Source organism: Vibrio sp. MEBiC08052, assembly GCF_001506075.1.
Lineage (GTDB): Bacteria > Pseudomonadota > Gammaproteobacteria > Enterobacterales > Vibrionaceae > Vibrio.
Map to the genome: position 1 here is coordinate 1,111,731 of NZ_KQ947475.1, position 57,671 is coordinate 1,169,401.

General features: G+C 47.7%; 45 protein-coding genes and 1 other RNA gene (1 of these 46 only partly in view). 26 read left to right on the forward strand and 20 right to left on the reverse strand.

Going from position 1 to position 57,671, the window contains the following annotated elements:
• The coding region (locus tag VRK_RS21405) for a hypothetical protein (protein ID WP_231735740.1) at positions 1 to 390 on the reverse strand (390 nt) is incomplete at its 3' end.
• Positions 391 to 534: 144 nt separating this feature from the next.
• Positions 535 to 1,728: an NO-inducible flavohemoprotein gene (gene hmpA, locus VRK_RS04985; protein ID WP_059120361.1), complete on the reverse strand. Its 1,194-nt coding sequence runs from the start codon at positions 1,726 to 1,728 to the stop codon at positions 535 to 537.
• An 810-nt stretch (positions 1,729 to 2,538) separates the two neighbouring features.
• On the opposite strand from hmpA, the gene VRK_RS20570 reads away from it, so the two are divergent.
• A complete protein-coding gene (locus VRK_RS20570) occupies positions 2,539 to 2,907 on the forward strand; it encodes a hypothetical protein (protein ID WP_082671314.1) in 369 nt (122 codons plus the stop codon).
• 65 nt (positions 2,908 to 2,972) lie between these two features.
• On the opposite strand, the gene VRK_RS21200 is transcribed toward VRK_RS20570, so the two are convergent.
• The 7 genes from VRK_RS21200 to VRK_RS05025 form a co-directional block, all read right to left on the reverse strand.
• Complete coding sequence (locus VRK_RS21200; RefSeq protein WP_197413169.1) at positions 2,973 to 3,134, reverse strand: hypothetical protein; 162 nt, start codon at positions 3,132 to 3,134, stop codon at positions 2,973 to 2,975.
• A 139-nt stretch (positions 3,135 to 3,273) separates the two neighbouring features.
• Positions 3,274 to 4,035 carry a hypothetical protein gene (locus VRK_RS05000; protein ID WP_059120363.1) on the reverse strand — a complete coding sequence of 254 codons (762 nt, stop codon included), beginning with the start codon at positions 4,033 to 4,035 and terminating at the stop codon, positions 3,274 to 3,276.
• 354 nt (positions 4,036 to 4,389) lie between these two features.
• Positions 4,390 to 5,472 (reverse strand): zinc-binding metallopeptidase family protein, encoded by a 1,083-nt coding sequence (locus VRK_RS05005; protein WP_197413055.1) that lies wholly within the window; start codon positions 5,470 to 5,472, stop codon positions 4,390 to 4,392.
• A gap of 297 nt (positions 5,473 to 5,769) precedes the next feature.
• Positions 5,770 to 6,930 carry a linear amide C-N hydrolase gene (locus VRK_RS05010; protein WP_059120365.1) on the reverse strand — a complete coding sequence of 387 codons (1,161 nt, stop codon included), beginning with the start codon at positions 6,928 to 6,930 and terminating at the stop codon, positions 5,770 to 5,772.
• A gap of 396 nt (positions 6,931 to 7,326) precedes the next feature.
• The gene (locus tag VRK_RS05015; protein WP_059120366.1) at positions 7,327 to 8,958 is read right to left on the reverse strand and encodes a methyl-accepting chemotaxis protein; all 1,632 of its coding nucleotides are present in this window, start codon (positions 8,956 to 8,958) and stop codon (positions 7,327 to 7,329) included.
• Between the two features lie 293 nt (positions 8,959 to 9,251).
• Entirely contained in the window at positions 9,252 to 10,565 is a 1,314-nt protein-coding gene (locus VRK_RS05020) for a right-handed parallel beta-helix repeat-containing protein (RefSeq protein ID WP_197413056.1), read from the reverse strand.
• 290 nt (positions 10,566 to 10,855) lie between these two features.
• Positions 10,856 to 11,290, reverse strand: a complete 435-nt coding sequence (locus VRK_RS05025; protein ID WP_059120367.1) for a hypothetical protein — start codon at positions 11,288 to 11,290, stop codon at positions 10,856 to 10,858.
• 298 nt (positions 11,291 to 11,588) lie between these two features.
• Here VRK_RS05025 and VRK_RS05030 point away from each other — a divergent pair, with 298 nt between their 5' ends.
• From VRK_RS05030 to VRK_RS05045, 4 genes are read left to right on the forward strand one after another with little or no spacing between them, the layout of a single operon-like run.
• The gene (locus VRK_RS05030; RefSeq protein ID WP_059120368.1) at positions 11,589 to 13,142 is read left to right on the forward strand and encodes an ABC transporter substrate-binding protein; all 1,554 of its coding nucleotides are present in this window, start codon (positions 11,589 to 11,591) and stop codon (positions 13,140 to 13,142) included.
• A complete protein-coding gene (locus tag VRK_RS05035; protein WP_059120369.1) occupies positions 13,135 to 14,088 on the forward strand; it encodes an ABC transporter permease in 954 nt (317 codons plus the stop codon). The genes VRK_RS05030 and VRK_RS05035 overlap by 8 nt, the downstream gene beginning before the upstream one ends.
• Positions 14,085 to 14,873, forward strand: a complete 789-nt coding sequence (locus VRK_RS05040; RefSeq protein WP_059120370.1) for an ABC transporter permease — start codon at positions 14,085 to 14,087, stop codon at positions 14,871 to 14,873. The genes VRK_RS05035 and VRK_RS05040 overlap by 4 nt, the downstream gene beginning before the upstream one ends.
• Positions 14,870 to 16,321: an ABC transporter ATP-binding protein gene (locus tag VRK_RS05045; RefSeq protein WP_082671315.1), complete on the forward strand. Its 1,452-nt coding sequence runs from the start codon at positions 14,870 to 14,872 to the stop codon at positions 16,319 to 16,321. The genes VRK_RS05040 and VRK_RS05045 overlap by 4 nt, the downstream gene beginning before the upstream one ends.
• 97 nt (positions 16,322 to 16,418) lie before the next feature.
• Here VRK_RS05045 and VRK_RS05050 read toward each other — a convergent pair whose 3' ends face one another.
• A complete protein-coding gene (locus VRK_RS05050) occupies positions 16,419 to 17,633 on the reverse strand; it encodes a pyridoxal phosphate-dependent aminotransferase (RefSeq protein ID WP_059120371.1) in 1,215 nt (404 codons plus the stop codon).
• Between the two features lie 171 nt (positions 17,634 to 17,804).
• Here VRK_RS05050 and VRK_RS05055 point away from each other — a divergent pair, with 171 nt between their 5' ends.
• The 7 genes from VRK_RS05055 (at position 17,805) to VRK_RS21205 (ending at position 25,325) form a co-directional block, all read left to right on the forward strand.
• Positions 17,805 to 19,133: an isochorismate synthase gene (locus VRK_RS05055; protein WP_059120372.1), complete on the forward strand. Its 1,329-nt coding sequence runs from the start codon at positions 17,805 to 17,807 to the stop codon at positions 19,131 to 19,133.
• Complete coding sequence (gene menD, locus VRK_RS05060) at positions 19,130 to 20,905, forward strand: 2-succinyl-5-enolpyruvyl-6-hydroxy-3-cyclohexene-1-carboxylic-acid synthase (RefSeq protein ID WP_059120373.1); 1,776 nt, start codon at positions 19,130 to 19,132, stop codon at positions 20,903 to 20,905. Before VRK_RS05055 ends, menD begins: the two co-directional genes overlap by 4 nt.
• Complete coding sequence (gene menH, locus VRK_RS05065) at positions 20,889 to 21,683, forward strand: 2-succinyl-6-hydroxy-2,4-cyclohexadiene-1-carboxylate synthase (RefSeq protein WP_059120374.1); 795 nt, start codon at positions 20,889 to 20,891, stop codon at positions 21,681 to 21,683. Before menD ends, menH begins: the two co-directional genes overlap by 17 nt.
• A 24-nt stretch (positions 21,684 to 21,707) precedes the next feature.
• Positions 21,708 to 22,574: a 1,4-dihydroxy-2-naphthoyl-CoA synthase gene (gene menB, locus VRK_RS05070; RefSeq protein ID WP_021018876.1), complete on the forward strand. Its 867-nt coding sequence runs from the start codon at positions 21,708 to 21,710 to the stop codon at positions 22,572 to 22,574.
• An 86-nt stretch (positions 22,575 to 22,660) separates the two neighbouring features.
• Positions 22,661 to 23,644, forward strand: coding sequence for an o-succinylbenzoate synthase (menC, locus tag VRK_RS05075; protein WP_059120375.1), 984 nt, complete (start codon positions 22,661 to 22,663; stop codon positions 23,642 to 23,644).
• A complete protein-coding gene (gene menE, locus VRK_RS05080; RefSeq protein ID WP_059120376.1) occupies positions 23,644 to 25,077 on the forward strand; it encodes an o-succinylbenzoate--CoA ligase in 1,434 nt (477 codons plus the stop codon). Before menC ends, menE begins: the two co-directional genes overlap by 1 nt.
• An 80-nt stretch (positions 25,078 to 25,157) precedes the next feature.
• Positions 25,158 to 25,325, forward strand: a complete 168-nt coding sequence (locus VRK_RS21205) for a hypothetical protein (protein ID WP_162841945.1) — start codon at positions 25,158 to 25,160, stop codon at positions 25,323 to 25,325.
• 58 nt (positions 25,326 to 25,383) lie between these two features.
• On the opposite strand, the gene VRK_RS05085 is transcribed toward VRK_RS21205, so the two are convergent.
• The 3 genes from VRK_RS05085 to VRK_RS05095 form a co-directional block, all read right to left on the reverse strand.
• Entirely contained in the window at positions 25,384 to 26,376 is a 993-nt protein-coding gene (locus VRK_RS05085; RefSeq protein WP_082671316.1) for a YeiH family protein, read from the reverse strand.
• Between the two features lie 190 nt (positions 26,377 to 26,566).
• Complete coding sequence (locus VRK_RS05090) at positions 26,567 to 28,438, reverse strand: MFS transporter (protein ID WP_059120377.1); 1,872 nt, start codon at positions 28,436 to 28,438, stop codon at positions 26,567 to 26,569.
• A 55-nt stretch (positions 28,439 to 28,493) separates the two neighbouring features.
• Positions 28,494 to 29,084 (reverse strand): TetR/AcrR family transcriptional regulator, encoded by a 591-nt coding sequence (locus VRK_RS05095; protein WP_059120378.1) that lies wholly within the window; start codon positions 29,082 to 29,084, stop codon positions 28,494 to 28,496.
• Between the two features lie 158 nt (positions 29,085 to 29,242).
• Between VRK_RS05095 and VRK_RS05100 the strand changes: the two genes are divergently transcribed.
• A complete protein-coding gene (locus VRK_RS05100) occupies positions 29,243 to 30,109 on the forward strand; it encodes a Tim44 domain-containing protein (protein ID WP_059120379.1) in 867 nt (288 codons plus the stop codon).
• Between the two features lie 115 nt (positions 30,110 to 30,224).
• On the opposite strand, the gene VRK_RS05105 is transcribed toward VRK_RS05100, so the two are convergent.
• Positions 30,225 to 30,788, reverse strand: a complete 564-nt coding sequence (locus VRK_RS05105) for a hydrolase (RefSeq protein WP_059120380.1) — start codon at positions 30,786 to 30,788, stop codon at positions 30,225 to 30,227.
• Between the two features lie 32 nt (positions 30,789 to 30,820).
• Complete coding sequence (locus VRK_RS05110) at positions 30,821 to 31,939, reverse strand: PLP-dependent cysteine synthase family protein (protein ID WP_082671317.1); 1,119 nt, start codon at positions 31,937 to 31,939, stop codon at positions 30,821 to 30,823.
• A gap of 142 nt (positions 31,940 to 32,081) precedes the next feature.
• On the opposite strand from VRK_RS05110, the gene VRK_RS05115 reads away from it, so the two are divergent.
• Complete coding sequence (locus VRK_RS05115; RefSeq protein ID WP_059120381.1) at positions 32,082 to 32,543, forward strand: Lrp/AsnC family transcriptional regulator; 462 nt, start codon at positions 32,082 to 32,084, stop codon at positions 32,541 to 32,543.
• A 354-nt stretch (positions 32,544 to 32,897) separates the two neighbouring features.
• Here the strand turns inward: VRK_RS05115 and tesB are convergent, their stop codons facing one another.
• Positions 32,898 to 33,788 carry an acyl-CoA thioesterase II gene (gene tesB / locus VRK_RS05120; RefSeq protein WP_059120382.1) on the reverse strand — a complete coding sequence of 297 codons (891 nt, stop codon included), beginning with the start codon at positions 33,786 to 33,788 and terminating at the stop codon, positions 32,898 to 32,900.
• 158 nt (positions 33,789 to 33,946) lie between these two features.
• Between tesB and VRK_RS05125 the strand changes: the two genes are divergently transcribed.
• On the forward strand, positions 33,947 to 34,351 hold the full coding sequence (locus VRK_RS05125) for a YbaY family lipoprotein (protein WP_197413057.1): 405 nt from the start codon (positions 33,947 to 33,949) through the stop codon (positions 34,349 to 34,351).
• Here VRK_RS05125 and VRK_RS05130 read toward each other — a convergent pair.
• Positions 34,340 to 34,672, reverse strand: coding sequence for an MGMT family protein (locus tag VRK_RS05130; protein WP_059120384.1), 333 nt, complete (start codon positions 34,670 to 34,672; stop codon positions 34,340 to 34,342). The two genes, VRK_RS05125 and VRK_RS05130, sit on opposite strands and share 12 nt — an antisense overlap.
• Positions 34,673 to 34,951: 279 nt before the next feature.
• Between VRK_RS05130 and ffs the strand changes: the two genes are divergently transcribed.
• From ffs to VRK_RS05145, 3 genes are all read left to right on the forward strand, one after another.
• Positions 34,952 to 35,048, forward strand: an RNA gene (gene ffs, locus VRK_RS05135) — signal recognition particle sRNA small type.
• 256 nt (positions 35,049 to 35,304) lie between these two features.
• A complete protein-coding gene (locus VRK_RS05140) occupies positions 35,305 to 39,615 on the forward strand; it encodes an NACHT domain-containing protein (RefSeq protein ID WP_059120385.1) in 4,311 nt (1,436 codons plus the stop codon).
• A gap of 137 nt (positions 39,616 to 39,752) precedes the next feature.
• A complete protein-coding gene (locus VRK_RS05145) occupies positions 39,753 to 40,184 on the forward strand; it encodes a hypothetical protein (RefSeq protein WP_157371854.1) in 432 nt (143 codons plus the stop codon).
• Positions 40,185 to 40,528: 344 nt separating this feature from the next.
• Here the strand turns inward: VRK_RS05145 and VRK_RS05150 are convergent, their stop codons facing one another.
• Positions 40,529 to 42,433 carry an FG-GAP repeat protein gene (locus VRK_RS05150; RefSeq protein WP_231735741.1) on the reverse strand — a complete coding sequence of 635 codons (1,905 nt, stop codon included), beginning with the start codon at positions 42,431 to 42,433 and terminating at the stop codon, positions 40,529 to 40,531.
• Positions 42,434 to 42,652: 219 nt separating this feature from the next.
• On the opposite strand from VRK_RS05150, the gene VRK_RS05155 reads away from it, so the two are divergent.
• The 8 genes from VRK_RS05155 (at position 42,653) to narI (ending at position 55,604) form a co-directional block, all read left to right on the forward strand.
• Complete coding sequence (locus tag VRK_RS05155; RefSeq protein ID WP_059122660.1) at positions 42,653 to 43,597, forward strand: alpha/beta hydrolase; 945 nt, start codon at positions 42,653 to 42,655, stop codon at positions 43,595 to 43,597.
• 312 nt (positions 43,598 to 43,909) lie between these two features.
• The gene (gene nirB, locus VRK_RS05160; RefSeq protein ID WP_059120387.1) at positions 43,910 to 46,474 is read left to right on the forward strand and encodes a nitrite reductase large subunit NirB; all 2,565 of its coding nucleotides are present in this window, start codon (positions 43,910 to 43,912) and stop codon (positions 46,472 to 46,474) included.
• Positions 46,474 to 46,803: a nitrite reductase small subunit NirD gene (nirD, locus tag VRK_RS05165; protein ID WP_059120388.1), complete on the forward strand. Its 330-nt coding sequence runs from the start codon at positions 46,474 to 46,476 to the stop codon at positions 46,801 to 46,803. The genes nirB and nirD overlap by 1 nt, the downstream gene beginning before the upstream one ends.
• A 554-nt stretch (positions 46,804 to 47,357) precedes the next feature.
• Entirely contained in the window at positions 47,358 to 48,779 is a 1,422-nt protein-coding gene (locus VRK_RS05170) for a NarK family nitrate/nitrite MFS transporter (RefSeq protein ID WP_059120389.1), read from the forward strand.
• Between the two features lie 136 nt (positions 48,780 to 48,915).
• Positions 48,916 to 52,680 carry a nitrate reductase subunit alpha gene (locus VRK_RS05175; RefSeq protein ID WP_059120390.1) on the forward strand — a complete coding sequence of 1,255 codons (3,765 nt, stop codon included), beginning with the start codon at positions 48,916 to 48,918 and terminating at the stop codon, positions 52,678 to 52,680.
• 10 nt (positions 52,681 to 52,690) lie between these two features.
• Entirely contained in the window at positions 52,691 to 54,217 is a 1,527-nt protein-coding gene (narH, locus tag VRK_RS05180; RefSeq protein WP_059120391.1) for a nitrate reductase subunit beta, read from the forward strand.
• Complete coding sequence (gene narJ, locus VRK_RS05185) at positions 54,217 to 54,927, forward strand: nitrate reductase molybdenum cofactor assembly chaperone (protein WP_059120392.1); 711 nt, start codon at positions 54,217 to 54,219, stop codon at positions 54,925 to 54,927. Before narH ends, narJ begins: the two co-directional genes overlap by 1 nt.
• Positions 54,927 to 55,604 carry a respiratory nitrate reductase subunit gamma gene (narI, locus tag VRK_RS05190; protein ID WP_059120393.1) on the forward strand — a complete coding sequence of 226 codons (678 nt, stop codon included), beginning with the start codon at positions 54,927 to 54,929 and terminating at the stop codon, positions 55,602 to 55,604. The genes narJ and narI overlap by 1 nt, the downstream gene beginning before the upstream one ends.
• Before the next feature lie 72 nt (positions 55,605 to 55,676).
• Here narI and narL read toward each other — a convergent pair whose 3' ends face one another.
• Both narL and VRK_RS05200 read right to left on the reverse strand, forming a co-directional pair.
• On the reverse strand, positions 55,677 to 56,357 hold the full coding sequence (gene narL / locus VRK_RS05195; RefSeq protein WP_059120394.1) for a two-component system response regulator NarL: 681 nt from the start codon (positions 56,355 to 56,357) through the stop codon (positions 55,677 to 55,679).
• 34 nt (positions 56,358 to 56,391) lie between these two features.
• Positions 56,392 to 57,671, reverse strand: the 3' portion of a protein-coding gene (locus VRK_RS05200; protein WP_059120395.1) for a histidine kinase. It continues 499 nt past the right edge of the window; the window shows 1,280 of its 1,779 coding nt (coding positions 500–1,779); its start codon lies beyond the right edge, outside the window — the gene reads right to left on this strand; its stop codon occupies positions 56,392 to 56,394.

Here is a 57,671-nt window from a genome sequence, read left to right on the forward strand (position 1 = left end):
AACCAGAAAATCTTTTTTGTTGTCTTGGGCGTGTGCTTTCCAGAACCGGCTTTTACGGGCGTCCTGCCCGGAAAAGCCTAACCATTCTCCCAGAATGGTTTTCTTTGTTGGGTGGTTAATTTGAGTTGAGAGAAACATTAAATCAACGAAGCTCAATTGATCGATGATCTCAGGGTAAAATTCATGGATGAATTTTAAGCTTTTCGTGAGCAGGAGCGAATAAAAGCGTCCCTGATTATGTGCGCTGAACTTAAACTTTAGGCCTTTTGGGGTACTTTTTCGGCCTTGAAAAAGTATCTGGGGCGCATTCGGAGATGGCAATGAGATCGGAGAAGTAATTGCGTCCCAAACCACAGAGCCCCCATTTCTCCCCCCAAACACCGGCATCACAAGTTTTACCTTCCCAGCCCCCGGCTCCGAAATATGACGCACTTTAAGGTGTGTGTCCTGATAAGCGCTATCAAGATAACCGCGAGTTATTACCGTCTGAGCCAGCTTGAATACTGGGTTTTGTCTAAGTGTGAAAGGGTTGATTTAGAAATTCTGATGCGGACCAAACACTTCGTAATGGATTCGATCTTCTGCCACACCAAGACCTAGTAACTGATCTTTGATAAACATCATAAAACCTACAGGGCCACATAAGTAGAAGTCTCCGTCTGTTAACGGTAGGATTTCAGCTACTTGAGCGAGCTGCATTTGTCCTGCTATAACCCGTTCTGCGTTCTCTGGTGCCCCGTCTTCTAACCAAGTGTAGTGAGTCAGTTTCAGTGTCTCAGTGAGACTTGCCACATGCTCTGCGAACGAATGCTGTTGTGGGTTACGACACGCATGTAGGTAGACGATTGGGTTTTGACTACCTTGGCTTGCCAGAGTATCCAACATTGCGTTCATCGGTGTTAAGCCAACTCCTGCCGAGATCAACACCACAGGACGCTTGTGTTCTTGGTAATGGAAGTCGCCCGCTGGCGGCATTAATTCGACTTCGTCACCCTCTTTAATGCCGTCGTGTAGATAGTTCGAGACTACGCCATTTTTGATGTCGTTTAGTTCACGTTTCACGCTAATTCGGTAGCTTTGGCCATTCGACGCAGTGGATAAGCTGTATTGGCGGATTTCATCGAACTCATGGTTACTTGGGTGAACTTTAATGCCTAAATATTGGCCCGGTAGATAATTTACGACACTGTTTCCATCAACAGGAACAAAAGTAAAGCTGGTGACCAACTCTGACTCCGTTTGTTTTTTCGCCACTCGGAATTTACGGAAACCCTCCCAGCCTCCATTTTTCGCTGCGTTGGCTTTATATAAGTCCCTTTCTATTTTGATAAAGATATCTGCCAGTTGCTGATAGGCCGCGACCCATGCTTCTTCGATCTCTGGGGTAAAGGCTTCACCCAGTCGTTCACGTAGGGTTTCGATCAAGTGATGACCGACGATAGCGTATTGATCGGGCTGGATATTGAAACTGGTGTGTTTATGAGCGATGCGCATTACGGCACTGGTCAGTATTTCTAAGTTATCAATGTGCGTCGCATACGCAGCAATGGCATTAAACAAGGCTGCTGGCTGCCGTCCGGTGGCTTGGTGAGACATATTAAAGACGTCTTTTAGCTCAGGGTTATGCGTGAACATACGGTGATAGAAATGCTGTGTGATGGCTGTACCCGCAGAGGCTAAAACTGGGATAGTGGCTTTGACTGTATCAATATGAGTTTGCGATAGCATAGAAAGTCCTTGTAAATATCAGGTTAATTCAGCTCCGGAACAAGAGCGATTTGATTTACTTATAGCGAACTTAATGCCAATTATTAAAAATATTTTAAATCAAAGCCTTACCTGTTTTTTTAAAATGATATAAGTCCATATGACTCTATTTACAAAGTGTCGTTATAATATGAATAAGTCATAATGACTAATTTATTGGATCTGTGAGTAAAGCGAATGATTGTGTAATCGAGGAAAGTGATTGAGTCCCAAACACCTGCATTACAAGTTTTCTCTTCTTAGCCTCCGGCTTCCAGATTTGACGCACAATTTCTTTTTCCTGTGGTTTGCTTGAATTGAGGAAGGTTATCGACTCCATTTTATGGCGTGTGTCCTGATAAGATTTTGAAAAAGTGCCTCTGGGGCATAAAGTTGTTAACATGAGGTCAGCATCTGGGGGGCTGGCTCTTTAAGGTACTGAAGGCATTAGGGTTGTGGGCGGTGTTAGTTACGATGAACGTCAGGGTGTTCTGATGTTACAAACAGTGGCGTGAAAGCTCTTCCCGCTCCAAAGGTTCGAGGAACGCCAAATGCAGCTCCTAATTATGGAACAATTACGGTTACGAAGGATGGAGTTGCGTTAGTCGGGCCTAAGCATCAGATACCAAGCAATTATGGCGAAATTGTTAATGGTAAATTTAAAGAGAGATTAAGAATCGACCCTGCTACACCTCCAGATCAGAAGGGGCCTAATTACTCTCATTATCATAAGAATGGTAAAGGGAAGCATTACAGTCCTAGAGAAGGAGATCCAGATCCGGGGTTTTGATTATGAATTATAGTAATAAATTTAATGAGTTACCGTGGCATGATTCGACGCTATTAAACATAGAGATTGACCGAAAGAAACTAGGTGAAAATGATAGCATTAAGCTGTCTATTAAATGGCCTGATGGTAATGAAAATGTGGTTGTTTTTAGTGATTGCTATTGTTTTGATGCCAAGATGAATTTTGGCATTGTTGCCGAAGAAAGTATCTTAAGTGCTGATTGTCGCAGTGACTGTGGAGAAATACCTGTAATAAAAAACAAGTGGGCCCTTTTAGGGGTAGAGTTAGATAACTTGCTTTGTTACACAATAAACACCAATTCGACAAATAGCTCTCTTAAAATATTAGCTTTATCAATGGATATAGTATGAGCCTGTATTGGTCATGGTTTAGAGATTGATTTTGAACTGTTTAAAGCCCGCACTATGCGGGCTTTTTAATGCGCAGCTTGCTGGATTACTGTATCTAACATCTCCATCACAAACTGCTGCTTCGCTCTTGGTAGCTGCCTGACCTGCGCGATCCGCTGGCCGAGTTCCTTATAAAGCTGCTTATCTTCGGGTGTCATCTGGCTGTTCCACAGTTGTGCTGAAGCCATAATCATTCCCCCTGTTTTGGGGGAGTCATGGCACGACTGGCTGATAAGGTGATAGAACGCATTAAGCGCGATGTCTCACTGGTACGCTTAGCAGAATCGCAGGAGTATCAGCTTAAAAAGCACGGCAAAGACTATGCCCTTAGCTGCCCCTCCTTTTGCCGCCAATGCTGACAGCCAAACCGTGCTGCGCCAGGTCATCGACTACTACCACGAAACCTTCAAAGAGGTTTGACGCACAATTCCGTTTTTCGGTTTCAGTGACATCAGTGCTCAGTGCGCCAGTTACTCTTGCCAAGATGCAAGCGTAACCAGAAGATCTTTTCTGTTTGGCGGCGTCGCACGTTGTCCAGAACCGGCTTTTACGGGCGTCCTGCCCGGAAAAGCCTAACCATTCTCCCGGAATGGTTTTCTTGGGCGGGTGGTTGTTTGAATTGGGTGAAATCTTTTTTAAGGCGAAGCTCAATTGATCGATGATCTCAGGGTAAAATTCAGGGATGAATTTTAAGCTTTTCGTGAGCAGGAGCGAATAAAAGCGTCCCTGATTATGTGCACTGAACTCAAACCCTAAGCATTTTGGGGTACTTTTTCTGCTGTGAAAAAGTACCTGGGGCGCAGGTGGAGATGGCAATGAGATCGGAAAAGTAATTGCGTCCCAAACCACAGAGCCCCCATTTCTCCCCCTAAACACTTGCATTACAAGTTTTCTCTTCTTAGCCTCCGGCTCCCAGATTTGACGCACAATTACGTTTTTCGGTTTCAGAGGCATCAGTGCTCCGTGCGCCAGTTCATCTTTCAAAGATGAAAGACGAACCAGAAAATCTTTTTTGTTGGCTTGGGCGTGTGCTTTCCAGAACCGGCTTTTACGGGCGTCCTGCCCGGAAAAGCCTAACCATTCTTCCATGAATGGTTTTCTTGGTTGAGTGGAGTTGGGTGAATCTTTTTGAAGCTAAATTGGTCAATGTGCTCAGGGGAAAATTCAAGGATGAATTTTCAGGATTGCTTGAGCAGGATGCGAATCAATCCGACCCTGATTCAGTGCGCTGAACTTAAACTTTAGGCCTTTTGGGGTACTTTTTCGGCCTTGAAAAAGTACCTGGGGCGCAGTCGGAGATGGCAATGAGATCGGAGAAGTAATTGCGTCCCAAACACCTGCATTACAATTTGATCTTCTTAGCCACCGGCCCCCAAATGCCGCACAATCAGCTATTCCCTAACAAAAAAACTTGAGCAGGACGCGAATCAATTTCTTATTGTCTCATGTCGTCGTTACTTCAATATTGGCGACTACTTTTAGCATGCGGATAAAAGCGTCCACGGACGCTACGGAGGCTGACTCATGCATGGTGTGATAGCCAATGGTCGGTATCTGGATGGTGGTGCCGTCCACCAAGCCATTCGATGCGGCAATGATACGGCCAAGCTCGGTACTGCCTAATGATGTCGGTGGCAAGCCTTGTTCGGCGCGCTTGGCATTTTCTTCTTCCACATAACGGTTTTTATACTGGTAACTAATCTTGTTTTTCACACATAGGTTTTCAAGTAGCTGGGTACTTTCTTGATTGAATGTCGCGTTGGCGTCTTTTTTTCTTAAAACGATAAGTTGTTCATTGGCGGCCTCTACATTCGGGAATGGGCTGGTATCGACTACAAATAAGCGGTTCGTGGAGCCGCCAAAGCGACGGAACCACTCCAGTAAGTAGCGCCAGCTTTTACCGGATTCCTCTTGGGCGGTGAAGAAGGCGGTACCTTTAAAGCCATGATCGAAAAGGTGGACCAGCGCAGCGGCTGAAATAACATTATCAAGCTGGCCTTCTAAGCGATTATCGACCTGATGTAATTGGTCATTGAATGCAATCGGGGTACCGGCCACGACGCTCTCTAACCCTTTGGTCTCAAAAATTAAGTTGTTACGGAATTCACACACATAAGCGCTGTTGATGATGCCTTTGCCACAGTACATTCCTGACCAAGGCTCATAGGCGTAGACTTCTTCATGGTTGAAGCGCTCTGTCACCTTTGTCATGAGTTCTTCCGACACCGAGTTGTTCAGCAAATCTGTGCGGTTCGCCGATACAAACGCGGCGTACTGGAACTCATTGGGGCCGGTACAGACCAAACCATGCCGGTCAATATGGGCGGAAAACATGGTGCTGAACGGGTCACTGCCCTGAGCGACCAATAGACCTTCATACCAAGTCACTTTTGCGCCGCGTTCTTCCAGCTCACGTTGCAGGACACGAAAAAAAGAATGCTCTGCACCCACGACGCTCGGGGCACGAATCAGCAGTTTAAGCAGGTCGATAAAATGATCACTGGGCATATATAGCGCTCCAATCAAGAGAGAGTCTTTCGTTTTATAAACTGAATTTACCAAATAACATACTCTTTTTATGATTTTGTAACCATTTTTTAACTATCCTTAAAATAGCGACTAACCTTTGGGGGGCTCTGTGCCGCCAGTAACGCTTACAGAGATGCAAGCGTCATTAATTCGAGGAGATGTTGCGATAGGTTTAGGGCGTGTGTCCCGATAAGCACGTTAAGACTCGTCCTGATTACTGAGATATTGGCAGCACCTACCAATATCTCACTTGGGGGCTTTAGAGAAAAACACCGCCTTGAGTGCTAAGCGATGTTAGCTCTCGTTTTTGGAGACAATCCAGTGAAAAGGCTTCTTCTTTGATTTGAATTGAGCTGATACCTCGCCGGCATAGACTTGTTTTATCTCTTGTTCATGACCGTCTACTTCTATCCTTTCTGGCTGCAAATTTAGTTTTTTTACCACGCCCGTGTCAGATAAATTGACTTTGTTCAGATCGATCCAAAAGACATTAGGGCTGAGGGCCGAATCGAAGTAGTAGCGTAAATTTTTTTGATCAGCCACGGTGCGCCATATGGTTGAGGCTTCGTTGGGTTTATTCGGATCGGGGTTTTTGATATTGAGCGGAGCTGATGTATTACGCAAGATGGACAGTGTGGTCGCTGCCGCTGAAGCATCGTCAGGGTCACGCGCTGCCTGAGCGTTTTTCAGATAGAAATCCGCGCGCGCGAAGCGATCCGCTGAGCGGCTTGTGCCCGGCAACATTTTCCAGCCGTCTCCCTGTTCCCAATAGCGATTAATGGCGAGTTGTTGGTCGAAGGTTGGGGAATTGGTCATCACGGTATATTCACTGCCATGGTGAATATGGAGCTTACCTTGAATGTATTCAAAGATGGCCGAGTCGCCGCTGGGGTCAGAAATGGATAAGTGACCGGTGGCTTTATGATCTCCAAGAGGCACCATGGCATCGGCTATATGAAAAGGTGCCTCATAAAAAATCTTCCCATTAGCATCTTTTTTTTCTAAGGCTGCTACTGCTTCGTTCACTGATTCATAGTTATCGAGCACATACTGTGCCCAAGCGGTCACCGCCAGTTCAGGTTTTCCGTTCGGCTTACCATAATCGGCTTCATTGAGATATAGGAAGTTGGCAACCAAGCCTTTTTCATTGATGCCATCTGCGGTGGCTCCATGAAAGGCAGACGCGATGACAGAGCCGTATTTTGATTCCCACTTGATTGCGTTAGGTATATCCCCGCCAGTGCGTTGCATGCCTTTAGGAAATATCCATAAATCGGTCTGTGTATCGATGTACCAATCCATGCTACGGGCGGTAAAGAAGCCCGCTTTGTTCTGTACTGTTTCATGTGTGTCGGTGCTCACCGCATTGTGATAAAGGATTCGAGTACAGGCATCCGCGGGAGGAGTGAGAGCAAGAGCCAAGCTGGTGAGTGGAAAAACTAAGCGAAATCTCATATGAAATATCCTTAATAATTATGCTGTTTAAGAAAATGGGATGTACCACCATGGGTGAGTCGGGGTAGGGGCATGACTGCTTTTCTATGACGCCTAAAATGAGGTTATGACACAATTTTGCAGATTGCTATTAAATCTGTTGAATAATAGGTTCGGCGCTGTTTGGGAAAATGATTGTTGTTGGGTGGGGTATACCGTCGGGATTTTCAGATTTTTAATATAAAACACGATGCATTTTGGGTTTTTCGATTGTACTGAGTATCTGTGCGCCAGTAACGCATGAAGAGAGACGCTTGCGCAGATGCAAGCGTCATCAGAGCGTGATTCAAGGTGGTATCGCGATAGGTTTAGGGCGTGTGTCCCGATAAGCACGCCTCTTGTCAGCATTGAATGCCTTTATGCAAGCTGAAAGCGTGCAGACACCTCGCTTAGGCTTCGGCTCGTGGATTTGAGCTCCTCACTGAGTTTTTCTGTGTCGTGTACACTGCGATGAATATCCTGAGACATTTGGTGAATTTCATGAATACTGTTCGCCAGCTCTTTCGCCACATCCAGTTGTTGCTCGGTCGCCGCGGCAATCATGTGGCCCATGCCATCAATGGTTGTTGCAGAGGTCATGACATGCCCGATACTTTCTTGGCTGCTGCGAGCTTTTTCGAGCCCTGATTGCATCTGAGTCTGGCTGTTGGCCATGGTGTTTACGGCTTGTTCTGCATGATTTTGAATGACATTGATGGTCTGATTGATTTCATCAATAGAGTCTTGCGTTTTTTGTGCTAAGGAGCGAATTTCATTGGCTACCACTGCGAAACCGCGGCCCGCTTCTCCGGCCCGGGCTGCCTCGATAGCAGCATTGAGCGCCAGTAAATTGGTTTGCTCTGTGATGTTGCGAATGACTTGAGAAATCATTTCGATGCCGGCGCTGTCATTTTTCAGCGCTTGAGTCACGGTTGAGGCTTCGGAAATCGCCCCGGAAAGTGATTCTGTTTGGTTGAGCGACGCTTGGATGACGTTTTGGCTGTTGGTTGCATGGCCTTTGACATCCGCTGCGCTTTGGGCGGCTGTTACCGTATGCTGAGCGACGTCGGCAAAGCTCGCTTGCAATTGCGACATCGCCGATGCCACTGTGCTGATTTCGCTTTTCTGCTGATCGAGGCGCAGCGTCGTATTGGCCATTCTTTCCAACATGGTTTGACTGGCATTCTCGACAATCTGAGTGTTTCGCTGCACGCCTTCTGCCAAGCGATAGATCCCTTGTTGCATTTGATCAAATGAATGTGCGGCGCGTCCTAATTCATCGTCAGCGAACTGGGTTAATGCTAAGCGAGTGCGCAAATCACCTTTTTCTACCGTATTCATTTGCTCAATCAGTACACTCAAGGGCTTATTGACTTTGCGGGTCAGTAAGACACCGAAAATGATCAAAAACAGCAGTAAGACTACGCCAACAATGGCCTCAATCACCATGGCACGCTCCATTGCGCTCGATTCTTGATCTTTCATGGTGATGCCTTGCTTTAATAATGTTTCTTGCAAGTCACTCAGAGAATCAACGATGGTATTAAACGGTGCGAGCATCGGCCCTAGCATCTCCACGCGTGCTTTATCGATTTCACCTTGATCGATCAAAGAGAGGTAGTGGTTTTGCATGTCACGATACGCATTAATCCGAGTTTGCACGGTTTCCATAAAGCGTTTCATGTCTGTGGTATCGGCTACTTCACGAAAACGTTTCAACGATGCGGCTACTTTTTTGTCGTTCTCATCGATGGTTTTTTGAATGTCTCGGTGAGCACTGGCGCTGGTGGTCAGGCCGTAATCCAAGGCAAAACGACGGTAGGTGACCGTATAGAAGCGCAAATCAGAAAGCACGGATTGCACTTGTAAGTTATGGGTGACAAGGGTATTGAAGTGATCGCGCACATTACTGATGACGACAATCAGGTAGATCCCCAAAGCAAAGACCATAGTGATGGCGATGCCAAAGCCCCATTGCATTGCTCTGGCAATTGATATTCTTGATAACATGTCTATTTCTCCCCCATAGACTGATGATGAGATCTATTATCAAGAATTTATTTCAATAAATAAATTACATTGTATGAATTAAATCAATAGGGTTTTCCTATCAATGGTGGGGTGTGTGTCCTTGTAAGGTAGCCTTTGATCAATGCCGGAGCGTCCCAAACCTCAATTCAACATTTTACCTTTCCAGTCACCGGTGCCGAAAGGGATGGTAGGGCGTGTGTCCTCGTAAGGATATGCTGGCAGGAACCAAAAAATGCAGCACTCAGGCTGCATTTTTCGTGGTCAGCAAATCATTAATAGTCAGACTCAAAGGCGCCTAAATCAGGTGCGACGCCTTTATAACCGTCACCGGTATAGATACCGGCATCAATTAAATCGCTGCCTTTTTTCAGCAGCGCATATTTGATCCTCGGCAGAGAGCCGTCGGCTTGGCGGGGATACATCAACTCACGTTCATCCAGACGGACAAAATCTTTTGAGGTGATGGTGACGGGGAGGTTGAAGTAGTTGTAAATGAGGTCATTCTCAGTGCTGTTACCCAGATTGATCACTTCGTTGTGACCGTCAAATCCTAAGTTATTGCGCATGTAATGGCCGTAGCCTTTGACATCGGTTCGGTTGTCATCAAGCGTTGATAACATGTTGTAATTTGCGCTTTGGTTACGGATTGAGGTGTTATTGATCCAGTTCTGACCACCGATATGGTGATTGGCGTAAAAGCCAGCAGAGCGGTTACGTACCGCTAAGTTGTAGCGGATCGTGTGACGCGGGATCACACTTGGTGTTGCGCTGCCGTTACGCCCATAACCACCGGCTTTAAAACCATTGCCATCGCCCAGTCTGGTAAAGTCTTGCCCGTAACCGTTGTAAAAAGCCCAGCTATATTCAATGGTAACAGCAGCATCTGCGTTGATTAAGTCAACCCCGTCGTCACTGTTAAACCAAGCGCGTGAATGGCTGATGACATTCCCGGTGTAAGACGCTGAGGTCGGGTGAGCCCCAAAGCCATCGACGTTACCGTCCGAGTAATGGTTTAATCCGCGGTTGTTGTATGCATCGACATTGAGAACATAGTTGTTACTGCCGGCAACCAAGTACCAGCCAATAGCCATGCCGTCATGAATTGCTAAGTTTTCGAAACGGTTACCATTGCCTTTGTTGATCATAAACGCTTCAGACTGCGTACGGTGATCAGCGATAGTGACTTGTACGCCAACCACATCGAAGCCTTTAAACACGCAGTTATCCGCCCGTACCATGAATGCCGTGTTGCGATAGTTGGCCGGTTTAACATTCGAAAAATCAAACACCGGACGCTCGGAACCATAGTTAATATAGCTGATGTTGTCTTTGGTGATATTGTTAACGATGGCACGAATATTCTGGTGTTGAGTAATATTCGAATCATTTAGATAGTAAGTCCCCCCGCGGATATAGACAGTATCACCTGCTGAAGCCGCCGATTGTGCCGCCATAATGGTTTTTAATGGTGATGAGAGTGTGCCTGAATTGCTGTCTGAACCATAAGGCGCAATATAGAGGTTTTTGGCAAACCCTAAATTGCTGACAGCGATTAGCATCGATAAGGAAATGATTTTGAATTTCATAATTGATCCATACGTTATAAATTGCATATCTAAAATAGATGGATTGATCAATAAAATCGATCAATTAAGAAACGATGTTTCATTTTTCTGAATCGTTGTCACTGTTGTGTATGGCTGACTCCCAACAGTGACATGAAGATAAACAGATGTGAATTTTCACGAGCCGAGTCGGATTGGTGCAACCTATAAGAATAAAAAACACCGATATTTCTGACTGCCATTGACAGTGATAGGAAATATCGGTGTTCAAGATATTGAATCAGTTGGTGAATAACCTGATTGTGCAGAGATTAGAATGGCAAGCCCTGATTAATGGTAATAGAACGTTCGACCATACGATAATCGGTATGCTGGGCTTGATATACACCACTTGCAATGATAAATGGTTGATTGCCGTCTGTTCCGGTACTTTCAATCACACCGTATCCCGATGCTGGTTGACTGCTTTTTTCCAAGCAAAATATAGCCGTTTTATGGGGTTGCAAAGTAAATGGTGTGTTGAGTGCTGTAATCACTTTTGCCTGACCGAAAGGCCCGGTATAGAGATCACCATTCTCATCATAAAAATTGACGGTGATACTGGCATCGACATTGGATACATTTGAAATTCTGTAACAAGACAATGCGCCATTCCATACATTGAATGTCGGAATATAAGCGGTACCTGCCAGAGCCAGTCCCGGAGATAAGCATAAAGCTAGTACTGCTGCTTTGATTGTTTTCATTGAAAATCCTCTTGATATTATTACTGTTTTAAATCAGTCAATGAATATATTGAGTTTTGTATTAAAAGCAATTCATTGAATAAGGTTATGCGATATGTATCATTTTATGTCGTGAGTTGAACATTATTTATCCTCTCGTTGCAACAAACGAAAATCACTCGAGTCCTCACTGAACGAAGTTCACATCGCTTTAAAAAACAACACTTCTTATCAATAGTTAAATGAGAAACTATTGCAATAATATATGGGTATTGATATGTTATAACGTATCAATTAATGATAGTTTACTCATTTTAGTATGAAAAAAATATTACTTATCATCGTAGTTGGCATCATTGCTATCGCGATATATCAGCATCGTCAGTCTCAAAATAATACCCAACTTACTATTTCCGGCCCGTTTGAATTTAACGGCACGGAGTTGTCGCGTGACGGATTTCTCTATAGCCGTCTCGGAGTCACCGAGTCTTTAACGCACCTCATGCCCGATGGGACGGTGCAACCGTTATTAGCGACCGAATGGCGCTCATCGGATGATGGCCTGAAATGGCATTTTCGTGTTCGCTCAGGTGTCCGGTTTCATGATGGTGCACTGCTGAATGCTGAAGCGGTACGACAGAATTTAGAATATGCGCGTACGCAACCGGGGGTGATCCGGCAGGTGCCGATTCAGGCGATTACTGTTAAAAATGAAACATTAGTGATTGCGCTATCCCGGCCTTACAGTCCGCTCTTGAGTGTACTGGCGCATTACAGTCTGGGAATGGTTTCCCCTGCAACGCTGGGGAAAATAGCGCAAGGTGATGAAACAGATAAAGGACAGGCACCGTCAGCCGTGATTGGGACCGGGGCATATCAGGTGGCTATGGCTCATCCGCCACATAAGATCGAAGTGACGCAAAACCCGGACTATTGGGGCGAGCCGGCGCATATTCAGTCGGTCAGTTATCTGGCGGGGCACCGGAGTGAAAGCCGGGCGCTGTTGGTGCGTAGTGGTCAGGCAAATATTGCTTATTCAGTTGATCCGATCAGTCGTGAAGGACTGAAGCAATCGGAGCAGGTGAGTGTTCAGTCACTTGCGTTGCCCCGGACAGTGTTGCTGAAACTGAACCTCGGTCACCCACAGTTACGTCATCTGGCAGTTCGGCAGGCGATTAGTCTGGCACTGGATCGTGAAGGAATGGCATCAACGGTGCTGCGTTTGCCGGGGTCAGCCGCTTATCAGCTTTTCTCACCTTCACAGTCTGATTGGTATCTCGACAACCTGCATGAGAAACGTAACCTGCAAAAGGCCAAAACATTGATGATGCAGCAAGGGTGGTCTTACGATAATCAAGGCTGGTTAGTGCGTGATGGTCAACCATTCACGCTAACGTTAACGACCTATGCCAATCGCCCTGAATTACCCGTTTTGGCAACCAGTATTCAGAACCAGCTGGCACTGCTGGGGATTCAGGTCAATGTCAGTATTGATAATGCCAGTGCGATTCCGGCCAAGCATCATGACAATACCCTCGATATGGCGCTGATTGCGCGCAACTTCGGTATGATGGGCACTCCGCTGCCGATTCTTTATGATGATTTCTCTTCACCGCAGGGCAGTGACTGGGGTCATATGAACTGGGATTCTCCGCAAATTCGCGCCATTCTGACTCAACTTCTGAGTGAGTCTGATCCACATGTCGCCCGGCAGTTGTCTCAGCAGGTTGCCCGAATCATGGCGGATCAACTGCCGGTGATTCCGATTGCGTACAGCCAGCAACTGATTGCGGTCAACAACCGGGTGTCCGGATTCTCGTTTGACCCGTATGAAATTGATTATCGTCTCAAGGAAATGCAACTTCATGATTAATTTATTATTGCGCCGCTTTTGCCAGCTGATCTTTGTCGGTTGGTCGGTCGGCACGGTGACGTTTGTGATGATGAAATGCCTGCCGGGAGATATGGCATTTCGCATTGCTGCGGCTCGTTATGGTTACGACTATGTCAATTTACAGGCCGCGCAGCGCGTGGCAGCAGATCTCGGCCTGAATCGTCCGGTGTGGGAACAGTATCTGAGCTGGATGTGGGACTTAGCCCACTTTAATCTGGGGCAGTCGATGATCAGCGGTGAGTCGGTGACTGAGAAAATTATGCACCACTTGGGCTATTCATTATGGCTGGCAGCCGTTGCGCTGGGATTATCGCTATTGATCGCTTTTCCTGTCGGCCTCTACTGTGCGCGTCGTGCCGGACAGTGGCATGACAGGGTCACGTTACTGATTTCCAGTTTTATGCGGGCTCAGCCGGTATTTTTGATCGGGTTGGTACTGATCTTATGTTTTGCGTTAAAGCTTGATTTATTACCTGTGGCAGGGTTCGGCCGGTTTGAACATGTGTTACTCCCGGCTTTGGCGCTGGCTTTATCTCTGGCTGCCTTATCGAATCGCATGATTCGCAATACTGCCAAGCGTATTTTTGAGGCACCGTTTTATCAATTTGCTCGGCTGAAAGGCCTGAGTGAAACACAGGCTTATGCGCATCACGGTCAGCGCAATATTACGTTACCGCTACTGGCATTTATTGGTGTGCAAGCCGTGGGGCTGGTGGAAGGGATTGTGATGATTGAATCACTGTTTTCCTGGCCGGGTATCGGTCATGCATTGTCTCATGCGATTTTCGGCCGTGATATTCCGGTGATTCAAGGGGCTGCATTGGTCATGGGGTTACTGTTTGTGGTGATTAATACCGGGGTTGATCTGGTTCAGTACCACTTTGATCCGCGTTATCGTCGCTCGGTTGCAGGAGGGATCGCATGAAACTTTATCGGACGCAGTGGATCGGCCTGTCGATCCTGACGACGTTGTTGGTTTTTGTTTTGATTGAAAAGCTCTGGCTCAACGGGGATATTGCCCGTCAGCAGCTTGAGCTTGCTTTTGCCGGACCAAACTGGCAAGAGATTCTCGGCACCGATCATTACGGGCGCAGTAACGCGGCACGGCTTGCCGATGCAATTATGAACTCGTTGTTGATGGCTGGCTTATGTGTCATGACTGCATCATTGCTCGGTACGCTTTCCGGTGTCTGGGCCGGATGGCACAAAGGCTGGGTTGACCGTGTTTTTTCGCTGTGGGTCAATATTGTAATGGCACTGCCGGGGTTGATTCTGGTTTTGCTATTCGGCGCGATTTTCCCGGGGTCATTTTTCTTTCTCTTCATTGCTATCTCCATCACGATGTGGGCTGATTACTTCCGGGTCATCCGCAGCCAGACACAGGCCGTTGTGCTCTCCGATGCGTTTGAGTCTTCTCGTCTGTTCGGCTTCAGCCGCTGGTATCTGTTTTATCGTCACATCTGGCCGGAAATACGCAGTGATGTGTATACCTTGTCCTGTTTCGGAGCCGGTCATGCGATTTTATCGCTGGCAGCACTCGGCTTTTTGTATGTCGGGCTGCGTCCGCCCCATGCCGAGTTAGGCATGATGATGGTGGAACTGTTTCGTTACTATGATCAGGGTTTTTGGGTATTGCTTCAGCCGATTGTGGTGGTGTCACTGCTGATTTTCTCTTTTCATTTGCTGGCACAGGGAGGTTCACGGACATGACCCCATTACTTGAAATTCGGGCATTATCTGTCTGGCAGGGTGAACGGCGTATGGTCGGGCCGGTCTCATTGACACTGGCTCATGCAGAATCCTTGACCATTCTCGGGGAAACCGGTGCGGGCAAGAGTTTGTTGTTGAAGGCGATAATCGGTGCGTTGCCGGCATCTTTTTCCAGTCAGGGGGAAGTGCGGTGGTCAGGGCAGGCTTTGCACACGATGTCTGCCGATGAACGGGAAAACTTATGGGGACGGGTATTTTCTATTTTGCCTCAGGAGCCCTCGTTAGCCCTTGACCCGTTAATGCCATTGTCCCGGCAAGCAGAAGAAGTGCCCGCGTTGTTACGTAATCAGGATGCGGCAACATGCCGCACTCAGACAGCACAATTATTTGACGCTGTCGGGCTTTCCGGCCATGAGCAGAAGTTTCCGGTTCAGCTTTCGGGTGGAATGGCACAGCGTGGGGCTTATGTCTGTGCCGTCAGTGGCGGTGGTGAAATTCTGATTGCCGATGAGCCGACCAAAGGGCTGGATGATCACAACCGTGAACGTCTGATTGAGATGTTACAACAGTACCGTCAGCAAGGGGCGTTATTGACGGTGACACATGATATCGAAGTTGCGGAACAACTCGGCGGCACCATCATTGTCATTCAGCAAGGTCATGTGGTTGAGCAGGGGTCGGCAAGCACGGTACTTTGTGACCCGCAACATGCTTACACCCGTCAGTTGATCACTGCCCATCCGCGTCACTGGCCGGTCATGAACCGCCATCAGACGGGGGCGGTGTTATTGCGCGTTCATCAGTTAACAATGGCGGTTGAGAACCGGGTGTTGTTTGAGGATTTGTCTTTTGAACTCCATGCCGGGGAAGTGCTGGGGATCCGCGGGCCGAGCGGATGCGGTAAATCAACTTTGTGTCAGGCGGTGCTTGGTTTACGGACACCGCTTGCGGGGGAGATTGAATATCTGCAACCGCTGGGTGTCGGACAGAAACTCAAACTCTATCAGGATCCGCCCGGTGCATTTGCCTCGCATGTCAGTTTAGGCACGCTGATAGATGATATTTGCCGTCGTTATCAGATTGCTGATGCGGTGCCGCAGGCGCTGATGAAGCGGCTCCATTTAGACCCGAAATTATTGCAGCAGTCCGCCAGTCAGGTTTCCGGCGGTGAATTACAGCGGTTTGCGATTTTGCGGGTCTTGTTGCTCAAACCAAAGTTACTCATCGCAGATGAGCCGACCACGCGGTTAGACCCGTCCACCGCTCAGGAAACGCTGGCGCTGATCTTAGAGGCGACCCGGGAGATAAATTGTGCGCTGTTACTGGTCAGCCATGAGCAGAGTCTGTTAGAGAAGGTGTGTCATCGGGTGATCGAATTAGCACCGGAGCCGACGGTCAGTGATGAAGATGACCCGCTGGCCGCTCAGCCGGTGATGGTTACCGGTTAATTCCGGATGAAAAGTTGATTGAGAGCATCAAAAAGGCCCGAGTCTTCGGGCCTGCTGTTTGTTTCATCTCTTACACGTGTTTATCGAGATAGATTTGCTACTGTCGGTAAGTTGAGAGGAACCGTTCGAAACGACTGATGGCAATTTCCAGATCTTCAACATGCGGCAGCGTGACGATGCGGAAATGGTCGGGTTTCGGCCAGTTGAAGCCGCTGCCCTGAACCAGCAGCACTTTTTCCTGAATCAGAAAATCGAGCACCATTCTCTGGTCGTCATGAATGTTGTACATCTTGGTATCAATTTTCGGGAACAAATACATCGCACCTTTGGGTTTGACGCAGGATACGCCCGGAATCTGATTAATCATCTCCCATGCGCGATCACGCTGTTCCAATAATCTGCCACCGGGCAAAATCAGTTCATTGATACTCTGATAGCCGCCCAGTGCAGTCTGAATCGCATGTTGCATCGGCACATTGGCACACAAACGCATCGATGCCAGTATATCCAGCCCGGAGACGTAACCCGTCGCAAGGTGTTTCGGGCCGGTCAGGAACATCCAGCCCCCTCGGAACCCACAGACGCGATACGCTTTTGACAGACCGTTGAACGTCGCCATGAGAACGTCGTCGGCCAAGGTTGAAATCGGGGTATGGGTTGCACCGTCGTATAAGATCTTGTCGTAGATTTCATCGGCGAAAATAATCAGATTGTGCTGGCGGGCAATTTCGATAAACTCCAGCAGAAAGTCACGACTGTAGACGGCTCCGGTCGGATTATTCGGATTGATCAGCACAATACCGCGCGTGTTCGGGGTGATTTTCTTTCTAATGTCTTCCAGATCGGGATACCAGTCTGATGCTTCGTCACACAGATAATGCACGGCTTTCCCGCCGGAGAGAGAGACCGAAGCGGTCCAAAGTGGATAATCCGGTGCCGGCACCAGCATTTCATCGCCATTGTTCAACAGTGCCTGCATCGACATGACGATCAGTTCTGAAGCGCCGTTACCGATATACACATCTTCGACGTCGAGGGCGCGTAATCCTTTTTTCTGATAATGCTGAACCACTGCCTTACGGGCAGAGTAGATCCCTTTGGAATCACAATAACCTTGCGATGTCGGCAGATTACGGATCACATCAACCAAGATTTCATCAGGGGCATCAAAGCCAAAAGGTGCCGGATTGCCGATATTCAGCTTTAGGATTTTATGGCCCTCTTCCTCCATGCGTTTAGCATGTTTGAGTACCGGACCCCGAATGTCGTAGCAGACATTATCAAGTTTTGATGACATCCCAATATTTTGCATGGCAGCTCCCCCGAAAATAATTAAATTTTTTTATTAAGTTACACTAAATCATGTTTTAAAAGAATAAAAATCTAAAATTATCTGATTTCTGGGCTAGAGCTTCGGGAGCATCTGACATAAAATGCTCTACATCCTTTGACAGGAACAGATAAATCAATCAATAGAGTCGTCATGACACCCCCAGCTGAGGTCGCTTTGTCTTATTTCTACCAAGCAGTAAACCAACTTATTCACCAGATTCATCAGGCTGATCCACAAGTGAGCCGATGCCGACAGGCACTTGATTTCCCTCCTCATTTTTCTTTGCCTGACTGGCTTGCCGCACAAACCTTGTTCCCTAAATTTTACTGGCAAGACCGGGAAGGTCGGGAAGAAGTCGTGGCGTTGGGGGCTTGTATGGTTTTTTCGGATCCGGCACCGGCCTATCAAGTGATCTCTGCCTCTCAGCGCATTTGGGGCGGGCGCTCCTTTGATGGCGGAACGGCCAAAAATCCGTACTGTAGAGAAGCATTTTTCTTTCTGCCGCAAATTGAGCTGATTCGCGAAGGGGATTCATGGTTTTTATGTGCCAACTTGACAGCGCGTGATGAGACGATTCAGGCATTACAGCAGCTTCAGTCGGACATTCCGGCGTTACCCCCGATAGAAACTGAAGTGCTTTGCGTTGATCACGCACCTTCGCGTGCCCAATGGTGCCAACTGGTTGAGCAGGCATTGTCTGCGATGACACAGCAGCAGTTTGATAAAGTCGTGTTAGCACGGCAGTCCACATTTGAACTGACGCAGTCGATTCAGGCCGCCCAGTTATTAAAAGAAAGTCGCCGTTGCAACGATCAGAGTTTTCACTTCTTACTGGCTATCGACCAGCGGCATAGTTTCGTCGGCTCGACACCGGAACGTTTGTATCAGCGTTACGGTGAGGCGCTGGTCACTGAAGCGCTGGCCGGAACGATTGGCCGAAGTGAGGATGCCCGGCAGGATCAGGCATTATCCGACTGGCTGATTCATGATGAGAAAAATATGACCGAGAATCAGTATGTCGTCGATGACATTGTCGATCATTTAACCCCTTTGGCGCGTTCTGTTGAGGTCGGGGCGGAAACACAATTGGTGAAACTCCGGCGAGTACAACATCTGAAGCGTCACATTGCGGCTGAGCTTAATCCGACGGTTAACGGTGTCCAGTTATTGGGCGCATTACAACCGACTGCAGCGGTCGCGGGGTTACCGAGACAAGCCGCTAAAACTTTTATTGAACGCTATGAACCGTTCCCCAGAGGATGGTATGCCGGGTCGATTGGCTATATCAGCCATCAACGTGCTGAATTCTGCGTCGCGATTCGCAGCGCACTGGTGATGGATAAGCAGGTCAAACTGTTTGCCGGTGCCGGGATTGTGAGTGGCTCGGTTGCTGAGCATGAGTGGTTAGAGTTGAATCGTAAGATGTCAACCTTACTCAGTCTGATCACGGAGATATCTCCGGAGGAAGTAGTATCGTGAAATCTCAACAAGCGGTGTTGAATCGTATCTGGAGTCGTTTGATTCTGGAGGAATTGTCGCGTCTGGGTGTGCGTGATGTGTGTGTTGCTCCGGGCTCGCGTTCTACACCATTGACACTTGAAGCCGATGCGCATCCGGCGTTGCAGCTCCATCGCCATTTTGATGAAAGAGGGCTGGGTTATCTGGCATTGGGACTGGCAAAAGCCAGTCATCAGCCGGTCGCCGTGATTGTGACATCGGGGACTGCGGTGGCGAATTTACTCCCGTGTGTGGTTGAAGCTAATTTGACGGGCGAAAAACTGGTTTTGTTAACCGCAGACCGCCCGGTAGAGTTGATTGACTGCGGCGCGAATCAGGCGATTGAGCAACCGGGTATTTTTGCCGCGCATGTGGTTCAGGCGATCAACTTACCCAGCCCGACCACCGCGATTTCGCCCAACTGGTTGCTCACGACACTTGATCAGGCACTTGCGGTGCAAGAGCGTCGTGGTGGCGCAGTCCATATCAATTGTCCGTTTCCTGAACCGCTGTATATCCAGCATGATGAAATCGTCGATGATGCAGCTTATCTGAGCCGTGTGCAGCACTGGCTGACACAGGGTCTGCCGTACAGCCTCAAATGTGGTGGTCAATACACACCTGTCCGGCCGGAGCCGACACTGTTGCGTCAGCGCGGGGTTGTGATTATCGGCTCTCTGTCGTTGGCTGATGCAGAAAAAGCCAAAGCGTTTGCACAGCGGTTGGGCTGGCCTGTGTTCTGCGACCCCCAATCGGGCGTATCAAGTGACTGGGCATATTTCGATATCTGGCTTCATCATCCACTATCGCGGCAGATTTTATCAGCATGTGAGCTGATCATTCAGTTTGGGGGACAAGTGGTTTCCAAACGGCTCAATCAGTGGTTGCAACAGCAAGTCACCCAGCATGGGAGTCATTATGTGCTGGTTGCTGCGGATGAGAAATGCAATAACCCGTCTCATCTGCCCCAACAGCAGATCGTGGCTCCGGTTGCAAATTGGGTTGATGTGCAACTTGAATCGGTTCAGGCAGACAATTTATCAGCCGGTTACTCATTAACGGATTGTTCATCAACAGATTACTCATCAACGGATCGCTCATCAGCCAATTGGGCGGATCCATTGCTGGCGATGATTGGCCGTATCCCGGCAGTGATACAGCAAGTAGCAGCAACAACGACGGCCCTTTCTGAGTTGGATGTCGCCCGGTCAGTGGCGACACTGGCTCCCACTGCGGATTTATTTATCGGCAATAGTTTGATTGTTCGTTTAGTCGATATGTTCGGGACTATCAATCATCAGAACGTGTACTCCAACCGTGGTGCGTCGGGTATTGATGGTCTGGTGGCAACGGCTGTCGGAGTTCAGCGCGAACGGCAGCATCCGATGTTATTACTGCTGGGCGATACTTCTCTGTTGTATGACCTCAATTCGCTCGCGTTGTTGACCAACACTCCGCAGCCGTTTGTGATTGTGGTGACCAATAACGACGGTGGTGCAATTTTTGACTTACTGCCCGTCCCAAAACAACAGAAAACTGACTTATATCAGATGCCACATGGCTATGATTTCCGACATGCAGCCGCTCAGTTTGGTTTGCAGTATGCCAAGCCTGAAAGTGTCAGCGCACTGACGGATTGTGTCACACAGCATATCGAGCGCGGGCAGCATGGTTTGGTGGTTGAAGTCAGTGTCCCGGCCGGAGAGGCAGCACAGCACATTCAGCAGGTTATTCAGCATGTCTGTACTTTATAGTGATTACACCCCGGCGGCGTCAGACCTCACGCAGGATCGACCAGTGCTGGTGTGGTTACATGGTTTACTGGGCAGTGGTAAAGATTGGTCGGAAACGCTGGCACAACTGTGTGATTTTCCCCGTTTGACTATCGATTTGTGCGGGCACGGGAACAGTCGCACGCAACGCTGTACCGATTTTGACGACTGTTGTGCTCAGATTGCTCAGACGATAGCCCGGCGGTTACCACCGGCACAACCGTTGGTACTGATAGGCTATTCACTGGGTGGTCGGTTAGCCATGTATGGTGCCGTTCATGGTGCCTGGTCGGGGCTGAATGTAACCTCTTTGGTGATTGAAGGGGGCAACTTTGGCTTACAGGATGAGTCAGCCCGTCAGACCCGCTGGCTACAGGATCAGGCATGGGCTGCTCGCTTTGCATCTGAGCCGATTGCTGATGTTTTAGTCAGTTGGTATCAGCAGCCGGTATTTTCCTCACTCAACCATGAGCAAAGACAAGATTTGATCACCCGGCGTAGTGATAATCTTGGCGTCAACATTGCAGCGATGATGCGTGCGACATCGTTGGCTTTGCAGCCGGATTTGCTGCCGGCACTGAAAGCACAACCGATTCCCGTTCAGTATATCTGCGGGGAGCGCGATCAAAAATTTCGCCAACTCGCTGAACCAAGCGGGTTGCCAATAGAGATTGTTTTGCAGGCAGGACATAATGTCCATCAGGAGCGACCCGCGGCGTTTGCCCGGTGTCTTCGGACACTGCTCGCTCATCAGAGATGACAGCTCAAACAAGATAGGTAGATTATGACAATTACTGTAGGTATCAGTGAAGAAGAACTTTATGCACCGGTCAATTGGAACGATTGTAGCGGTGAGTATCAAGATATCCACTATCACAAATCGGATGATGGTATTGCCAGAATTACCATTGCCCGGCCGCAGGTTCGCAATGCTTTTCGTCCCCAGACGGTCAAAGAAATGATTCAAGCGCTGGCTGATGCCCGTTATGACTCTGGTGTCGGTGTGATTGTTCTGACCGGACTGGGAGAGGATGCATTCTGTTCCGGCGGTGATCAGAAAATTCGCGGTGATTACGGCGGTTATCGTGATGACGAAGGCACACATCACCTCAATGTACTAGACTTTCAGCGTCAAATCCGGACTTGTCCGAAGCCGGTAATTGCAGCCGTGGCGGGCTGGGCCGTTGGCGGTGGTCATGTTTTACATATGATGTGTGATTTAACCATCGCGGCTGACAATGCCAAGTTTGGTCAGACCGGGCCGAAAGTCGGATCGTTTGACGGTGGTTGGGGCGCGTCTTACATGTCACGGATTGTCGGCCAGAAAAAAGCGCGCGAAATCTGGTTCTTATGTCGCTTTTATGATGCGCAGGAAGCCGTTGATATGGGGCTGGTGAATACCGTCGTCCCCTTGGCGGATCTGGAAAAAGAAACCGTCCGCTGGTGTCGGGAGGTATTACAACACAGCCCGATGGCGCTGCGTTGTTTGAAAGCGGCCCTGAATGCCGACTGTGATGGTCAGGCCGGGTTACAAGAGCTGGCAGGTAATGCGACGATGATGTTTTATATGACTGAAGAAGGTCAGGAAGGACGCAATGCATTCAACGAAAAACGTCGTCCTGATTTTCACAAGTTTCCTCGTAACCCGTAGGTTTCGGCAGCGATTGAAACAGAATGATTGAAATAAGGTGTCTGGTGGTTTAACCATCGGGCATCGGGTCAAGAGGAACAGTTACCATGCGTAGTGCAAAACTGTACCGCTATCGATTACCGATGGATAGCGGTGTGATTCTTCGCAACGAGAAGCTATTGGAACGTGAAGGCTTCATCGTAGAAATACATGAGCAGAATCAGATGGGGCGCGGTGAAATTGCGCCATTAGTTGGTTTCAGCTCGGAATCTGTGACGGAAGCCGGTATCCAGCTTCAGGAACAACTGGCACGTTGGTGTCGCGGTGAGGTGATTGACTATCCGTCATTATATCCATCCGTGGCGTTTGGTTTGTCTGCCGCAGAGGCCGAGTTATCCGGTGAACTGCCACAAGCCGGTCATTATTTTGCGGCCCCCTTATGTATCGGTGACCCGGATGAATTGATCGAGCGTCTCCAAGTGTTACCGAAAAAAGTCGCCAAAGTGAAAGTCGGCTGGTATGAGCCGGTTCGTGACGGGATGATTGTCAATCTGTTGCTGGAAAGCATCCCTGATTTATCACTGCGGCTGGATGTTAACCGTGGTTGGACGCCGGAACAGGCGGCCAAGTTTGCCAGTAAAATTTCCCACTCCTACCGGCAGCGAATTGCTTATATTGAAGAACCCTGTGCGGCACCGAGCGACAGTATTGCGTTTGCGATCAATACCGGTATTGCGATTGCATGGGATGAAACCCTACAAGAGTCATTACATGACCCGGCGTTCGGTCTGGAGGATCTGACCGGCGTGAAAGCGCTGATCATTAAACCGACCCTGATTGGTTCAATTGAACGGTGCCGTTACCTGATCGAAAAAGCCAGAACGCTGGGAATGCAGCCGGTGATCAGTTCCAGTATTGAATCGAGTTTCGGGTTGTGCCAGCTGGCACGGCTGTCTCGCTGGCTGATGCCGGATGAAGTCCCGGGACTGGATACCGTCGGTCTGTTTCAGCAACAGTTGGCCGTTGCGTGGCCGGGGTGTGATTTACCCGTTGTGGCACTGGAAAGTCAGGAATTAATCTGGACATCCTGATGACGAACGGTAATGAATGCGGTGACGTTCCCTGGCTGCGTTGGGCAAAGGAGCGGCCGACGGCTGTTGCGCTGAAAGTGGGGCAGCAAAGTTATTGCTGGCAGGCGGTGGCCGAGCGGGTTGCTGCCATTGCTGCGGCCTTGCAACAACAGGGGGTCGGAACTGACGATGTGGTGACGCTGGTCGGCAAAAATCATCCCGATATGGTCTGGTTGTTTTTGGCGAGATTATCTGCCGGGGCGTTGACGGCCTTTCTGCCGCCACAGCCGATTGCTATGTTGCAGCGTAAACTGGAGACTATCTACCGTTCTCATCAAACCATGTGGTTGTTCTGTGCTGACCCAAGTGATGTCACCGCATTGCAGGCGCAGTTGCCGGACTGTCGCATGGTTGACTGTCTGCAGGCCACCGATGCTATTCAGCCCTCGCATTATCATCCCGAACAGTTGAGCACATTAATTTTTACATCCGGCTCAACCGGTGACGCGAAAGCGGTTGCCCATACCTCTCATCAGCATTTTGCCTCAGCGCAAGGGTTGTTATCTCTGTTTCATTTCTCGGCCGGTGATACGTGGTTACTGAGCCTGCCTGTCTATCATGTGTCCGGATTATCGATTATTTACCGCTGGTTACAAGTAGGTGCCTGCCTGCGGATTGGGCATACTGAAGCCAGTGACATGGCGGATGTGACCCATGCTTCGTTGGTGCCGACCCAGTTACAGCGTTTGCTGGATCAGCAAATCCCCCACACGCTGACCCATGTGTTGCTCGGAGGCAGTTATATTCCAGCGGAACTTGCCCGGCGAGCAGCTGCGCTCGGTATCGAAACATGGCTCGGGTATGGCATGACAGAAGCTGCGTCAACGGTCACTGCCAAGCGGGTTGATCATCGGGAAAGTTGTGGGATGGTCCTGCCTTTCCGTCAGGTGAAAATTGATAATGAACGGATTTATATCAGTGGTGAAACGCTGGCTTGTGGCTATTATCGCCAGGGGATGCTGACCCCGTTGTGTGACGATTCCGGATGGTTTGACAGCAAGGACATGGGTTATTGGCACGAGCAGGAACTACATGTCACCGGCCGGGCGGATAATCTGTTTATTTCCGGTGGGGAAAATATTCATTGTGAAGAAATTGAAGCGGTTTTAGTGCGACATCCACAGATTGAGACGGCTGTGATAGTTCCGGTTGCCGATGCTACTTATGGGGCCCGTCCGATAGCAGTGATTGGCTGTAAACCGGATTGGCAATCGATGAGCGCGGATATCAGCGCGTGGCTTGAAGGGCGCCTGGAGAAATTCAAATGGCCGGATAGTTATTATCGTTTGCCTGATCACTGCCGTCCCCAAGGGATTAAAATCTCCCGTGCAGCGGTCAAAACGTGGTTAAACGCTGCAATCAAGCAAGGTCGCGATCCTGACAAGCAGTTATGAGTTAGTCCAAAACTGAATTTTGGTTTGATATGTCTTTTCGTCATAATTAACTCAGTTTAATTAACTAAAAGGCATACCCAATGAAAAAAGGGCTCATGATTGCGACTATTATCATTCAGCTTTTCGTGGCAGTGCTGAATAGTGGTGCCACTCGGTCATTGGCGGAGTTGACCGCATTTTTGTTGATTGTGGTGCTGTTTCTGGAACGCTCTCCCCGCCAATCATCTCGTCAAACATCTTCGTTGTGAATCTTCGCTGTGAATCCGGCACCGTGTGCATGTGTTATCGTTACCCACCCGTGCCGATTCACTGAGTGAGCATAATCCAGCTCAGTGAGGACACCGAGATGAGGACCCACAAACCGACGCCGAACAGTAACGGCCGCGGCCCTGCCTGACGCAACTTACCGAATGACAAACTACAGCCAATCAAAAACAGGCAAATCACCAGTGTCTGTTTCGCCAGCGTAAAGATGCCCTGATAAAGCTCAGAGAACTGGGGTAATTGATCATGACCAATAATCGCCGCACAGTAGAACAAAATGAAATAAGGAATGGTGATTTTTCTTGATTCGCTGCGAAATAAAAATGTACTGATAAATGCCACCGGAATAATCCAGAGCGCGCGAGCCAGTTTTAACGTGGTGGCAGTTTTGAGGGCTGTTTCTCCATAGGCAGATGCGGCTCCGACCACCGAAGACGTATCATGAATGGCAATCGCTGCCCAAGTGCCGAATGTTGTCTGACTCATATTGAGTAGGTGACCGACCGCCGGAAAAATAAATAAAGCCAGTGAATTGAGGACAAAAATCGTTCCCAGTGCCAGACCGATCTGTTCATCATCTGCATCGATGGCCGGTGCAACGGCTGCAATGGCACTACCGCCGCAAATCGCCGTCCCGGAAGCGATCAGGTAACCTGTTTTACGCTTCAGCCCGACCCGGACACTGACAAACCAGCCGATCAATAAGGTACTGAATAAGGTGGCGACAATCAGCCCCAAGCCATGAGCGGTGACGGTGAGTGCCGTTTGCAACGGAATGCCGAATCCGAGGCCGATAATCGAGTAGGCGAGTAGTTTTTTGGTGATCTTCGCTAAAGGAAGCCCTTGTGGTACCAGTCCTAAAGTGGTCAGAAAAAAGCCGATGACCAGTGCTGAAGGGGAGGTGATATAAGATGTCGTACAAATCAGTAATCCAAGTACGAACGGGATGTTTTTGAGCTGGCAAGCATGTTTGAGCGAGTCAGCCTTTTTGAAGGCAAAAGTATTACTGAACAAACGACTGAATAAAGGAGCCATGTCGATACCACGATCAGAGAAGATATCGCTATTCTAACCGAAACCGGCGATCAGTCAGTCTGAATGTTTTTAACTTTCATTCATTAAAATTGAACAATTAGGGGCTGTTGACCTTTCGTGGTTGAATTTTGTTCAATCTGAACGGGTATTGATCGCGGCGCATGCCGCTTCGCTATCCTAAGCAAATGACCTAGCGCCATGAGCCTCTTAACTCAGCCACATGTTGCCGCAACTCGGTGCTGTCAGTATCAGCTGCTATGATCGGTGGTGCCGCTTCGACTTCAATTTTGGCTCTGAAACGTTGCGGCAGCCCCCGGCAAGCCCGGCCGCGATAGCGACTGAAATAACTGCCCCACATTCCTTTGAGTGCCATCGGAATGACCGGGGCGCTGGTGTGCTGAATGATGCGGTCGAGACCGCGGAGAAATGGCCCGATTTCACCGTCTGGTGTGAGCCGCCCTTCAGGAAAGATACAGACCAGTTCCCCCTGCTGAAGTGCCTGTTCAATCTGCACAAACGCTTGGCGAATGGTCTTACCGTGTGAAGCACAGATCGGGATGACGCCCGCACGGTTCAAAATCGGTCGAATCAGAGGAAGGGTGGTGTAATCGGCTTCCATCACGAAACGGATCAATCGCGGTGAGGCGGCACTGAGTATCAGCGCATCCAGATAGGTGACGTGGTTACAAATAATCAGGGCACCGCCCTGAGACGGCAGATGATGTAGATTGCGGTAGTGCGTGCGATAGCACAGTCTTGCCAGACAGGCCAATACGAAACGCAGCGTCTCAATCGGTCGCTGACACAGTAAATAAACCGCGACGCCCAGATTGATCAGCGAGAGCAGCAAAAACAGGTCGGGGATCGACCATTGCAGTAATGACAGGACGATAATTGCTAAAACTGCGCTGATCACCATAAACAACGCATTATAAATATTGAGGGCTGCAATCACTTGTGCACGTTGTTCCGGGTGAGCGCGTTGTTGCAAGAATGTGTACAAAGGGACGATAAACATCCCACCGGAGACGCCCAGTAACAATAAGCTCAGAAATAGCGGCCACAGTTCGGCGCGGGTGATAAAGGCCGCAAAGTCCATTGTTTGGGGGAGTGCATGCGGTACTCCGCTGCCCAACCCGTAACCAAACAGCGAAATACCGAGACAGGCCACAGGCACAAGCCCGAGTTCAACGCGATGGCGCGACAGGCGGTCGCACAATAAAGAGCCGAGTGCAATACCCACCGAAAACAGCGTCAGTAGCCAAGAGACAGCTCCTTCATTGCCATGAAGGAAATAACGCGTGAAATTTGGAAATTGTGTCAGATAAGTTGCTCCCATAAACCAGAACCAACTGATGATCAGAATGGTCCGGTGGATCACAGGATCCTGCTTGGCAATCCGCAGCGTTTGGCGTGTTTGTGAGATAGGACGCCAGTGAAAACGCTGGCTCGGAGCGGTTGCCGGAGCATGGGGGATATAGCAGCTTGCCAGATAGCCACACACGGCTAACACCAAGACTGCACCCGCCGCGATGTATTCTGCACTTGGGGTTGAGGCGATTACGCCTGCCAGTAATGTCCCCAGCAGAATCGCCAGAAATGTTCCGGTTTCGACCAGTGCATTACCGCTCATCAGTTCATCCGGTTTGAGCTGCTGTGGCAGCAAAGCATATTTAACCGGGCCGAATAAGGCAGACTGGGTGCCCATCAGAAAAAGCAGCAACAGTAAAATCAGATAACTGTGAGTGATAAAGCCAATGGCAGCCAGACTCATGATGACAATTTCTAATACCTTTATTTTTCGGATTAGTTTGCTTTTTTCCAGTTGGTCCGCGAGAACGCCGGAAGAGGCGGAAAACAGAAAGAAAGGCAGAATAAATAAGCCGGCAGCGAGATTAATAAACAGAGTGCTTGAAATCGCCAGTTGATCGGCACTGCTAAACGCAACAAACAATAGCAAGGTGTTTTTAAACACATTGTCGTTAAACGCCCCGAAAAACTGAGTAATGAAATAAGGTAAAAAACGTCGGGAAGAGAGCAGTGATGAAGTCGTATGAGACATGGGAGAATCCTTTTTACCCAGTGCGATTAAGTCAAAGCTATTGTGACGAGTTTGATTACCAAGCCTTTAGATAATGGGTCAGTAAGTTATGAATCAGTTCATTGCCGTCAATCGGTGATGAAGCAAAGAATTTATCATCGACACTCAGTAAAGTAATGCCGTGTACGCCGGCCCACAAAACGCGACTGGTAGTCGTAATTTCTTCCGCTGAACGCTGTGGTGTCAGCTGTTGTAACAGGGTTTCCAGTATGTCCGTCATGTGATCGATTCTTTGTGTTTGCCATGTGGGCAGATCTTCGCCATTCATATTGTGTTCAAAAATCAGTTGCCAGCGGAAGGTATGGCGTTGGGCAAAGTCGTGATAGCAGTAGGCGAGTTGAAATAAGGCGTCCCGGTGATCGGTACTCTGACTGACTGCCTGTCGGGCCTCTTCAATCAGTTCATCGAGTGTCTGGGCGACGGCATGTAATAACAGGAGATTATAGCTGCCGAACACATTGACTAATGTACTGGGGACATAACCAATCATGGCTGCGACCTTGCGTAAGCTCAGTTCATGATAAGAGTGATCGGTAAGAAATTTTTTGACATGTTCCAATGTCAGCTGAATGAGCTCTTCTCGCGTGTGGTCGTTTCTTCTGGCCATGATCTGTAATCGTTAATGAACAACGTTCAATATATTATGGTTCCCTTGTCTGAGCGTCAATCAAAGCCTGCAATATTCTGATACATGTAAAGTGTTTCTTTGGTCAGTAGGAGTGTCTATGATACTCCTGATCCCTTTTAATAAGACGAAGGATAGACATGAAACGCTTTTTATCGTTAATGACCCTAATCATTGTTTCAGTGGCGGTGATGCCGGTTGCTGATGCAAAGAAATTCGGTGGTGGCCGTTCTTTAGGCAGTAGCCTCAAAACTGCTCCGGCACCGAAGCAACAGTACAGCAATACCAAAACGCAGGATAATAAAGCCGGTCAGACGCAAAATGCCGGACGTAAAGGTCTGATGGGAGGACTTCTGGGTGGTCTGCTCGCCGGTGGTCTGTTGGCTGCTTTTTTCGGTGGCGCTTTTGAAGGTATCCAGTTTATGGATATTCTGATTATCGGGTTAGTGGCGTATTTTATCTTCAAATTATTGCGCGGGGTGCTGGCTGCCAAGCAGGGCAGTATGAATCAGCAGCAACCGGCATTTGGCGGGGCCGCACATCGACAGTCTCATGTGCATAGCTTCGAACAACCTGAAGATACTGCCGTAGGAGGAAGCGGCTTTGGTACCAATGCTGCCAGTGACGTACCGCACCGTTACCCTCCGGAATTTGACCGGGCAGCTTTCCTGAACGGAGCCCGGGAACACTATCGCATCTTGCAAGGCGCATGGAATCATAATGAGTTAGATACGATTCGTGAGTATGTTTCTGCAAGCCTGTTTGAAGATTTGCAAGCCGAGCGGAAAAAACTGACCGGTGAACAGCATACCGATGTGATGTATGTCGATGCCGAGTTTGTCCGTGCTGACTATGATGCGAACCGTGCCCAGTTGAGCTTGCAATTCTCAGGGCGTTACCGTGATGCTGTTGAAGGGATTGAAGAAGAGATCCAAGATATCTGGCATCTTGAACGGGATTTAACCGTGCCGAATTCGCCTTGGCTGATTGTTGGTATTCAAGGCTAATTATCATCATTGATGGATAAAAAGTTGATTGATGAAAAAATGCCTCCGTTTGCGGAGGCATTTTTCTTGGTGTCGATTGACATTTTTATGCTTACGTTATCGGGCCGATGAGGTGCTAAACAAAATGCAGGGCATCGCCATTCGGCAAAACGCGAGCCAGCCGCGGGAAAATATTCTCAAAGGCCATGTGGTGAAATTCGGATGAGAAAGAACTACAAGCATTTTCGATGGTGATCATGTTATATCCCAGCTCCCAACCGTGGCGCAGAGTTGATTCCACGCCCATATTGGTGGCAATCCCGACGACAACGAGATGACGAATTCCGCGTCTGCGTAACTGCATGTCGAGTGCTGTTCCTGTAAATGCCCCCCATTGCCGTTTGGTGATCAAGACATCCCCGTCTTCAACCACACCATCAGCCAATGTCATCCATTGTTCCATTGCTTCCGGTGCCGGTGTCGGTTCATCAACTACGCCGGGTGGGTAATCCTGCAGATCGTCGGACCAACCGACATTCACACCGACGACGGTTGCACCATGCCGGCGAAAACGCGCTACCAGCGACTGGCACCTTGCCAGTATTTCATCTGAGGGATACGGATAGCGCTGCGGGGCGAGTATACCCTGTTGTAAATCGATCAGAATCAATGCGGTTTCATGCGGGTTTAATGTCAGCATCGTGATTTCCTTGAATTGATGAGAATCGAAGATTAAATCTCTACCTGACATTCAGGCACAGATGTGATCTTGGATTGCTGTTCTTCAAAAAAATTCCCATTCAATTCAAATGAATCCAGTTGTGCCAGATAAGGCGCGACCGAACCGATATGTTGATCTACCCAAACCGGATTGTAATAACAGTCCAGATAGCGTTCCCCATCATCACACCATAATGTCACCAGTGAGCCCGTTTCACCGTTGCGTTGCATCTGCCGGGCGAGCTGGAGTGTTGCATAGAGGTTGGTTCCGGTTGAGGGGCCGGCTTTACGCCCGGTTTGCTGCTCCAGCCAGTAAATGGTCGCGATACTGGCTGCGTCAGGGACGGCGATCATGGTGTCAATCACACCCGGTATAAAACTGGGCTCAACTCTGGGGCGGCCAATCCCCTCAATCCGGCTACTTTGTTGACAAGTCAGTTGAGAATTATTGTGAAGAAACGCATCGTAAAAGACTGAGTTTTCACAATCTGCAACACACAATTGGGTTGGGTACTGGCGATAATGAATATGCCGCCCCAGCGTGGCGGAGGTGCCACCGGTACCGGCTGACATCACCAGCCAGCGTGGCAGCGGAAAACGTTCTTGTGCCATCTGGGCAAAAATCGCATGAGCGACATTATCTGTTCCGCGCCAGTCCGAGGCACGTTCTGCATAAGTGAACTGATCAATATAGTGTCCGTTGAGGGTTTCAGCCAGTTGCCGGGCTGCCGGGTAAATATCACAAGAACGGTCAACAAAGTGTGCTGTGCCGCCATATTGTTCGATCAACTCAATTTTCTTGCGCGCGGTCGTCCGCGGCATGACCGCATAAAAAGGCAGGCCCAGCATTTGGGCAAAATAGGCCTCGGAGATTGCAGTGCTGCCGGAAGAGGACTCGATAATCGGGGTGTCCGGTCCAATCAAACCATTGGTTAACGCATATAAAAACAGTGATCGGGCCAAGCGGTGTTTCAGCGAACCTGTCGGGTGGCGACTTTCATCTTTAAGGTAAATATCGATGTTCTGTAAACCGGGTACGGTTAGTTTGATCAGCGGCGTTTCCGGATGATGTGCTTCTTCGGCCATGATTTGATGAATTGCCTGCTTGATCCAACCATGATTACTGGACATATGAATACTTCCTATTAAAGCGGATAAGATGAACGAACGAATAGAATAAAAATAACCGGATTCACAGAGAAAAAGGTTTCTTTTTTTACTGTTTATTGGCTAAATAGTAGAAAATATTTCTCTTTTATTGGGGTGTGGTGGAATGAAATTGGATAAAACCGATAAACAGTTACTGCGATTATTACAACAGAATGCGGAGTGGTCTTTGAATGAGCTGGCCGATGCGGTCAATCTGACCACGACACCATGCTGGAAGCGGTTAAAAAAGCTGGAAGAAATAGGAGTTATCCAAAAGCGAGTTGCGTTGCTGGATCCGGAAAAATTGGGATTAAACTTCACCGCTTATGTGATGCTCAAAACCAGTAATCATTCTCATGAGTGGTATGTTCGTTTTGTTGAAATCGCTTCAGAATTTCCAGAAGTGATGGAGTTCTACCGAATGGCGGGGGAGTACGACTATATGATGAAAGTCGTCGTTAAAGACATGCGCTGCTTTGACGAGTTTTACAAGCAACTGGTCAATCGTGTCGAAGGATTGAGTGATGTGACTTCGACCTTCGCGATGGAATCACTGAAATATACCACGGAGCTGCCATTGTCATAACGGTTGTTAATACTGAGTATGCACCTCGGCCTGCCGACACAGAAAAATGTCCCGACAGGCCACTTGAACTTGAACTTGAGTATAAGAGCTAAGAGCTGCCAGCTGACTTACTGAACTTACTTAAGGTTAATCAGTGAGCCCGGTTAACCAAATACCAATGTAATGAAAACAATGACAGCAAATAAAACCCCAATATATTTCAAGAAGAGACCTATATTTTTACTCCCGCCCGGTGGGGGGGTATTACAACATCCCATACTGACCTCCGGTGTTGATGATGACTACATCGGTATCATAAAGCTTCCCCTTGGGGGAAAGTAAAGCCTGCAGTCATCACAAAAGTTATGGCCGCAACTAAGCATCATCTGATGGCTTTGGCGCGGCGTGATCAGGAAAACGCATCACACCTTCCTGTACCGCACTGGCAATCAAATCACCTTGCTGGTTGTAGATTTCTCCCCGCACCAGTCCACGGCCATAGGTGGCACTCGGGCTCTCAATCGCAAACAGCAGCCACTCATCCATACTAAACGGGCGGTGATACCACATCGAGTGATCAATGGTTGCGACCTGAAATCCCGGTGTCATCAGCGTGACTGCATGTGGGTGCAAGGCTGTGACCAGAAAGCCCCAGTCAGAGGCGTAGCCGAGCAGATACTGATGGATCAACTGATCATTCGGTAACTCACCGTTGGCCCGAATCCACAGATACTGTCTGGGTTCGATTTTTTCCGGTTGGAACGGATTGACCACATGCACCGGACGAATTTCGATGGGTTTCTCCCGACAGAACATTTTTTTGACCGGTTCAGAGAGGCGGTGGGAAATTTGGTTCATCAGCTCGGTTTCAGAAGCATAATTTTCCGGCCCGGGGATGTCTGGCATCGTGTTTTGGTGCTCAAAGCCAGTACCTTCACCGTGGTATGACGCAGTCAGATAAAAAATCGGCCGACCATTTTGGATCGCTTTTACCCGTCGGGTACTGAAATTACGCCCGTCTCTGAGATTTTCTATATCATAAATAATCGGTTTTTCCGGATCGCCCGGGTGAAGAAAGTAGCTATGAAATGAATGAACCGTCCGCTCGGAATCGACGGTATAGCGGGCGGCTGAGAGTGCCTGACCGATCACTTGCCCCCCATAAACCTGAGGTAAGCCAAGGTGTTCACTGTCCCCCCGGTAGAGTCCTTCCTCTAGTTTTTCTAACTGTAAAAGTTCAAGTAAATTATTGAGAGCCTCGCTCATACTACCTCACTATGTTATCTACACTCCGACATCGAACGCTGCCAGAAATCAAAAATCAAGTTTTGTTCAATTGATATTTATCTCTATAATTATCGGCTCAAACTGGAAGATATATAAAATTTATAATGATGAAATATAACAATCAATGGTGCCTTTTTTTGACCCTTATCTGTATTTTTCTTAGCAGAGGGGGACAGGCGCAAACGCAAGCTCAGCCGATAGAGTCACCGATTCATAACCTAACCGGTACATTGCTCGGTGATTATCCATTACCGAAAAAAGTGTTTGTGGTGGTGACGCTCAATGACCAGACCCAACACAATCAGGTGGTTGCAAAATATCAATTTTATGGTGATGGTTTAACGTTGCCGATTGACTTTCAACTCTCTTATGCTCAGTCGAACATCCGACAAAATCATCGCTATCGTATTCAGGCCGAGATTTTTGAACGGGGACATGTCCGGTATACGGGGGCGGGGAGTGCCACAGAACTTGCGCTCGAACCTTCCGTATATGATGGTCAAATCCGAATGGCCTCCGTGAAAAGCGCATCATCCCACTGAGTCGGGTTGCCAGCGATAGTGGCGGAGTGAAATTCTGCCGCGACTGCTGATGGGTATCCCTTCTGCGACTAATTCGGCTCGCTGGCGATCAAAATCCGGACCGGACAGGGAGATTTCTCCCTTGCTGTTAATCACCCGAAACCAAGGGAGCGTCGAGCCTTTCGGGAGTTGCCCCAACGCTTTACCGACATGACGTGCATAGCCCGGATAACCTGCCATTTTGGCAATATCGCCATAGGTGCTGACTTTGCCTGCCGGGATTTGGTGAATCACGGTAAACACCTGAGCAAGAAACTGCTTTTTATCATCGGAGTGAGTCATCTCAATTGCATCCGTCAGAAAAGTTTATGTATACGTTGAGAGTCTGAATTGATGCTGATCAGTGTATGCTCAAAACGGCTGTCTGTCAGGTCTTTGATTTGTGCACAATCGGTTGAACGGGATAGGTTTCATGGTGCAAAACAAGGGAATCTGCTTAATCCCTACCCACTCAGTTGGTATCAGACCACTTTTATCAGAAAGAGGCTTGCAATGCGGATCTCAATCCCTGATAATCACCCCGCTTTCGATGTTCACCATCAAAGCTCTTATCTATGGAGGCCCTGGTCCTCCCGCAACACTAATTCGTGAACTTGGTCAGGACCGGAAGGTAGCAGCCACAGCGAATGACGTGTGTGCCGGGATGTGGCTGGGGCTTCCACCCATCTGAACCTTTCTAATTTAAAATCGAAATAATTACCCTAATCTCAAAAGTCAAAGAACACATTGGTACGAAACATGCGCTATTTATCTCGTCCTGAATCAGGAATAGGGTATTTTCTTTACTGATCTCTTCCATGAAAACTCTAATTACGGATGTAACTAATTAGGTTAGGGTGGTTTACATTTCGACTTGTCTGGCTATTGTATGGATTATAGATTAGTTGCTTATAATACGATGACGAGTCCCTTTCATGCCGACATATATTCCGTTAAACCGACAATTTTCGTCTGTTTCTTTAGCCAGTGAAGCGTCAGAACAACAAGAGGTAACTTTTAACTGGTGGTTAGATGAAACCAAGACATGGGAAGATTTATTTAACGAATATCGGTGTGTGATTCTGTCTGAAGCAGGCTCTGGGAAAACAGAAGAATTTCAACAGCAAGCTATGTTTCTTCAACAACAAGGACGACCTGCTTTTTTTATTCGCATTGAAGATATTGATCGTGACTTTCCTGCTGCGTTTGAGATTGGTGATGAGGATTTATTTCATTCATGGTTAGCTTCAAGTGATGACGCATGGTTTTTTCTAGACTCTGTTGATGAAGCCAGACTAGGAAATCCCCAAGATTTTGCAAAGGCTATCAGATATTTTTCGAGAACTATTCAACCAGCAACCCAAAGAGCCCATATCTATATTTCAAGTCGTCCTTACTGTTGGCGTTCGGATGATGATCCGCAATTGCTAAATCACCATCTTTTTCTCCCTCGTCCTCAAAATGATGCAGATGAGTTGTTAGACGATGACGAACCGAACAGTGAAAAATCAGGAAATGATCAACAAGAAAGTGCGCTCAATATTTATGGATTACGGCCTTTGAATGTTGACCGCATCCGCGAGTTCTGTGAAGTCAGACGAGCGGAAGACATTGATGACTTAATGAATGAAATTGAGCGTCTTTCTCTATGGTCTCTGGCTGAGCGTCCGTTTGATTTAGAATTAATTTTGTCAAAATGGTCAGGTGATAAAACATTAGGATGTCGTTTAGATTTGCTCCGTTATCATATTGAGCGACAGCTGAAAGATGCTCATGATGTAGATAGATCTGAACGACAACCTTTAAATTCTGCGAGGGCAAAGGAAGGTGCACAAAGGCTGGCTGCTGCTGTGATACTGACTGGTAAAGCTGGCATTAATGTGCCTGATTCAGGAAACGCTCTTCTTCCGGATAAACCGGGTATCGATGCGGAAGAGATTCTGTACGATTGGAAATCCGGCGAAATCAGGACACTATTAGAGAGGGCACTTTTTAATGATGTGATTTACGGTGCAGTTCGGCTCCGACATCGCGACATCCGTGAATTGCTTGCTGCAGAATGGATTGCACAGCTCTTGAAATCGGATATTGAGCGCTTTCAGATAGAATCACTTTTTTTCCGTGATTCTTTTGGTGAACGGATTATTACACCACGATTACGTCCCATTTTACCGTGGCTTGTTTTATTTGATGATGAAATTCGTCATAAAGTTCAAGATATTAACCCTGGAGTGATTCTGGCCGATGGTGACCCATCCAGATTACCATTCTCTGTCAGGCAAAAAATATTGACAGATGTAGTTCGGGATATTGCTACAGATCGAGACGACCGAGCAGCAAGGGATAACAGTGCTATTGCAAAAATTGCCCATTCAGATTTGTCGGCAGATGTACTCCGCCTGATTGGCGAATACCAGCATAATGAGGATGCAATTTTCTTTCTGGGACGTTTGGTTTGGCAAGGGAAAATGTCCACTTGTATTGAATCATTGATGCCTGTTGCGGTTAATCCTGATGCTGGTAAATATGCCAGAATTGCGGCGATTCGTGCAGTCATGACCAGTGGTCGTACTGAGCAACAAGCTGATATTTGGCAATCTATCATTGATGCGAACTCAGCTATACCAAAACAAATTTTTACTGAATTAATCAAAGACTCACAGCCAAGTAAAAATATTATCCAACTGGTTTTACAAGCGGTCCCTCTTCTTTTTCCATGCAATATATTTGAATCCGGTAGTGTCATTCGGGCGTTGCATGATTTTGTCGGGCGGACGAGTGTTGATATTCTCCCTGATTTTCTGAAAGGTTTATCTCAATATCTTGATACTGAACCATATATCGAACGTCATAGCTGTTATGTTTCAAAACAGTATGCGCAGTTGATGAATATCGCATTACATATAGTTGAATTACTTATTAAAACCCGACATCAGTTCGTGTTTACCGATGTCGTTTTTTCTATATTAATGAACTCAGTAGCCCTGAAATACTGGCAGGATGGTGGGTATGATCGGTATCAACATCAACTTAATAATCTTGTCCCGGCCTGGCATGAGCTGAATGATGCTCTGTATTGGCGATGCATTGAACGAGAGAGAGTTTATAAACAACAAGAAAAATCGGTTACTGATGACTGGTCTATTACCTATCTCGATCATTTTTGGCGGTTTACTCTCACTGACTTTGACAGACTATTAACTTATATTGATACTCGACCTTTAGCCGATGATCATCTGGTTGTGTTGAATCGTGCTTACCGAATTTATTGTGAGGCTGAACAACCTGATGATTTATTACAGCGATTAAAAGTGGTTGTTCAAGGGAAGGAACTCTTAGACCAACAATTGAGCACTTTATTGAATCCGTCGGTTTGTGAGTCTACGCTGGCATATGAACAGCAACAGATTGAGTGGGAGCAGCAAGACGAACAGGAGAAACGCCAAAGAGAGCAGAACCGATTGGAATGGTTAACATCTTTAAGACATGATCCTGATTTGATTAAATACCCTGCAAATATCCGGCATGGAGAAATAACCAATAATCATGTACGGCGGCTGATGGAAGATCTAGAAATTGATCGCTCCCCAACTAGTCGGGAATGCTTTTGTTTGTGGAAGGAATTGATCCCTGAATTTGGTCAGGAAGTCGCACAGGCCTATCGTGATTTTGCAGTTCAGCATTGGCGATATTATCACCCGAAGTTACGTTCCGAAGAGGAAATCGATAACTCTATCCCATATGCCTTACTTTTGGCGATGGCTGGCCTTGAAATAGAAGCTGCTGAAGCTCAGGACTTTCCCTCGTATTTGACTGAAGATGAAGTTCGTCATGCGCTTCGCTATTTAACTTGGGATATCAATGGATTCCCGACATGGTTTGAAAAATTTCATCACTGTTTTCCAACCTTAGTGGAAGAGGCTGTGTGGAAGGAAATGTGTTGGGAATTGGACAATACCACATCGGAACAGTCAGGCCATATTGTCCACGACCTTGTCTATTATGAGCCTTGGATACATGTACACCTTACCTCCAGAATACTTGAATGGTTATTGAGCGCAGACTCTGTTGATAAAACGATGGGAGGTTACTGCCTGAAGATTTTGAGTCATGCAGATGTCGATCCGGCTATGATTTCAGCTATTGCCCAAAAACAAATTCACAGTAGTCAAAGTGATAAAGAAGTCGCGTGGTGGTATGCGATGTTGGTTGATAGCACCCCTAATGTAGGTATCCCCCAGCTTGAGGGATGGCTTCGCCATTTGGATGAAGATGTGGCGAAGGAAGTCGCTCAAACCTTCATTGTGACACTGTTGGGGGAAGATAGAGATTCGAGTGGTGGTGTCGGGCTAACTCGTTTTCATACACCACAACATTTGAAATCTCTTTACATGTTGATGCATCAATATATTCAGACAAGTGAAGATATTGATCGTACTAATGGTGGGATATATTCACCAAAGATGCGGGACTATGCTCAAAGAGCAAGAGATCATCTGTTTAGTTCTCTCATTACGATTCCCGGAAAAGAGACTTATTGTGTGGTGAGGGAGCTGATGAAAGAGCACCCTGATCCTGAACATCGCCCATGGATGCGAAAATGTGCCTATCGCTTGGCTGAGCAGAGTGGAGATCTTGAACCATGGTCAACTGCTCAGGTTAGAGAGTTTCACCAGTCCCAAAGTATCAGTCCAGACTCTCACCGTCAGTTGTTTGAGTTAAGTGTGCAAAGAATCAGGCAGCTAAAACACTGGCTTGAACGAGGGAATCATAGCCCATGGAAAACTTGGCAGAAGGTTCAGGAAGAAAATGAAATGAGAACGCTGATTGCCGGATGGTTAAATCAAACCAGTCAGGGAAAGTATACTATTGCAGAAGAGCCGGAATTAGCAAATCAGCAGCGGATGGATATCTGGTTGGCACATCCTCGTGTGACCTCCCCTGTGCCAATCGAACTAAAGCTACTGGATAAAAAATGGAGCGGCTCAGATCTCTGTGAGCGTTTAAGAAATCAACTGGCAGGTGATTATCTTAGAGAGCAAACCGCAGGGTGTGGCTTATTTTTGCTTGTTTCACAAAATACTGACAGACGTTGGCGGATCAATAACCGCAATGTTGGTTTAGATAAACTCGCTCAATCATTGAAAGATTATTGGCAGACAATTTCTCATGAATTTCTCAATGTTGAAGCGATTGAAGTGGTGGTGATTGATTTGGCTGCCAGATCTCGCGTTTCTGATACCTGAATAGTCATGAATCCTATGTTTAAAGCGTTAGAGCAGGCTTTGTTCGTTATTCGTTAAATTGAGTATTCAATGCTAAGTCATTGAAGAGTATATTATATGGGTATATATGCTTATGTGAGATTAGTTGTTTGGTACTTATGATGAAAAATAAAGAGTTAATAAAGAAAGTAAAAAAATTTGAGTATGAGGCGGCATTGCATCATCAGCGGTTAGATGAAGAGTCTGTGTGGTTTTTTCTTGGTGTATTAGGTACATGGAGTGTCAGCTCTGATGGGTTAAAGCTGATAGCTTCTGCAATTTTGTGCTTTTTTCTGTGGACCCGAGTTTTCAAGGACATAGATTTTAGTAAATCTTATTCGAAGCAGATTAAGGAACTTACCCAGTTTATTGATACCTCTTCCCTAAAAAAGAATAAAAAATTGCAATTGAAAGGAAGGATACATACAACTAGATCTCAGTATATTGATTGGATACCATTCTTTAAGACAAATTATCGATTTATATTATCAGCTTCTTTTTTTGCATATTCAGTCGCTGAGTTTTGGTTTAGATTCAAAGGATTGTTGTGATAGATGGTTATGTGCTCAGATATAATAATTATCAAACAAGCTGTTCAAAAAATTCATAGGTGAAACACTCAGTACCCCTGAAGTTTGTCTTTTGGGGAAGTGAGAGTGGTATTCAGTTCTGAGTCGAGAAGAAGGTGCACAGTGCCTCTGACAGAATGAAATTTTCGTACAACAGTAACTTTTCTGATGGATACCAAAGATAAAAAGGACACCTTATGGTTTCAACGACACATCTTAACGTTGCTGAAAGCAAGTTGAGGCGATTTACACGAAGGTGACGTTGCATGAAAATGAAAAGTCAGCAGACGTTATCTGCTGACTTTCAATGTCTTAAAGCGGTGAAATTAATAGAGGTAAACTGCGCCAGAGGCACCTAAGCGACTTGGAGCGGTCATTTCTGAGCCATCCGTGATGACCCCGGTTAGGTCACTGTTTTCCGATGCCGTGCCGACAGCCAAAATTCTACCATCTTCATTCAGAGCAACACTGCTGCCAAAAAATGAACTGCGGTTGGATGCCTTGACAAAGGCTGCCTTTTCCCAATGACCGGAACGGTTGCTAAACAGATAAACTGCACCAGAGTGATACGCATCGCCTGTCACACCAGAACCCAGAGTTTCTGAGCCGTCAGTGATCACGCCGGTTAAACCGGTGTTGTCCTGTGGGGCGCTAACCGCAAGGGTGCTACCATCATTGCTAAGTGCAATGCTGTTATTGGAAAAGTAACTATCCACGATAAAAGAGGGCTTGATATAGGTGATCTGTCTCCACTGATCTGAATCGTGACGAAACAGATAGACGGCACCCTTGTAGCCTTCGGTGGCGGTGTCCGTGATTTCTGAACCATCGGTAATTACCCCGGATACTGAACCGATTTCACCTGGCGCTGCGACGGCCAGAGCCTTCCCATCGCCACTGAGGGCAATATTCAAACCAAATTTATCCTCTGCACTGGTATTCGACGCTTTCACATAAGCAGTCTGTTTCCATTGACCGGAACGGTTGCTGAACAGATAAACTGCACCTGACTGATTTGCTGTGCCGGTATCCGTGATTTCCGAGCCGTCGGTAATCACCCCTGTTGCACCATTATCTTCTCCCGGAGCCCCGACAGCCAGTACACTGCCATCATGGTTGAGTTTGACAGGATCACCAAAACCATCGCTTTCTCCGGGATTAGAGGCTTTGATATAGGCGATCTGCGTCCAGTTATTGGCGATGTTGCTAAACAGGTAGACTGCTCCTGACTCAGTTGTTGTGCCGGAGTCGGTGACTTCCGAGCCATTGGTAATCACCCCCGTTGCACTATTGCTTTCTCCCGAGGCCCCGACAGCGAGCATGTTTCCGTCTCCACTGAGCGAGACATTACTGCCAAAGTCATCACCGGCGCCGGTATTGGACGCTTTAACATAAGCTACTTGTTGCCAGCTGCCGGAACGGTTGCTGAACAGATAAACTGCACCTGACTGATTTGCTGTGCCGGTATCCGTGATTTCCGAGCCGTCGGTAATCACCCCGGTTGCCGCGTTATCTTCATACAAAGCACCAACGGCGAGCATACTGCCGTCATTGCTGAGTGAAATACTATTGTGGCTAAACCAGTCGCCTTCATCGGTGTTGGATGGTTTGACATAGGCGGTTTGTTGCCAGCTACCGGAACGGTTACTAAACAAATAAACAGCCCCTGAACTTATTTGTTGAAGGGTATCGGTGGTTTCTGAGCCATCGGTGATCACTCCGGTCGCCCCGTTACTTTCACGATAAGCGCCGACTGCTAATGTGTTGCCGTCGGCACTGAGTGCGATAGCTTGACCAAAACTGTCGCTTCGACCGGGGTTGGAGGCTTTAAAAAATGTAATCATTCTGGTGATTGTATCGTGGGGGATATCCATCTCATTTGATGCCTGAGTTTTCTGCCCCGAGGTTGCCAAAATGAAATAGTCATGCGGCAGGATATCAAACAAACTATTAAAAGATATGGTTGCAGAAAGTCTGTCAGTCACGGAAGTGAGGGCGTTACAATGATTCTCCTGAGAAATATCTTTTTTACATATTTTATATGTCACACCTGAATTATCGAATGCTGGTGTCCAGGTAAATATAATGGACTGCACATCCGTTGCAGAATTGTTTATATCCGTCAGATTGAATGCATTGGATGAGGGAGGATGAGAAGAGCCAGAATTACATCCGGCCAGCGTGATTGATGTAAATAAAAATAGCGTTGCTTTTAATAGAGGATTCATCATGATTATAATACAGTCAAAGTTCAATAGGATGGGTGTATGTTTGATGGCATCGTATGTATTACTGATAATGAAAACAATGACATGAATTTCCTTTTTTGAGACGGTTTGTGACGATCCAACAAAGAATATCTAATCGCCAACTCAGACCTTTAACTGTACATATATACACTGGTTGTGCACAATGATGGAAAATAATTGGATAGTCCACAGGTGGTTTCAGTGTTGAATCAATTAGAGCCGGGCATTAAAGCGTTGGTCGAAGACTTTATCGTTGCAGGAAAACCATGCCCTTCGACGTTTGATCTTGATAGCCGAAGAGCGGGGTATCTCGCGAGTACATGTTTGTCGGGGTCCAGCCCGGAGATGTATGAAGAGTTCATGGATGAGTTAAACGGGGTTCCCTTAAAAGTATACAAACCCAACGGTGCAACAGGATTACCCATTACGATTTATTTTCATGGTGGCTGTTTCATCAGCGGGGGATTTCAAACACACGAACAGCAATTGAGACAGATAGCAAGTTTATCGAACAGTCTTGTTATCTGTATTCAGTATCGTTTAGCACCGGAACATTGTTATCCGGCTGCGCACGATGATGTCTACGATGCCGTGCTGGCGATAAAGGCGTTCGGCAATCAGTATGGTGGAGACACAAGCAAGATAGTCTTCGTCGGCGATAGTGCCGGTGGTCAATTAGCCTTAACCACCTCTTTACGTTTAAAACAAACCCAGAACTGGCTTCCTGACAAGCAAATTTTGATTTATCCGATGCTGGATCCCTTCGGGACATCGACGAGCTATGTTGAAAACGGCACCGACTACATCATTACCGCAAATATGCTGCTTTCGGGATTTTCAATGTACATGGGTGATATGGACAAAGCTGCGATTGCTCAAAACCCGGAGCTTCACCCACTTGCGTGTGCCGATTTTAAAGGGCTGCCACCAACCTATATCATCACCGCAGAATTTGACCCATTAAGAGATGAAGGAGAGCAATGTTATAAACAGTTGCTCAATGCCGGTGTCGAGGCATATTGTGAACGTTATTTTGGTGTGATCCACGGATTTCATCAGTTATCCGGCGTCAGTGTCAGTGCCGGCCGCTGTCTCCGTCAGATTGCCGAAGAGATTAAGCAAACGACAGCGTCGTTTTGTCGTTGAGACACGACAGAATCGATTGGTTTTCATATCGTTGGGCAATGTCAGGTAAACCCGATGATTCACTTTATTCAATGTACCGATAGGTTGGGGGACACGATATTGTTCACCAACCCAACGATATTTATTTCTCCTCACTAACTATGAGCTTGCTCATGACTAACGTCGTCAGTCTTTTTCCCTGATTAAACCCAACTGTCTGACGGTCTACTCCCTTCGGAGTAGCTAAATACCAATCTTGTTTTATATCAAAAAATAACTGGATCTATTTCATTAGACTGGCGGCAAGTTATGGATTACAGGCAGAGCATATTTATGCAGCGAAAGAAAAAATTGGTGGTCGTTGGTAATGGGATGGTAGGACATCGATTTATTGAAGACCTGATGCGCAGAGATGGTACGAATCACATCGAGATGACGGTTCTGAGTGAAGAACCCCGGCTTGCTTATGACCGTGTTCATCTGTCTTCTTACTTTGAAAATGACAATGCAGATGCACTAACGTTAGTCTCTCCGGGTTTTTATCGTGAACATCAAATTCAGGTACTGCTCGGAGAGCAGGCCGTCAGGATTGATTGTGAAAAGCAATTTGTCGTGGCTGCGAGCGGGGAACAGATTGCTTTTGACAAGTTAATTCTTGCGACCGGGTCATATCCTTGGGTTCCCCCCATTCAGGGTGCCGATAACCCCGATTGTTTTGTGTATCGGACAATCGACGATCTCGATGCGATCAAAGCGTGTGCAGACCGCAGTCAAAAAGGGGCTGTGATTGGCGGAGGATTGCTGGGCCTTGAAGCAGCGGGAGCCTTAAGAGCGTTGGGTGTTGAAACCCACGTCGTTGAGTTTGCACCGGTATTAATGGCGGAACAGCTGGATAAACAAGGCGGCGAACTCCTTCGCCAGAAAATAGAAAGTATCGGCGTTCAGGTGCATACCGGTAAGAATACCCTCGAAATTGTCGATTCAGGCACCTCAGCCCGTCATACACTCAATTTTGCAGACGGCACGGCACTGGAGGTTGATTTTATTGTCTTCTCAACCGGTATCAGGCCGCAAGACAGTGTGGCGAAAGCAGCCGGGCTGGCAATTGCACCACGCGGTGGTGTGGTGATTAATGATCATTGTCAGACCTCAAACCCCAATATTTACGCGATTGGTGAATGTGCCTCATGGCAAGGGCATTTCTTCGGGCTCGTTGCGCCGGGTTATAAGATGGCGACCATCGCGGTTGACCACTTACTGGGAGAGCGTAGTCAGTTTGAAGGTGCCGATATGAGTGCCAAATTGAAGTTGTTGGGGGTCGATGTCGGTAGTATCGGGGATGCAAACGGTCAGACACCGGGCAGTAAAAGTTATGTGTATCTCAATGAAGCCGAAGGAATTTATAAGCGCGTCATTGTGTCACAGGATGAGAAATATTTACTTGGAGCCGTATTAGTCGGTGATACCGCGGATTATGGTCATCTGTTACAACTCAAACTGAATCGTATCGAACTGCCTGAACATCCGGATAGCCTGATTCTTCCTGCTTACGCGGGAGCCGAAAAGCCCGCCCTCGGTGCGGATGTGTTACCTGATTCGGCGGTGCTGTGTTCATGTTTTGATGTGACCAAAGGGCAGATCATCACCGCAGTTAGTGAGGGTAAACATACACTGGCTGAAGTGAAGGCTGCGACCAATGCGGGTAATGGCTGTGGCGGCTGTCTCCCCCTGATCAGCTCTGTGCTCAATGCTGAACTGGCAAAAGCGGGCATCGCGGTCAGTCATCATCTGTGTGAACATTTTGCCTACTCGCGGCAGGAGCTGTTCCACATCATCAGAACACACGGCATCAAAAGCTTTGAGCAATTAATCGAGACATACGGTCATGGTTATGGCTGTGAAATTTGTAAGCCGACAGTCGGTTCGATTCTCGCGTCTTGCTGGGGGGAGCATATTTTAAATCCTCAGCGAGTCGGACTACATGATACCAACGACAACTTCCTCGGCAATATGCAAAAAGACGGCACATATTCCGTCATTCCGAGAATGGCAGGAGGAGAGGTGACACCGGTGGCATTACAAGCGTTAGCAACGGTGGCACAACAGTATGGGCTCTACACCAAAATTACCGGAGCACAACGCATTGCATTATTTGGTGCGCAGAAAGATGACCTGCCGGCAATATGGCGACAATTGATCGCCGCAGGGTTTGAAACCGGTCAGGCTTATGCCAAAGCGTTGCGGATGGTGAAAAGCTGTGTCGGGAGCACTTGGTGTCGCTTCGGGGTGAAAGATAGCCTTGGACTCGGAGTACGGATTGAGAATCGCTATAAAGGGATTCGGACACCTCATAAGATGAAAATGGGGGTCTCCGGGTGTACCCGGGAGTGCTCGGAAGCGCAGGGAAAAGATCTCGGGATTATTGCCACCGATTCCGGCTGGAATATGTACATCTGTGGGAATGGGGGGATGAAGCCGAGACACGCTGATTTGTTCGCGGTCGGTTTAGATGAGCCAACCTTATTCAAATATATTGACCGCTTTATGATGTTTTATATTCGGACTGCGGACAAACAACAGCGCACATCCGTCTGGCTGGAGAATCTTGAAGGCGGTATCGAATATCTGCAAGCGGTGATTATTGATGACAAGTTGGGGCTCAACCAACAACTCGAAGCTGATATGGCCAGACTGATTGAAAATTATCGTTGTGAATGGCAACAAACGCTGGATGAACCGGAGCTGTTACTACGATTCTCCCATTTCGTGAATAGCGATTTACGGGATGACAATATCCAGTTTGTATCGCAACGTCAGCAACATCGTCCTGCAACTTATCTGGAGAAGCATCCGCACATTAAAGGTGAAATTTTACATATTGAACGGGAGGTTGAGTGATGAGCCAGTGGCAGAAAATATGTGAGGTCAACGCAATTATTCCCGGTACCGGTGTTTGTGCCTTAGTCAATCAGACACAAGTGGCACTTTTCCGCCCCTATGCGGATGAGCGAGTATTTGCTATCGATAATTATGATCCGATTGCACAAGCCAATGTCTTATCCCGGGGGATCATCTGTGAACATCTGGCCGAGCTTTGGGTTGCAAGTCCGGTTAAAAAGCAGCGGTTTAATCTCAGCGATGGGCGCTGTCTGGAAGATGAGCAATTCAATATTCGCGCTTATGATGTCCGGGTTGTTGACCATACCATTGAGGTATTAACAACCTGATATTCGTCAGCATCGGAGACAGCATTCCGGTGCTGTTTCCGATGCCTGCCCGTTCCTTGAAGTAAAGGCTGGCAATAAAAGCGTGAAGTAAAAATTCAGCCCCAAAATACAGCCACAAACGCTGCTTGCATTGCTCCTCATTCCTATCTTTCTCCTCAACACGGATGCGGACAGAGCTATGGACGCTGAGCCGAATGATCTGCTTATCAGATACATCTCTTGCGTATCCGCCCAATCCAATGACTTAGACCGATGCCGGGTTTATCAACATCACGGATGACTGCATTTTTGTGCGGATTTTCCGGGTTGATGATGCGAGACGATGGGGTGTACTCCTAAATAGTCCCAATACAAGATTTTTATGCCATAGTAATAGTGTGGTTTTTTAACCAATTGATAATTATAGATTATATTTTATTTTTGTCGTACTCCTTTGGGAGTATAACCCTAATTCGTATTGATAGAGTTCCTATTTGATATTGATATCGGTCAACAAGCACGTCTGCGCAATCGGTAAAAGTGAACGCCTATTCATCAATATGAAGGACGTAAACATGTCTCATGCCAACTCTAACGCTTGTGATGTGAAATCGAAAATGCTCACGCAATGGCATCCGGAAGATCCTCAGTTTTGGGCCGAAAGTGGTAAAACCATTGCGAATCGCAACTTATGGATATCCATTCCGTGCTTATTACTCTCATTTTGCGTTTGGATGCTATTTTCTGCCGTCGCGGTCAACCTCAATCAAGTCGGATTCCACTTTTCAACGGATCAGCTGTTTTTATTAACGGCTTTACCCGCCGTGTCAGGGGCGATTGGCCGGATTCCGTATGCATTTATTGTCCCGGTTGTCGGAGGACGGAAGTGGACGGTGTTCAGTACGTTGATTTTGACCATTCCATGCTTATGGCTGGCTTATGCTGTTGAGCATCCGGATACACCATTCGAACAATTCGTCATGATTGCGCTGTTGTGCGGGATTGCCGGTGCTAATTTTGCGTCCAGTATGGCGAATATCAGCTTTTTTTATCCCAAAGAACAACAGGGTAAAGCGCTTGGATTAAATGGCGGACTGGGCAACCTCGGTGTGAGTGTCATGCAGCTCGTGGTGCCGCTGGTGGTGTCAGCCGGGGTGTTCGGCGGTCTTTCTTCGGGTGTGATTCAGCCTTCGGGGAAAGTGCTTTATCTCGCCAATGCGGCGTTAGTTTGGGTACCTTTGCTGTGTATTTTGTCTGTGGCTGCCTGGTTCGGCATGAATGACCTCAAGTCCGCACAGACATCGATCAAAGCACAGCTACCGGTGTTAAAAGAACCTCACTTGTGGGGATTAAGTATTCTTTACTTAGCTACATTCGGCTCTTTTATCGGTTTCTCTGCCGGTTTTTCTATGCTGTCTAAAACACAGTTTCCGGCACATGACATCTTATCTTATATGTTTTTCGGGCCTTTGGTCGGCGCACTTGCCCGTCCGTTAGGCGGCGCCCTTTCTGACCGGCTCGGCGGGATTCGGGTGACGCTGGTCAACTTTGTTGTCATGGCGCTATTGACCGGTGCCGTGTTTGTCACCCTGCCATCGGCATCAAGCCAAGGCTCCTTTTATCTGTTCTTCGCCACCTTTATGGGGCTCTTCGCTGCTTCCGGGTTAGGCAGTGGTTCTACGTTTCAGATGATTGCCGTGATTTTCCGCAAAATTTCGCTGGGTAAAGCCGCCAAGCAAGGCATGACCCCAGAAATTTCGCTACGAAAAGCTTCTACCGATACGGCTGCCGCTTTGGGATTTATCTCAGCAATCGGGGCTATCGGCGGATTTTTCATTCCCAGAGGGTTTGGTCTGTCGCTGTCATTAACCGGTTCGCCGCTCACGGCGATGAAAGTATTTTTGGTTTTTTATGTGTGTTGCGTATTTATTACTTGGTTTGTTTACGGCCGCAATCTCGATCGGTTAGCCACGAAAAAAGCCGCAGCGAAAGTCTGACGCCCGATAGCAATAAGCTTATGCCAGTAAGTTAATACCAATAAGAAGTTAATACCAATAAGGAATGACGAATCAGTCATCACCAATAAGCAACGTGAGATAGCGTCAGGCTATCAAAAGCAAAGGAGCAAGCTCAATGAGTAAATTTCTGGACCGTTTCCGTTATTTTAAACAGCGAGGCGAAACCTTTTCGGATGGGCATGGGCAGTCATATGACGTGAACCGAGACTGGGAAAGTGCATATCGCAATCGGTGGCAGCACGATAAAGTTGTCCGTTCAACGCATGGTGTCAACTGCACCGGTTCATGTAGCTGGCAGATTTTTGTCAAAAACGGGCTCGTGACATGGGAAATGCAGCAAACGGATTATCCCCGTACTCGTCCGGACATGCCGAATCATGAGCCGCGCGGGTGTCCGCGTGGTGCCAGTTATTCATGGTATCTCTACAGTGCGAACCGGGTGAAATACCCGATGATTCGCCAGGAATTATTAGAGCTCTGGCGTCAGGCAAAAACGCAACAGACTGATCCGGTCGCGGCATGGGCATCGATTGTTGAAGATAAACAGCAAACCGAACGGTATAAGAAAGCCCGGGGACGCGGCGGCATGATCCGCTCAACGTGGCAAGAGCTCAACGAATTGATCGCGGCAGCAAACGTGTATACCACCAAAACGCACGGCCCGGATCGGATTGTCGGGTTTTCTCCGATTCCGGCGATGTCGATGGTGTCCTATTCTTCAGGAGCCCGCTATTTATCATTGATTGGCGGCACCGCCTTAAGTTTCTATGACTGGTATTGTGACTTACCGCCGGCCTCTCCGATGACTTGGGGTGAGCAGACCGATGTCCCGGAATCGGCGGACTGGTACAACTCTGGCTATATCATGGCATGGGGATCGAATGTCCCTCAGACACGCACTCCGGATGCCCATTTCTTCACTGAAGTGCGTTACAAAGGCACCAAAACCGTTGCCGTGAGCCCGGATTATTCAGAAGTCGCCAAGCTGAGTGATGAATGGCTTCATCCGAAACAGGGCACCGACAGTGCACTGGCACTGGCCATGGGGCATGTGATTTTAACTGAGTTCCATCAGCAGCGAAAAGTTGAATACTTTCAGGAATATCTGCGTCGTTATTCCGATATGCCAATGCTGGTCATGCTGGAAGAAACCCAATCCGGTACATATACCGCCGGGCGCTTTTTACGCGCTGCTGATCTGGTTGATGATTTAGGCGAACATAACAATCCTGAATGGAAAACCATCGCGATTGACAGCAAAACCAATCAGATGGTCGTTCCGCAGGGATCGATTGGATTCCGCTGGGGTGAGAAGGGACGCTGGAATTTAGAATCTGTAGCTGGCGAACACCGGCAAGAAACAACCTTGGCGCTGGGAATAGCCGATACGGATGAATACGCATGTGTTCAGTTTCCTTATTTTGGCGGGATTGAGTCAGACCATTTTGATTCTGTGCCGTTGTCCGACATTATTGAGCACACCTTGCCGGTCAAATCGGTCACTTTAGCCAACGGTAACATTGCTAAAGTGACGACGGTCTATGACTTAATGCTGGCCAACTATGGGGTTGATCGTGGGGGGGTTGATCGTGGGTTGAGTGATGGGTCTGCCGCGGCATCTTATGATGAAGTGAAAGCATACTCTCCGGCATGGGCTGAAGCGATCACCGGGGTGGATCGTCATCGGATTATCCAAATTGCCCGAGAGTTTGCACACAACGCAGAAAAAACGCGAGGCCGTTCAATGATCATTGTCGGTGCCGGGGTGAACCACTGGTATCACATGGATATGTCTTATCGGGCAATGATTAATATGCTGGTATTTTGTGGCTGTGTCGGACAAAGCGGTGGCGGTTGGTCTCACTATGTCGGACAAGAAAAGTTGCGTCCGCAGACAGGGTGGTTACCGCTGAGCTTTGCACTAGACTGGCAACGTCCGCCACGGCAAATGAATACCACATCTTATTTTTATAATCATTCCAGCCAATGGCGCTATGAGACCGTGCAAACCCATGATCTATTGTCCCCATTGGCGAAAAAAGAGCGCTATAGCGCCCATCTGATTGATTTAAATATTAAAGCAGAACGGATGGGATGGTTGCCATCGGCACCGCAATTAAATGTCAACCCGTTGACCATTGCCAACATGGCCAAGCAGCACAATATGGATCCGGTGGATTATACGGTTTCTGCGTTAAAAGAGGGCTCGATTCGTTTTGCCTGTGAGCAACCGGAACAACATTATCCGCGCAACATGTTTATCTGGCGGAGCAATTTGCTGGGCTCATCCGGCAAAGGGCATGAGTACATGCTGAAGTACCTGCTGGGAACCGAGCATGGCATTCAAGGGAAAGATTTAGGCAGTTACGCCAAGACCAAACCCCAAGAGCTGGATTGGGAAGACCAACCCACTGAAGGCAAGCTTGATTTGGTGGTGACCTTAGACTTTCGCATGTCGAGCACCTGTTTGTATTCCGATATCGTGTTACCGACGGCAACATGGTATGAAAAAAACGACATGAATACATCAGACATGCACCCGTTTATTCATCCGTTTTCGAAGGCCGTAGATCCCGCTTGGGAGGCCAAATCAGACTGGGATATTTTCCGGGATATCGCGCAAAGCTTCTCGCAAGTTTGCCCCGGTCACTTAGGCGTTGAAACGGATATCGTAACCCTAGCCAATCAACACGACAGTGACAGCGAAATTGCGCAGGCATTCGGTGGCAAAGACTGGCGTCATGGCGAGTGTGAGCTGATCCCGGGTAAAACGGCACCCAAAATTATTCCGGTTGAGCGTGATTACCCGAACACCGGTGCCCGTTTCTCTTCAATTGGTCCGAAGCTTGAAGAATTAGGCAACGGCGGCAAAGGGATCTCTTGGAATACCGAGTCGGAACTCACGCTACTCAAGAAATTAAATCAGGTGCATCAATCCGGCGCGACCCAAGGCCGGCCAAAACTGGCGTCTGCAATTGATGCGGCAGAAATGATTCTGACGCTCGCCCCGGAAACCAATGGTGAAGTCGCAGTCAAAGCATGGCAGGCGTTAAGCCAAGTCACCGGGCGGGATCATAGCCATTTAGCCCAGAGCAAAGCCGATGAAAAAATACGCTTTCGCGATATTCAGGCACAACCGCGCAAGATCATTTCCAGCCCGACATGGTCAGGTATCGAAGATGAACATGTGTCATACAATGCCTGTTATACCAATGTTCATGAGCTGATTCCGTGGCGCACGCTGACCGGGCGTCAGCAGCTTTATCAAGATCATGCCTGGATGAGAGATTTCGGTGAAAGCCTGGTCGTTTACCGGCCACCGATTGATACCCGGGCGGTTCAGCAGATTGAGCAACGCCATCATAACGGTCAGCCCGAACTGGCGCTGAATTTTATTACCCCGCACCAAAAATGGGGGATTCACTCAACCTACAGTGACAACTTACTCATGCTGACGTTATCACGGGGCGGGCCGATTGTCTGGCTCAGTGAAGCCGATGCGCAAACCCTGAACATCAAAGATAACGACTGGATTGAAGCCTACAACGCCAATGGTGCATTAACGGCACGTGCCGTAGTCAGTCAACGTGTGCCTCAAGGCATGGTGATGATGTATCACGCACAAGAGCGGTTAATCAATCTGCCCGGCTCAGAGGTGACAGGACAGCGTGGTGGTATCCACAATTCAGTGACACGTATCTGCCCTAAACCGACCCATATGATCGGCGGATACGCCCAGCAGGCGTATGGCTTCAATTATTACGGAACCGTCGGTTCTAACCGGGATGAATTCGTCGTGATTCGGCGGATGAATCGGGTCGATTGGCTGGATGATGAACAGACATCAGATCACGCCACAACTCAGCCAATCAGTCAGTAGGAGAAAGGGTATGAAAATTCGTTCGCAAGTTGCCATGGTGCTGAACCTGGATAAATGTATTGGCTGCCATACCTGCTCTGTCACTTGTAAAAACATCTGGACGAGTCGCGAGGGCGTCGAGTATGCGTGGTTTAACAACGTAGAAACGAAACCGGGCGTCGGGTATCCGACAGACTGGGAAAATCAACAACGCTGGCAAGGCGGGTGGATTCGTGGCATTAAAGGCCGACTCACCTTGCGTCAGGGCAACAAAATCGGTGTGTTGTCCAAGTTGTTTAACAACCCGCATATGCCAGAAATCGATGACTATTATGAACCGTTTACCTTCGATTATGAGCATTTACAAAAGGCACCGAAGCAACGCCATCAACCGATTGCCCGTCCGCGTTCTCTGCTTACCGGGCAGAGAATGGAAAAAATCAATCATGGGCCGAACTGGGAAGATACGCTCGGCGGAGAATTCACAGCCCGTTCCGCTGACTACAATTTTCACCATATTCAAAAGCAGATGTATGGCGAATTTGAAAATACATTCATGACGTATTTGCCGCGTTTATGTGAACACTGCCTGAACCCTGCCTGTGTTGCGAGCTGCCCGAGCGGCACGATTTATAAACGGGAAGAGGATGGCATTGTCCTGATCGACCAAGATAAGTGTCGCGGATGGCGGATGTGTATCAGTGGCTGTCCTTATAAAAAAATCTACTTTAACTGGAAAAGCGGTAAATCCGAAAAATGCATCTTCTGTTATCCCCGTATTGAAGCAGGTATGCCGACGGCTTGCTCCGAGTCTTGTGTCGGCAGGATCCGCTATTTAGGGGTGATGCTTTATGATGCGGATCGCATTCAAGAGGCCGCCAGTGTTGAAAATGAACATGATCTCTATACCAGTCAGTTGAGCCTTTTCCTTGACCCGCATGATCCGGAAGTGATTCGTCAGGCGCAAGCGCAGGGCATCAGTCAAAGTGTGTTAGATGCGGCACAGCAGTCCCCGGTATACAAAATGGCGGTGGAATGGCAGCTTGCGTTACCACTGCATCCGGAATACCGCACGTTACCGATGGTGTGGTACGTACCGCCGCTATCGCCGATTCAATCTGCCGCAGATTCAGGATACCTGCCGCTGCGCAACGGATTGCCGGATATCGATATGTTGCGGATTCCGTTGCAATATTTAGCCAACTTGCTGACCGCAGGTGATATTCAACCGGTGCAACTGGCTCTCAAACGCTTGATGGCCATGCGTCACTACAAGCGTAGCGAGACCGTGGAAGGCACCATTGACACCAGCGCGATTGAGGCGGTGGGTTTGACGGCCATGCAAGTGGAAGAAATGTACCGTTATCTGGCGATTGCCAACTATGAAGATCGCTTTGTCGTACCATCCGGGATGCGTCAGGAAGCGGATCATGCTTATGCTGAATCAAATGGTTGTGGTTTCAGTTTCGGCGACGGCTGTCATGGTAGTGATAACCGAGTCAATCTGTTTAATAGCCAGAGAATTGATGCAATCGACATTACCAAGGGGGATCAATAATGCTGAGTTTACGAATGATTGCGCACCTGCTGGATTACCCGCAAGAGATGCTGTGGTCTGAACATCACGAGCTGATTGCATCAACGGATCAATGCACTGAATTAAATTTGGCGCAAAAAAGCGATTTAAAACAGTGGATCAGCACTTACTGCGAGCAGCGCTTATTTGATGTGCAAGCCCAATATTGTGCGCTGTTTGATCGCGGCAGATCGTTATCACTGTTGCTATTTGAACACGTGCACGGTCAGTCCCGGGAGCGGGGACAGGCGATGGTCGATCTGATGGGGCAGTATCAGCAACAGGGGTTAGAGCTGGACGCTAAAGAGCTACCCGATTATCTACCGATGTATCTCGAATATTTGTCGATACTCTCTGAAGACGAGGCCGTGCAGGGGCTGAAAGATATTGCCCCGATTTTGGCATTGCTGACAGAAAGGTTGCGCCAAAGAGACAGTGAGTACGCTGAACTGATGTCCCTGTTGCTCTCTCTGAGTGCTGCCCAGTTAAATACGGCTTCAATTGCTGAAAAGGTCAAGCAAGAGGAGCGGGACGACAGTGTTGCAGCACTGGATCAAGTGTGGGAAGAAGAGCAAATCACCTTTATGGACAACACCCCGTGCGACAGCCAGACCCGGCAGCATCAGCAGCGGTTTGCGCAGACCATTCAGCCCCAGTATCTGGATATCAGCCAACTGACAGGAGAAGCATAATGGACTTTTTCAATCAATTTCTATTCGGCGTCTATCCTTATATCGCTGCGGCGGTGTTCTTACTCGGCAGCTGGCTGCGTTACGACTACGGGCAATATTCGTGGCGTGCCGGTTCAAGCCAGTTGATGGACAACAAAGGGATGCGGCTGGCCTCAAATCTGTTCCACATCGGTATTATCGGCGTGCTGGGCGGACATGCATTCGGGATGCTAACTCCGCATTGGGTGTATGAAAGTTTTCTGTCCATTGCATTGAAACAGAAGCTCGCCATGTTTGGCGGAGGGATGTTTGGCGTGATGACATTAATCGGTGGCGCATTGTTGCTGAAACGTCGCTTATATAACCCGAGAGTCCGGGCGACATCATCATTTGCCGATATTCTGATTCTGGGATTATTAGTCGCTCAGGTGTGTTTAGGGCTGCTGACGATACCGTTTTCCGCACAACATATGGATGGCTCAGAAATGGTGAAGTTTATGGAATGGGCACAGGCAATCGTCTATTTTCATGGCGGTGCAGCCGAGCATTTAAGTGATGTCGCATGGATATTTAAACTCCATATTGTGCTTGGCATGAGCTTATTTGTTGCATTTCCGTTCTGCCGTCTGGTTCATATCTGGAGCGTGCCGCTAGAGTATATCAGCCGCCGCTATCAGGTAGTCAGATCCCGGCGTTGACCCTCCCCACATCTCGTCGATGACAACACTTCGATAATAACCTATCGATGGCTCACCATGTAGCCATCGATATTATTGATCAATCCCTTGCTGGTGCACCCAGACTGCGGCTTCAACCCGGGAGCGTAGTTGCAGCTTTTTCAGGATATGTTTGACATGCACTTTCACGGTTGTTTCGGCAATATTGAGTTTTCGGGCGATTAACTTGTTGGGTAGACTTTGTGCCAGTAGTTTGAGTACATCCCGTTCTCGTGTGGTTAAGGTATCGATTTCCCGTTGCGCCTGATGAGGGGAATTGCGCAGTTGCTTTGCCAGCAGATTGGCAAGTTTAGGGCTGACGACCAACTCACCGAGACAAACTTGTTCGATGGCGTGGAGCAGATCTTCCGCTTCCATATCTTTTAATAAATATCCGTCTGCCCCGGCTTGTATCGCCCGGACTAAGTCTTCCTCATAATTGGAAACCGTAAAAATGATAATACGGCTGGTAATATCATTGTCGCGCAGTAATTTGAGCGTTTGAATACCATCAATATCAGGCATATTAATATCGAGCAGAATCACATCTGGCTCATCATCGAGAGCGAGTTTGACCGCCTGCTGACCGTTATTACACTCTTTGACAACCTCGATTTGCGGGTTTAATTGCAGTAGCTGCTTGAGCCCTTGCCGGAGCATCGGGTGATCATCGACGAGCATGACCGTTGCCGGTGATACGGAGGTTGTTGCGTTAGTTATATGGGTTGGATGCATATCACTTCTTTCTCTCATTATGGATAGAACTGAATCATGGATAAAACTGAATCGCGATTTCTGTGCCCTGATCGGGTTTCGAATCAATCGTCAGGTTGCCGTCCAGCGCTTTCACGCGATCTGCGATAATCGTTAAGCCGTAATGATTCGCCATTTCTTGTTGTTGTGGCTCGATACCCACCCCGTTATCCATAATATTTAAATGACACATTTTATTTTCGTCTTGCGTTAAGTGAATCGTGACTTCCGTTGCTTTCGAGTGTTTGTAAATATTACTCAATGCTTCACGAATAATCTGTAAGATATGGATAAAGTGGTGAGGTGTAATACTGTTATCCTGCCACTGATTGTTGAGCTGAATCGCAAATCCCAGTTTTTCACTATATTCATCGACACTATTTTTAATCGCATTGGATAAATCTGAGTCATCGATTTTTAATCTGAAGGTGACAAGCAATTCTCTTAACTGATGGTAAGCCGCGTTGATCTCTTGACTGATATCTTCAAGTAGTTCGTGTTGCGTGGCAGAAAAATTATCACTTTGCATCCGTAAAATCCCACTTTTTATTTTTAAAAAGGACAGGGATTGCGCGATAGAGTCGTGCAGCTCGCGTGCGATGGTATGGCGTTCCTCAATCACCAGAAGTTGATGTTTACGTTGTTCCTGAACCCGTGTTGCAAGATATTGTGTAAAGAGGTCACAAAACGTCTCGATTAGCTTTTGTTTTTCGGACGGAAGCGTCTTATCGCGATAGGTGGTTTGTAAGATGCCGTATTCATGATAATCGTCACCGACCGGCCAGTTTTGTGGTGTAAAGGCACGGTTTCGTTGTTCGTCGGTGGTTTGATCGTGGGGCGTTTGGCAGTCGATCATTTGATGGTCGATCGTGTGATGATAGTGAATTTGTTCATCAATGAAATAGCGCAGCTTATCGCTCGGGTTGAATGTCACGCTGTGTAACTCTAACAATGAAATTAACTCCTGAAACAGCGGAGATAATGTATTGATGTTTAAATGATGGCGGTTAAAGCGTTGTCCGCTGCGATAGAGGAAATCCAGATAATCATTTTGCTGTTTTAATTCGGATGTTTTCTGGTGGACTCTCTCTTCTAAGTCGTCGTACATCACTTTTAATTCCACCGACATATTATTGAACGTTTCACCTAAAACGGCCATTTCATCCCGGTAATGACGCGAATCAAACCGTTGTTCAAAGTCACCATTGCGAATGGCATTGGCAATGGTCAGTAACTCTCTCCACGGGGTAAATAACCTTTTATGCAAACCTTTAAAGGCAAGAAAAAGGAAAATGA

Excerpts from the sequence above, each read along its gene's own strand:
- VRK_RS05170 (WP_059120389.1), top strand. The coding sequence starts at position 47,358 with ATGTCTCATGCCAACTCTAACGCTTGTGATGTGAAATCGAAAATGCTC.
- narJ (WP_059120392.1), top strand. The coding sequence starts at position 54,217 with ATGCTGAGTTTACGAATGATTGCGCACCTGCTGGATTACCCGCAAGAG.
- narI (WP_059120393.1), top strand. The coding sequence starts at position 54,927 with ATGGACTTTTTCAATCAATTTCTATTCGGCGTCTATCCTTATATCGCT.
- VRK_RS05175 (WP_059120390.1), top strand. The coding sequence starts at position 48,916 with ATGAGTAAATTTCTGGACCGTTTCCGTTATTTTAAACAGCGAGGCGAA.
- VRK_RS05035 (WP_059120369.1), top strand. The coding sequence starts at position 13,135 with ATGATTAATTTATTATTGCGCCGCTTTTGCCAGCTGATCTTTGTCGGT.
- VRK_RS05105 (WP_059120380.1), bottom strand. The coding sequence starts at position 30,788 with ATGCTGACATTAAACCCGCATGAAACCGCATTGATTCTGATCGATTTA.
- nirB (WP_059120387.1), top strand. The coding sequence starts at position 43,910 with ATGCAGCGAAAGAAAAAATTGGTGGTCGTTGGTAATGGGATGGTAGGA.
- VRK_RS05045 (WP_082671315.1), top strand. The coding sequence starts at position 14,870 with ATGACCCCATTACTTGAAATTCGGGCATTATCTGTCTGGCAGGGTGAA.
- VRK_RS05130 (WP_059120384.1), bottom strand. The coding sequence starts at position 34,672 with ATGACTCACTCCGATGATAAAAAGCAGTTTCTTGCTCAGGTGTTTACC.
- VRK_RS05000 (WP_059120363.1), bottom strand. The coding sequence starts at position 4,035 with ATGGAAGAATGGTTAGGCTTTTCCGGGCAGGACGCCCGTAAAAGCCGG.
- VRK_RS05055 (WP_059120372.1), top strand. The coding sequence starts at position 17,805 with ATGACACCCCCAGCTGAGGTCGCTTTGTCTTATTTCTACCAAGCAGTA.
- VRK_RS05150 (WP_231735741.1), bottom strand. The coding sequence starts at position 42,433 with ATGATGAATCCTCTATTAAAAGCAACGCTATTTTTATTTACATCAATC.
- tesB (WP_059120382.1), bottom strand. The coding sequence starts at position 33,788 with ATGAGCGAGGCTCTCAATAATTTACTTGAACTTTTACAGTTAGAAAAA.
- VRK_RS05030 (WP_059120368.1), top strand. The coding sequence starts at position 11,589 with ATGAAAAAAATATTACTTATCATCGTAGTTGGCATCATTGCTATCGCG.
- VRK_RS05140 (WP_059120385.1), top strand. The coding sequence starts at position 35,305 with ATGCCGACATATATTCCGTTAAACCGACAATTTTCGTCTGTTTCTTTA.
- VRK_RS05085 (WP_082671316.1), bottom strand. The coding sequence starts at position 26,376 with ATGGCTCCTTTATTCAGTCGTTTGTTCAGTAATACTTTTGCCTTCAAA.
- menB (WP_021018876.1), top strand. The coding sequence starts at position 21,708 with ATGACAATTACTGTAGGTATCAGTGAAGAAGAACTTTATGCACCGGTC.
- menC (WP_059120375.1), top strand. The coding sequence starts at position 22,661 with ATGCGTAGTGCAAAACTGTACCGCTATCGATTACCGATGGATAGCGGT.
- VRK_RS05090 (WP_059120377.1), bottom strand. The coding sequence starts at position 28,438 with ATGTCTCATACGACTTCATCACTGCTCTCTTCCCGACGTTTTTTACCT.
- VRK_RS05115 (WP_059120381.1), top strand. The coding sequence starts at position 32,082 with ATGAAATTGGATAAAACCGATAAACAGTTACTGCGATTATTACAACAG.
- VRK_RS21205 (WP_162841945.1), top strand. The coding sequence starts at position 25,158 with ATGAAAAAAGGGCTCATGATTGCGACTATTATCATTCAGCTTTTCGTG.
- narH (WP_059120391.1), top strand. The coding sequence starts at position 52,691 with ATGAAAATTCGTTCGCAAGTTGCCATGGTGCTGAACCTGGATAAATGT.
- hmpA (WP_059120361.1), bottom strand. The coding sequence starts at position 1,728 with ATGCTATCGCAAACTCATATTGATACAGTCAAAGCCACTATCCCAGTT.
- VRK_RS05015 (WP_059120366.1), bottom strand. The coding sequence starts at position 8,958 with ATGTTATCAAGAATATCAATTGCCAGAGCAATGCAATGGGGCTTTGGC.
- menE (WP_059120376.1), top strand. The coding sequence starts at position 23,644 with ATGACGAACGGTAATGAATGCGGTGACGTTCCCTGGCTGCGTTGGGCA.
- VRK_RS05040 (WP_059120370.1), top strand. The coding sequence starts at position 14,085 with ATGAAACTTTATCGGACGCAGTGGATCGGCCTGTCGATCCTGACGACG.
- nirD (WP_059120388.1), top strand. The coding sequence starts at position 46,474 with ATGAGCCAGTGGCAGAAAATATGTGAGGTCAACGCAATTATTCCCGGT.
- menH (WP_059120374.1), top strand. The coding sequence starts at position 20,889 with ATGTCTGTACTTTATAGTGATTACACCCCGGCGGCGTCAGACCTCACG.
- VRK_RS05025 (WP_059120367.1), bottom strand. The coding sequence starts at position 11,290 with ATGAAAACAATCAAAGCAGCAGTACTAGCTTTATGCTTATCTCCGGGA.
- VRK_RS21200 (WP_197413169.1), bottom strand. The coding sequence starts at position 3,134 with ATGGCTTCAGCACAACTGTGGAACAGCCAGATGACACCCGAAGATAAG.
- VRK_RS05100 (WP_059120379.1), top strand. The coding sequence starts at position 29,243 with ATGAAACGCTTTTTATCGTTAATGACCCTAATCATTGTTTCAGTGGCG.
- VRK_RS05020 (WP_197413056.1), bottom strand. The coding sequence starts at position 10,565 with ATGAAATTCAAAATCATTTCCTTATCGATGCTAATCGCTGTCAGCAAT.
- VRK_RS05095 (WP_059120378.1), bottom strand. The coding sequence starts at position 29,084 with ATGGCCAGAAGAAACGACCACACGCGAGAAGAGCTCATTCAGCTGACA.
- VRK_RS05050 (WP_059120371.1), bottom strand. The coding sequence starts at position 17,633 with ATGCAAAATATTGGGATGTCATCAAAACTTGATAATGTCTGCTACGAC.
- VRK_RS05145 (WP_157371854.1), top strand. The coding sequence starts at position 39,753 with ATGATGAAAAATAAAGAGTTAATAAAGAAAGTAAAAAAATTTGAGTAT.
- VRK_RS05010 (WP_059120365.1), bottom strand. The coding sequence starts at position 6,930 with ATGAGATTTCGCTTAGTTTTTCCACTCACCAGCTTGGCTCTTGCTCTC.
- narL (WP_059120394.1), bottom strand. The coding sequence starts at position 56,357 with ATGCATCCAACCCATATAACTAACGCAACAACCTCCGTATCACCGGCA.
- VRK_RS05110 (WP_082671317.1), bottom strand. The coding sequence starts at position 31,939 with ATGTCCAGTAATCATGGTTGGATCAAGCAGGCAATTCATCAAATCATG.
- VRK_RS20570 (WP_082671314.1), top strand. The coding sequence starts at position 2,539 with ATGAATTATAGTAATAAATTTAATGAGTTACCGTGGCATGATTCGACG.